The organism is Streptomyces sp. NPDC050534, from assembly GCF_044457745.1.
Lineage (GTDB): Bacteria > Actinomycetota > Actinomycetes > Streptomycetales > Streptomycetaceae > Streptomyces.
In genome coordinates, this window is record NZ_JBITHF010000003.1 from 394857 (window position 1) to 451712 (window position 56856).

Sequence of the window (56856 nt, forward strand, 5' to 3'; positions counted from 1 at the left end):
CCGGCGGGCTGATCTCCAAGGGGCATCCGCTGGGCGCGACCGGGATCGCCCAAGTCGCCGAGCTGGTGTGGCAGTTGAGGGGCGAGGCGGGGGAGCGGCAGGTACCCGGTGCCCGGGTCGGGCTCGCGCACAACATCGGGCTGGGCGGGGCGGCGGTGGTGACGGTGGTGCGGGCGGCGGCCTAGAGGCTCTGGTTGTCCATCAGTCCATGGCCACCACGACGTACGCGCACGCGAGGATCGCAGCCAGGCAGACGACGGCCACGGCGATCAGAGCGCAGCCGAGCGCTCCTGCGGTGCCGGCGATCGCCGCCCAGCCGAGCCGGGTGGCTCGATCGGCTTGCCGGACTGCGTCGTGGGCGTCGCTGTCGTCGTACCAGCCGCGATCAGCCATGATCACCCGCCGACCGAGCGGATCCGCCGGGGCCGGCTTCCCGGGCGCGGCTGTCCCTGCGCTCCGCGAGCAGGAACAGGACGGCAGCAAGGGCGAGGACGACCCAGCCGGCTTTCATGCAGGTCATGACCGTCGCGTAGGAGGCGCCGGCGATGCGGGGGACGGCGTTGAGGAGGGAGAGGGCGTAGAAGCACAGGAAGCCGCAGGCGCGAAGCCGAAGCCCTGCCCTCCGCTTCCGCATCCACGGCGGGACCCAACCTGCCAGCATCGCCACCGAGAGCGGCAGGATGACCGCCGTCGCCGCGGCCAGTCCCGTCCAGTGGTACAGCGGATTGCCGTACACCCCGCGCCCCCCTCGTCGTAGGCGGGCGCCAGCATAGGGAGAGTTCCCGCCACAGCACCAGGGACAAGGGCCTAGGACTCGCGGCCGAAGCCGTCGTCGGGCGAAATCCCGATGCAAGGGGTGCAACCGGGTTGAGAGCATGACAGGCATGCTGGAAGCCGAAGCCACTGACGTCACCCCGATATCCCGTCGTAGCGCGCCGCCCACGTGGCTGGTCGTGGCACTCGCCTGTGCCGGACAGTTCCTGGTGGTGCTCGATGTGTCGGTCGTCAACGTGGCGCTGCCGTCGATGCGGACGGATTTGGGGCTGAGCGCGCAGGGCCTGCAGTGGGTGGTGAACGCCTACGCGATCGCCTTCGCCGGGTTCATGCTGCTCGGCGGGCGGGCCGGCGACCTCTACGGGCGCAAGCGGATGTTCCTGGTGGGGCTCGCCTTGTTCACGCTGGCCTCGCTGGGCGGCGGGCTGGCGCAGGAGGGCGGTCAGCTGCTGGTGGCGCGGGCCGTGCAGGGCTTGGGCGCGGCGGTGCTCGCGCCGTCGACGCTCACCATCCTGACCTCCGCCGTGCCCGAGGGCGCGGCGCGGGCGCGGGCGATAGCGACGTGGACGGCGGTCGGCGCGGGCGGCGGGGCCGCGGGCGGGCTCGTCGGCGGGGCGCTGGTGGACGGGTTGTCGTGGCGCTGGGTGCTGCTGATCAACGTGCCGATCGGGGCGGTGGTGCTGGCCGGTTCGCTGCGCTGGCTGGTGGAGAGCCGCAACGGCGGCGGGCGGCGGCTGGACCTGCCGGGCGCGGTGCTGGTGACGGCGGGACTCGCGACGCTGGCGTACGGCATCTCGCAGACGGAGGCGCGGGGTTGGACCGCCGCCGCCACGCTCGTGCCGCTGGCCGCCGGGCTCGCGCTGATCGGGCTGTTCCTGCTCGTCGAATCGCGTACGGCGGCGCCGCTGATGCCGCTCGGGCTGTTCCGGGTGCGGTCGGTGTCGTCGGCGAACGCGGCGATGTTCCTCAGCGGGTCCGCGATGTTCTGCATGTGGTACTTCATGACGCTGTACGCGCAGAACGTCCTCGGCTACTCCCCGCTGGAGGCCGGCCTCGCGCTGGTGCCGAGTTCGCTCGCGGTGCTCCTCGGCTCCAAGTCGGCGCCCCGCTTCATGCCGCTGCTCGGCGCGCGCCACGTGGCCGCGCTCGGCGCGGTCATCGCGGCGGCCGGCTTCGGCTGGCAGTCGGCGATGACGTCGGAGGGCAACTACCTGACCGAGATCATGTTCCCCGGCATCCTGATGATGCTCGGCGCGGGCCTGATGGCGACCCCGCTCGCCGCCCTCGCCACATCGGGAGCGGCCCCGGGCGAGGCCGGCCTGGTCTCCGGCCTGATCAACACGTCCCGCACGATGGGCGGTTCACTCGGCCTCGCGATCATGTCGACGATCGCGGCGGCCCGCACGGGCGACGCGCTCACGCCGGAGGCCCTGACGGAGGGGTACGCGCTGGTGTTCCGGGTCGGAGCGGTGGTGCTGGTGGCGGGTGTGGTGCTGATGCTGGCTTGGCTGCCACGGAGGCCCGTCGGGCGGTAGCCCCCGCCGTCTGAACTGCTGCCGCTACAACCACCCCTGCTGCCGAGCCTCCCGCACCGCCTCCATCCGGTTCCGCGTCCCCGTCTTGCCGATCGCCGACGACAGGTAGTTGCGCACCGTCGACTCCGACAGGTGCAGCTTGGTCGCGATGTCGGAGACCGTCGCCCCGTCCACCGACGCCTTGAGGACGTCGCACTCGCGGGCCGTGAGTGGATTCGGGCCCGCGCTCAGCGCAGCGGCCGCGAGGGCGGGGTCGATGACCGTTTCGCCGGTCAGGACGCGGCGGATCGCGGCGGCCAGGTCCTCGACGGGGCCGTCCTTCACCAGGAAGCCGGCGGCTCCCGCCTCCATGGCGCGGCGGAGGTAGCCCGGGCGGCCGAAGGTGGTGAGGATCAACACCCGGCAGTCCGGGGCCTGTTCGCGCAGTTCGGCGGCGGCGTCGAGGCCGCTCATGCCGGGCAGTTCGATGTCCAGCAGGGCCACGTCGGGCCGGTGGTTCAGCGCGGCGTCCACGATCGCGTCGCCCCTCCCGACCTGGGCGACGACCTCCAAGTCGTCCTCCATGCCCAGCAGGAGGGCGAGTGCGCCCCGCATCATTCCCTGGTCCTCGGCGAGCAGGACCCGCACGGACTTCGACGGCCGGTGCTCCCGGGGCATCTCGTTCACGGCAACAGAGTAGGGCCAGGTCGGGGCCGGGGTGCGGGCGAAGTCCGGTCCCACCACGTGCCTAAAGAATTGTCACTGTTCCGTTCCGCGAGTCTTGACGGTCCCCGGAATCACCCCAACAATCGCCTCTGCATTGAGAGTTCGCCTTTGTAATTCCTGTGCTTCCGCTGCCTCTGCCCCCACCCGCAATTGTTCGGCATTTCGATCGAGGAAATAGGTTCGGTATTTCGGCCGAACAATGTTCGGTATGTCGGACAGTGAAGGAGGTCCACTGTGCTCTCCGAGTTCTCCGTGTTCTCCGTGTTCTCGAGACTCAGAACCGCGACGTTCTCCAGGTTCAGAACCGCGACCCTGGCCGCGCTCTCCGCACTCTTCACGGTGCTCGCGCTCACCGTCGGCGTCCCCCAGTCCGCCGAGGCCGCGGGCTCGCTGCCCTGCGACATCTACGCCGCCGCGGGCACCCCCTGCGTCGCCGCGCACAGCCTCGCCCGGGCGCTCTTCTCCTCCTACAACGGTTCGCTCTACCAGGTGCAGCGGGCCTCCGACAGCGCCACCAAGGACATCGGGCTGCTGGCCGCCGGCGGCTACGCCAACGCGGCCACCCAGGACTCCTTCTGCAGCGGCACGACCTGCATCATCACCAAGATCTACGACCAGTCCTCACGCCACAACGACCTCACCGTCGAGGGGGCCGGCGGCGCCGGTGCGGCCGACGTCGGCGCGCCCGCGGACGCCCTGCCGGTGACCGTCGGCGGGCACCAGGTCTACGGCCTGGAGATCTCGGCCGGCATGGGCTACCGGGACAACTCCACCTCCGGCGTCGCCGTCAACGGCCAGGCCGAGGGGATGTACATGGTCACCTCCGGCACCCACGTCAACGGCCGCTGCTGCTTCGACTACGGCAACGCCGAGACGAACAACAAGGACACCGGCAACGGCCACATGGACGCGATCAACTTCGGTACGGAGTGCTGGTTCTCGCCCTGCTACGGCGGCGGCCCCTGGGTGCAGGCCGACCTGGAGAACGGCCTGTTCCAGTCGGACGCCGGCTACAGCAAGAACACCTCGAACACCGGCACCGGAGCCATGCCGTTCGTGACCGCTTTGCTGAAAAACAACGGTCAGGACCATTTCGCGCTGAAATACGGCAACGCCCAATCGGGCGGGCTCACCACGACCTATTCCGGTGGTGAACCGACCACCAGTGGCTACTCGCCCATGCACCAGGAGGGCGCGATCGTCCTCGGTACCGGCGGCGACAACAGCAACGGCTCCATCGGGTCGTTCTTCGAGGGCGTCATGACCTCGGGCATCCCCACCGACGCCGCCGACAACTCCGTGCAGTCCAACATCGTCTCCGTCGGCTACGGCGGCTCGACGGGCTCCACCGGTTCCCTCACCGCCGGTTCGGAGATCTCGCTGCGGGCCACCACCGCCTGCTGCACCGGCGACTACATCCGCCACCAGAACGACAGCGCGGTCGTCTCGGCGATCACGTCGAGCAGTTCGGCGCTGGACAAGGGCGACGCCACCTGGATCGTCCGCCGGGGACTTGCGAGCAGCTCCTGCGTCTCCTTCGAGTCGCGCAATTATCCCGGTGACTTCCTGCGCCACTACAACTTCCAGCTCTACCGCCAGCCCATGGACGGATCCGCCGTGTTCAGATCCGACGCGACGTTCTGCCCGACGACCGGCAAGAGCGGCACGGGGACCTCGTTCGCGTCGTACAACTACCCGACGAGGTTCCTGCGCCACTACAACTTCAACGTCTACGTCGCGAGCGACGGCGGTTCCAACGCCTTCGACAGCGCGACCTCCTGGACGGACGACGTGAGCTGGGTGGTCAGCCAGCCCTGGGCGCCGTAGCCAGTACGACGTCCGCCAAGTCGCCGATCTCCAGCGGGAGTTCGGCGGTAACAGTGAAGCCGCCACCTCGCGGTGACGGTCCGGCCTGCAATGAGCCGCCCGCCGCCGCGAGGCGCTCGGTCAGGCCCTTCAGGCCGGTGCCGCCGATGCCCGTGGCGGACGGTGTGGAGTCCCCGGTGCCGGTGCCGGGGCCGGGGCCGGGGCCGTTGTCGGTGACCGTGAGCCGGACCTGCTCTGCGGTGCTGTTCACGGTGATCTCGCAGCGCGTCGCACCGGCATGCCGTACGACATTGGTGACGGCCTCGCGGACCACCCAGCCCAGCAGCACCTCGGTCTGCGGGGCCAGCGGTGTGCCCGAGCGGACCACCACCGGCTCGACCGAAGCGGCGGTCAACGCCGAGCGGGCGCGGTCCAGTTCGGTGGCGAGGCTGCCCTCGCGGTAGCCGGTGACCGCCTCGCGGATCTCGGTCAGGGCCTGGCGGCCGACGGACTCGATGTCGGTGATCTGCGCGATCGCGGCGTCCATGTTCCGCGGAGCGAGCCGCCGGGCCGCCTCCGACTTGACGACGATGACGGACATGGTGTGCCCGAGCAGGTCGTGCAGGTCGCGGGAGAAGCGCAGGCGTTCCTTCTCGACGGCCTGGCGGGCCAGCTCCTCGCGGGCCTCGCGCAACTCCCGTACGGCTTCGGACAGGGAGAGGATGGCCGCGGTCACCATGGTGGACAGGAAGGTGCCGTAGGCGACGTTCACGGCGTCCCAGCCGGCCCGGTACACGGAGACCGCCGCCGCGAGCGCGGTCAGGCCGAGACCGATCTGGCCGAGCCAGGGGCCGCGCAGGACCGCGCCGGTGGCGAGGCCCAGCAGCGGGAAGAAGTACAGCCAGCTGCCGCCGTAGCCCAGCGCCAGACCGACGGTGATCACGGTCATCAGGACCAGGGCCACCTTGGTCCCGGTCGCCTCCCGGGTCACCTTCGCGAAGGCGCGGAAGGTGACGTAGATGTAGAGGGAGTTGAAGGCGAGGAGGCCGATCGCGCCGATCCAGGGGTTGGCGGTCTTGCCCTGCCAGAGGTTGGAGAAGGCGCCCATCCCCATCAGCAGCCACGGCAGCAGCGCGAAGCCGCTGGGCGGGGGACCGGGGTTCTCGGGCATCTTCCCGCCGGTCCTGCGGGCCTCCTTCTGCGCGGCCTTGAAGCGCTGCATGTCCGCGCGCCACTGCGCCCGCGCCTTGCGCCACTGGCGCATCTGGCAGGTGAGTCCTCGCATCAAGGACACGTCCTCACTCCCCCCGTTCAGACGGTCCGGCCGGACCGTCGGTACGCCAGCACAGCGTACGAACCGAAGGCCAGCAACCAGAGGGTCAGCACCGCGATCGCCCCGAGTGCGGGCGCGTGGCCTTCGGCGACCGAGGTGCCGAGCTCGGCGAAGCGGTTCGTGGGTGTGTACGCGGACAGGGCGCGCAGCCAGCCGGGGAACAGGGTGATCGGGAACCACAGGCCGCCGAGCACCGACAGGCCCAGGTTGCAGGCCATGTTCGTGACGCCGGTGGTCTGTCCGGTCAGCCGGTAGCCGTTGCCCAGGCCCAGCAGGGTGAAGGGCACCGAGCCCAGCCACAGCAGCGCCGCGATGGCCGCCCACTGCCAGGCATCCAGCCGTACGCCGTTGATCAGGCCGCCCGCGGCGAGCACCGCGAGGATGGCCGGCAGCACGGTCACCGAGCCGGTCAGCGTGCGGCCGATCACGACCTGGCGTGAGGTCATCGGGGTCACCCGCAGCTGCCGCAGCCAGCCGATGGCCCGGTCCTCGGCCACCCCGCCGCCGGTGTTCAGGGCGGAGCCGACGGCGCCGTAGCCGGCCATGCCGACCATCGCGCCGGTCTTCCAACTGCCGTCGCTCGCACCGAGGTTGGTGAACAGCAGGTACATCAGCACCGGCATCGCGATCCCGCCGACGACGAAGCCGACGTCGCGCAGCGTCCGGCGTACCTCAAGACGCAGGTAGTCGAACATCACGCAGCCTCCTTCACCGGTGGCGCCGTCAGGGCCAGGAACGCGTCGTCGAGCGACGCCGGGACGACCTCCAGGCCGCGTATCGCGTTCAGTTCGGCCAGGGCGATCACCGTCGCGTCCGGGTCGTCGCTGCGCAGCCGCGCCCGGTCGCCGCGCACCTCCACCGACCGTACGCCGGGCAGCAGCTCCAGGCCCGCCGTGGAGCGGCCCGCCAGGTCGAAGGCGACCAGGCTGCCGCCGACGGCCCGTTTGAGCTGGTCACCGGTGCCGTCGGCGACGATCCTGCCCTGGTCGATGACGAGGATGCGGTCTGCGTGGGCGTCGGCCTCCTCCAGGTGGTGGGTGGAGAACAGCACGGTGTGGCCGAGGCGGGCGTAGGAGCGCATCGACGTCCAGAAGGCGTGCCGCGCCTCCACGTCGAGGGCGGCGGTGGGCTCGTCCAGGACGATCACCGAGGGGTTCCCGGCGAGCGCGACGGCGAAGCGCACGCGCTGTGTCTGGCCGCCCGAGAGCCGGTCGACGCGCCGCCCGGCCAGCTCGGTGATCCCGGCCAATTGCAGGGCCCGCGCGACGGGCATCGGCTCGGGGTAGCGGCGGGCCACGAAGGAGACCAGCTCCTGCACGGTGACCCGGGGCACCGCGCGCCCCTCCTGCAGCATGGCGCCGACCCTGCCGGCGCGCACCGCCTGCTCGGGGGGTGCGCCGAACAGCCGGACCGTGCCCTCGTCGGGCTCGTTCAGGCCGAGCAGCAGCGAGATCGTCGTGGACTTGCCGGCGCCGTTGCGGCCGAGCAGCGCGACCGTCTCGCCCGCCTCGATCCGCAGGTCCACGCCCCGCACGGCACGCACGGTGCCGAAGTTCTTGACCGCCCCCGTGAAGGACACGGCGGGTGGTGCCCCAATGGTCGTCCCCGTCGTTTTCATCATGACCACGACGCTACGGAAACGGGGCGGAGGCCCGGCAGATGCGGTTGTACGGACTCGGGCAGGACAAATGTCACTGCCGGAGAGTCTGCCGCCCCGGAGCTGTATCTGACATACCGTCAGGAGGCTTCACAAGTGCCGGGTGCTGGGTTATACCTGGGGCGCCGGACTGGAACGCGTTCTAGATCGGCCCGTAGCGACCTCGGTGCGGCCGACGGTGCGGACGGCCGCGCCGGGGTCTTGCCGCAGCATGTACACAGCCGCCCGACGTCCGCCGCCGGAGCCAGACGCAAGCCGCCCGAGCACGACGCAAGCCGCCCGAGCAACAGGAGCCGTATGCCCATCGACGCAGCGAAGGCCCTCGCCGCCCCGCCCCATACCGGCGAGATCAGCTGGGACCGCAAGGACGTCCAGCTCTACCACCTCGGCATCGGCGCGGGCATCCCCGCCACCGACCCCGACGAGCTGCGCTACACCCTGGAGTCCCGGCTGCACGTGCTGCCGAGTTTCGCCACCGTCGCGGGCGCCGGCTCGCCGGGCGTGATCAGCGGACTGTCCATGCCGGGCGTCGAGGTCGACCTCGCGAAGGTGCTGCACGGCGGCCAGTCGCTGATCCTGCACCGCCCGATCCCGGTCGCGGGCACGGCCACCGCCACCGGCCGCATCGCCGCCGTCTACGACAAGGGCAAGGCGGCCGTCCTGGTCATGCGCACCGAGGTCGCCGACGCCGACGGCCCGCTGTGGACCAACGACGCCCAGATCTTCGTACGGGGAGAGGGCGGCTGGGGCGGCGACCGCGGCCCCTCCACCCGCCTGGACCCGCCCGCAGGCGACCCCGGCCGGACCGTCGAGCGGGCGATCCGCGAGGACCAGGCGCTGCTCTACCGCCTCTCCGGTGACTACAACCCGCTGCACGCCGACCCCGACTTCGCCAAGCTCGCCGGGTTCGAACGGCCCATCCTGCACGGCCTGTGCACGTACGGCATGACGCTCAAGACGGTCGTCGACACGCTGCTCGGCGGGGACGTGACCCGGGTGCGGTCCTACGCCACCCGGTTCGCGGGCGTCGTCTTCCCGGGCGAGACCCTGCGCATCCGCATGTGGCCGGAGGAGGGGCGGGTGCGGGTGGCCGTCAGCGCGGCCGAGCGGGACGACGCGCCCGTCCTCGCCGACACGATCGTCGAACACCACTGATGTAGAAGGCAGTTGAGGGGAGCCGCACCATGCGCGCAGCCGTACTGCACGAGATCGGCCAGGACAAGCTGGAGGTCCTCGACGACGTCGAGGCGACGGGCTTCGGGCCCGGCAAGGTCAGGATCCGGGTGCGGGCCACCGGGCTGTGCCACTCGGACCTGTCCGCGATGAGCGGGGTGCTGCCGCAGCCCGCACCGTTCATCCCCGGACACGAGGGCGCGGGCGAGATCCTCGAAGTCGGCGAAGGCGTACGGAACGTGAAGGCCGGCGACCGGGTGGTCGTGTGCTGGCTGCCGGCCTGTGGCGCCTGTCCCGCCTGCAAGCGCGGCCAGACCGAGTTGTGCCTGGCCGGATTCATGAACGCCGGCACCCCCAACTTCAGGCGCCCCGGCGGCGACCTCTTCGGCTTCGCGGGCACCGGCACCTTCACCGAGGAGGTCGTCGTCGACGCGGGCTGCGCGGTGCCGATCCCCGACGACGTGCCCTTCGACATCGCCGCGCTCATCGGCTGCGGCGTGACGACGGGGCTCGGCGCGGCCCTCAACACCGCGGACGTGGAGGCCGGTTCGTCGGTCGCCGTGATCGGCTGCGGCGGCGTCGGCATCTCGGCGATCCAGGGCGCGCGGCTCAAGGGCGCCGCCGAGATCGTCGCCGTCGATCCGGTCGCCTCGCGCCGCGAGTCCGCCCTCAAGTTCGGTGCCACGAAGGCGGTTTCCCCCGACGGGCTGGCCGACGCCAAGCAGCAGGTCACCGCCGGCGAGGGCTTCGACTACGTCTTCGAGGTCGTCGGCAAGTCCGCCACCGCCCGCACGGCGTACGAGAACACCCGGCGCGGCGGCACCCTCGTCGTCGTCGGCGCGGGCGCCATGGACGACTTCCTCCAGCTCAACATGTTCGAGCTGTTCTTCGACGAGAAGCGCATCCTGCCGTCGATGTACGGCGGCGGCGACGTCCTGCGCTCCTACGAACGCACCATCGCCCTGTGGCGGGCGGGCCGCATCGACCTGGAGGGCCTGATCACCCATCGGGTGCCGCTGGCCGACATCAACGAGGCGCTGGACCAGATGCGTTCGGGAACGGCCCTGCGCACCTGCATCGAGATCTGAGCGGCGCGCTCCGTGTCCACCTGTATCGAGATCTGACGGGAGTGTCCGTGTCACTGCCACTCGAGGGACTGTCCGCGATCGTCACCGGTGCCGGCCGAGGACTCGGCCGTGCCGAGGCGCTCGAACTCGCCCGGCTCGGCGCGGCCGTCGTCGTCAACGACTACGGCCAACCGGGCCGCGACGGCTCGGGGGCGGCCTCCGCGACTCCCGCAGCGGAGGTCGCCGCCGAGATCCGGTCCGCTGGCGGTAAGGCGCTGGCGCACACCGGCGACGTGGCCGACTTCCAACACGCCGCAGAACTGGTCGACTTGGCGGTCTCCGAGTTCGGCAAGCTGGACATCCTCGTCAACAACGCGGGCATCCTGCGCGACCGCATGGTCTTCTCCATGACCGAGGACGAGTGGGACTCGGTGATCCGGGTCCACCTCAAGGGCCACTTCAACACGACCCACTTCGCGGCCGCACACTGGCGCGAGCGGTCCAAGGCGGCGGGCGCGCCGGTCTACGGCCGGATCGTGAACACGTCGTCCGAGGCGTTCCTGGCAGGCTCGGCGGGCCAGCCCAACTACGCCGCCGCCAAAGGCGGAATCGTCGGCCTGACCACCTCCACGGCCCTCGCGCTGGCCAAGTACGGCGTCACGACCAACGCGATCTGCCCGCGCGCCCGCACCCGGATGACCGAGGACGTCTTCGCCGGGTTCGAGCGGCCCGCCGACACCCTCGACCCGCTCGCCCCCGAACACGTCGCCCCGCTCGTCGGCTACCTGGCCTCGCCTGCCGCCTCCCGGGTCAACGGCCAACTGCTCGTCGTCCACGGCGGCATGGTCGCGATCGTCGAACGGCCGTGCGTACAGGCGCAGTTCGACAGCAAGCAGGAGACGTTCACGTACGACGAACTCGACGCGCTGCTCACCGCGCACTACGCGGAGCGGCCGGAGGGGGAGACGTTCGCGGCGGCGGAGGTGCTGGGGCTCAAACGGGGCGGCTGAGGACGTGAAGAGGGGGGTGCCCGTCGGGCACCCCCCTCTCGCTACTACTACCTAGTACCGTCTGACAGCCGCCTCGGCGTTCTCCCCGGCCGGCTTGCGGTGCCGGCCGTGCGGAGAGGACTCGCTCTCCTGGGCCGAGACCGGACCCCGGTGCCGGCCGTGGCCGGTGTCCTCCTGGGAGTCGGCGGACAGCTGCTCCATCGTGTTGGTGTCGCTCATCGGACGTATTCACCCCGTCAAAAACTGATCTTTCTTACAGCCCGGCGAGCATAACCATCTCCCCGTTGTTCGAATCCACACGGGCACGCCCATCGGCACTAGTTCGTTACAAGACGTCCCAGGGGCGCTTCCTGCAACGGCACAGGACGCGGCGCGGCAGGCTCCGGAGGATCCGGTTCTGACGGCTCGCCCGGCGCGGGGGACGAACTCCCCGGTGCCGCCTGGCCGGCCGCGTCACCCCGCACCGGATCCTCCGGGCCCGCATCCCCCGATCCCCCTGATTCCCCCGTGGCCCCGATGGCCCCCGTGGCCACCGTCTCCCGCGTGGGCGCTGCCAACTGCGCCACGCCGCACGGCACTTCGGCCGTGGCGTAGGGCAGGTGCAGCACCCCGTCCCTGGTCCAGGACCCGGTGCCGGTCAACCACCCGGCGGGCGCCGCGAGATGGTGGATGTGCCGCCGGTCCGGCCGCCACGTCCCGACCCAGCTGCCGACGGGCCCGTCGATGCGCAGTGCCACCGAGCAGTTCTCCGGGGTCAGTACCTGCCCCGGCTGGATGGCGAAGGGTGTCACCGCACACTCCGGCAGCCGCAGGAACTCCGGGAAACGCACCGGAAGCGTGCTGCCCAGCACGCCCCAGCCGAGGCGCTCCTCGCCCGGCGAAGGCGCGTCGGAGCTGATCAGCAGCAGCCCGCTGTCCGGGTCGGCGAGCAGCAGCCGGTCGTCGCTGTCGTCGGCGATCTGCAGCAGCGGCGACGTCTCCCCGTCCCGCTGCAGATCGACCACGACCGTCTTGGTCCGGCCGCCGATCTCCCGGTCCAGGGCCAGCATCCGCCCCGTATGGTCCAGCCACACCCCGCCGGAGCAGCGCCCCGCGATCTGCGCCACGTGCTCGGGCCCGAACTCGCCGCCCGCCACCTGCCACACCGCGCTGGAGTGCCGGCCCACGGCGAGGGCGTAGGCCCGCTCGCCGCCCGGCGCGGGCGGCAGCAGCCGTAGCCGGGTGTCCTCGTCCGGGCACTCGACCGCGCCGATCAAGACCTCGCCGGTGCCGGGGCCGGTCGGGTAGAGCAGGGAGAACACGTGCCGACCGGCGGTCGGCCGGCGGATCAGCACCCGCCCGTCGCCCATCGGCTGCACCTCGGCGTCGGCCTCCTCGGGCTGGTTCGCGGGCAGCGGCACGGCGTACGGCTCCGGGCCGTCCAGCGTCCAGCGCTCCGGGAAGAGGGAGCCGCCGTTCAGGGCGAGACGGGCGGCGTAGGCGCCGTCCGCGGTGATGGTGCAACCCGAAAACGGGGCGCCGTCCTCCGGGGCTGCCTCGGGTTCGATCGCACAGGCCGTCATGGTCTGGTCACCTCCGGCGACGAAACTAGTTTTCGCACGCACACGCGTGGGACGCCGGAGCTTCTGCTTCACACATAAGGGTGGCCCGGAAACGATTCTCCTGAGGGAATGGGGGCGGGTGTGCTGAGCGGGGCCGAAGGTGGGCCGCGCGGTCCCGCTGCCGCAGCACCTCTGGTACGGACGAAAGGGCCGCCGCTACGACCGGAACCGGGCTTAGGTTCAGCGGCGCAGATCAGGCAGGTAGCCTTTTGTCCGTGCCCCGTCTGTCTGAAGTCATCGCCGCGCTGGAGAACCTGTGGCCCGCCGCGCGGGCCGAGTCCTGGGACGCGGTCGGCACGGTCGTGGGCGACCCTGACCAGGAGGTCACCCGGGTCCTGTTCGCCGTCGACCCGGTCCAGGAGATCGTCGACGAGGCCATCAAGCTCGGTGCCGACCTGCTCGTCACCCACCACCCGCTCTACCTGCGCGGTACGACGACGGTCGCGGCGAGCCACTTCAAGGGCCGCGTCGTGCACACCCTGATCAAGAACGACATCGCGCTGCACGTCGCCCACACCAACGCGGACACCGCCGACCCGGGTGTATCGGACGCCCTCGCGGGCGCGCTGGACCTCCGTGTCGTACGGCCCCTCGTACCGGACCCGACCGACGGGGCAGGCCGCCGCGGACTGGGCCGGATCTGCGAACTGGACCACCCTCTCCCGCTGCGCGAGTTCGCCGCGCGCGCCGCCGCCCGCCTGCCCGCCACCGCGCAGGGCATCCGCGTGGCCGGCGACCCCGAGGCCGTGATCCGCACGGTCGCCGTCAGCGGCGGCTCCGGCGACAGCCTCTTCGACGACGTACGCGCCGCCGGCGTAGACGCCTTCCTCACCGCCGACCTGCGCCACCACCCGGCCTCCGAGGCCGTGGCCCAAAGCACCCTCGCGCTGCTCGACGCGGCGCACTGGGCCACCGAGTGGCCCTGGTGCGAGCTGGCCGCAACCCAGCTCGACGAGATTTCCGACCGCCATGGATGGGACCTCCGCGTCCACGTGTCCAAGACGGTCACCGACCCCTGGACGGCCCACGCGGCCTCCTCTGATTCGACCGCAGGAGCCCCCAACTGAACGCCGCGCCCGCCGACCAGATCCGACTCCTCGACGTCCAGTCACTCGACGTCCGGCTCCAGCAGCTCGCCCACAAGCGGAAGTCGCTGCCCGAGCACGCCGAGATCGAGTCGCTGCACAAGGACCACACCCAGCTGCGCGACCTGCTCGTGGCCGCACAGACCGAGCAGAGCGACACCGCCCGCGAGCAGACCAAGGCCGAGCAGGACGTGGACCAGGTGCGTCAGCGCGCCGTCCGCGACCAGCAGCGCCTGGACTCCGGCGCCGTGACCTCGCCCAAGGACCTGGAGAACCTCCAGCGCGAGATCGCCTCCCTCGCCAAGCGGCAGAGCGACCTCGAGGACGTCGTCCTCGAAGTCATGGAGCGCATCGAGTCCGTCCAGGAGCGGGTCGCCGAGCTCACCGAGCGGGTCTCCTCCATCCAGTCCAAGGTCGACGACGCGACCGCGCGCCGCGACGCCGCCCTCGAGGAGATCGACGGCGAGGTGGCCACGGTGACCAAGGAGCGCGAGGTCATCGCCGGCACGATCCCCGCCGACCTGCTCAAGCTCTACGACAAGCTGCGCGCACAGCAGGGCGGCATCGGCGCGGCCAAGCTGTACCAGCGCACCTGCCAGGGCTGCCGCCAGGAGCTGGCCATCACCGACATCAACGAGATCCGCGCGGCCGCCCCCGACACGGTGGTGCGCTGCGAGAACTGCCGCCGCATTCTGGTGCGTACGGCGGAGTCCGGTCTCTAGACATTGCGGTAAGGGGCTTGTGCCGTGCGGGAGTTCATCGTCGAGGCGGACGGCGGGTCACGGGGAAACCCGGGGCCCGCGGGCTACGGCTCCGTCGTGCTCGACGCGACGACGGGGGAGACGCTGGTCGAGGCGGCCGAGTACATCGGCGTGGCCACGAACAACGTCGCCGAGTACCGAGGGCTGCTCGCCGGCTTGCGCGCGGCACACGAGCTCGACCCGTCGGCTGTCGTCCACGTCCGCATGGACTCCAAGCTCGTCGTCGAGCAGATGTCGGGCCGCTGGAAGATCAAGCACCCGGACATGAAGCCGCTGGCCATGGAGGCGTCACGGATCTTCCCGCCGGAGCGGGTGACGTACGAGTGGATCCCGCGCGAGAAGAACAAGCACGCGGACCGGCTCGCGAACGAGGCCATGGACGCGGGCAAGCGGGGCGAGCAGTGGTCGGCGGCGGAGTCGACGGCCGAGCTGGAGAGTGCGGCCGCGAAGGCGGAGTCCGATGTGCGGGCCGCTACGGCCGTGGCGAGTCCGGGTTGGGCCCCGGCCGATCTGGGCGCGCCCGCGACCTTCGTGCTGCTACGGCACGGTGAGACGCCGCTGACTCCGCAGAAGCGGTTCTCCGGGAGCGGCGGGACGAACCCGTCGCTGTCCGAGGTCGGACGGGACCAGGCCGAGCGCGCGGGAGCCGCCTTGGCCCGGCGCGGGACGATCCAGGCGATCGTCGCCTCGCCGCTGGCCCGTACCCGCGAGACCGCGGGCATCGTGGCCCGCCACCTCGGCCTCGAGGTGAGCATCGAGGAAGGTCTGCGCGAGACGGACTTCGGTGCCTGGGAGGGCCTGACGTTCGGCGAGGTGCGTGAGCGCTACCCGGACGACCTGAACAGGTGGCTGGCCGACCCGACGGCGGAGCCGACCGGCGGCGGCGAGAGCTTCGCCGCGACCGGGACGCGTATCGAGGCCACCCGGGAGAAGCTGGTGGCGGCGTACGCGGGCCGTACGGTCCTGCTCGTCTCGCATGTCACCCCGATCAAGACGTTCGTGCAACTCGCCCTCGGCGCACCGCCCGAGGCCCTGTTCCGCATGGAGCTGTCGGCGGCTGCCCTGTCGGCGGTCGCGTACTACGCGGACGGCAATGCGAGCGTGCGGCTCTTCAACGACACGTCTCACCTGCGCTGAGCGGCGCGTCTACGGAGGATCTCCGCGGTTTGTGCGTCGGCCGGCAGGAATGCTTCGAGGTGCAGCTCGGCGAGCGTGACGTCGACGGCGGTGGCGAAGGACGTGAGCGTGGTCAGCAGCCGCAACTCGCCCTCCGGGCAACGGAGTCGGAGGGGGACGGCGAAGCCGAGGTAGTCGTCGCCGGGGTCGGTGAGCGGCGGGATGTAGGCGGCGAGTTCGTCCGCCAGCTCGTCCAGCGCGGGGTCCGGACTGCGGAGCGCCCGTGCTCGCAGGTTCTCGAGGATGTGCCGCCCCCAGGCGTCCAGGTTCACGACGCGTGACGCCATGCCGTCCGGATGCAGGGCCAGTCGCAGGACATTGATCGGCGGCTTCAGGAGATGGGGTGCCGCCCCTTCGGCGAGGACGTCGAACGCCGCGTTGGCGGCGACGAGTTCGCCGCGCGGCCCGGCGACCACGGCCGGATACGGCAGATGTCCTTCGAGAATCCCGTCCAACGCCGCCCGTACGGGCTTGAGTTCGGCCGCGTCGAGGGACGACTCGGCGAACGCGGGTGCGTAGCCGGCCGCCAGCAGCAGCGCGTTGCGCTCGCGGAGGGTCAGCCCCAGCGACTCGGCGAGCCGGATCACGACGGCCCGCCCCGGCACGGAACGCCCCCGCTCGATGAAGCTGACGTATCTCTGCGTGGTCCCGGCCCGCGAGGCGAGCTCCAGCTGACTGACCCGCCGGGTGGTGCGCCAGCGCAGGAGTTCGCGGGCGAAGGGTGGGGGTTCGACGGCGTGGGTGGTCATGGGTCCATTTCTACGTCACGGGTACGACAACGGCTCGTCATACCCGAGCGGGAATTGAGGCTGCCACCCGCTCCGACCAGCATGGCGGGCATGCGCACCTACCACCTGGAAACCCCCGGCTCGGTCGACGGCATAGTCCCCCGGGACACCCCCGACGGCCCACCCACTCCCGGCCCCCGCGACATCCTCGTACGCATCCATGCAGTCTCGCTCAACAAGCGCGATCTGCTGATTCTGGACGGCAGTTACCCCCTGAAGGCGGCCCCCGATGTGATCCCGGTGAGTGACGGCGCGGGGGAGGTGGTCGCGGTAGGGGAGGAGGTGACGCGCTTCGGCGTGGGCGACCGCGTCACCAGCACCTACTTCCCCCGCTGGCTGGACGGCCGGATCACCCCCGCCCTCATTGACCAGCCCGGCGCGACCCTGCCCGGCATGCTCGCGGAGTACGTCCGCCTCGACGAGAACGCCGCCGTACGGGTGCCCGACCATCTGACCTGGGAGGAGGCGGCCTGTCTGCCCTGTGCCGGAGTCACCGCCTGGAACGCCGTAACCGGCGCCGAGGCGGTCCTCCCCGGCGAGACGGTCCTGACCCTCGGCACCGGCGCGCTGGCGTTGTTCGCCGTGCAGTTCGCCAAGACGCTAGGCGCGCAGGTCATCGCCACGACGTCCAGCGAGGCAAAGGCGGCCCGCCTCAAGGGACTGGGCGCCGACCACGTACTGAACTACGTGGAGAACCCCGCCTGGGCAGCATCCGTACGGGAGTTGACCGGTGGACGCGGCGCGGACCTGGTCGTCGAGACGGGCGGCCCCGACACCATCGAACAGTCGGTCCGCGCGACCGCCCTCTACGGCCGCATCGCCCTGATCGCCGCCAACAGCCCGCACAAGGATCGGCTGGAGATCACCACCGACGCACTCGCGTCGAGCCTGGTGACCCTGCGACGGCTCTTCGTCGGCAGCCGCGCCCACTTCGAGCGGATGAACCGCGCGATCTCCCTGCACGGCCTGCGCCCGGTCGTGGACCGCGTGTTCGCGTACGACGACGTGCGTGACGTTCACGCGGCCTACCGCTACTACGCGACGGGCGCGGCCTTCGGCAAGGTCGTCATCCGCGTGACGTCAGCCCTTTGACGTGAGCCCGGCGGCCTCGCGCGCCAGCGTCTCGACCCGCCCCCAGTCCCCGGCTGCGATGGCATCGGCGGGGATCATCCAAGTCCCGCCCACGCAGGCGACGTTGGGCAGCTGAAGATAGTCGAGCGCGTTCGCGGCACCGATCCCGCCCGTGGGGCAGAAGCGCGCTTGCGGCAGCGGCCCGGCGAGGGACTTCAGATACGGCGCCCCGCCCGCGGCCTCCGCCGGGAAGAACTTCATCTCCTGCACGCCACGCTCCAGCAGCGTCACGACCTCCGACGTGGTCGACACCCCCGGCAGATACGACACCCCGGAAGCCTGCATGGCGTCCAGCAGCAGGTCGGTCCAGCCGGGGCTGACCAGGAAGCGTGCCCCGGCGTTCACCGAGTCCCGCACCTGCTCCGGCGTGAGCACGGTCCCGGCCCCGACCAGCGCGTCCGGCACCTCACCGGCGATCGCGCGGATGGCACCCAGCGCGGCCGGCGTACGCAGCGTCACCTCGATCGCGGGCAGCCCGCCGGCCACCAGGGCCCGCGCGAGCGGTACGGCATCGGCGACGTCGTCGAGCACGACGACGGGGATGACGGGCGCGAGATCGAGAACGGAGGCGGGCAGGGAGGCCGGCTGCGAGGTCATGACCTCATCGTGCCCCGTGGCGTGCACCCTGCGCAAAGACCATTGCGCAGAATGCAACCGCGGGCAGCATCAGGGCAGGTCAGTGCACCTCGTCGACCAACACGTCCAGTGTCCACGCCTTCCCGTTCCCCTTGGGCGGCTCGACCTCCACCACGTAACCGAGCCCGCGCAGCGCCTCCACCAACTCAGCCGGCGTCCTGGGCGCGGCCCCGGCCGTCAGCAAGCTCCGTACGATCCGCCCCTTGGTCGCCTTGTTGAAGTGGCTGACGACCTTGCGGGTCGGCGCGTGCAGCACCCGTACGCTCGCCGTCCGCCCGGCCAGCTCGCCCTTCGGCTTCCAGGCGGCCGCGTAGGCGGAGGAGCGCAGGTCCAGCACGAGCCCGTCCCCGGCGGCCTCGGGCAGGACGTCCGCCATCGGCGTCCGCCAGTGCGCGCCCAGCGCGCCGAGCCCGGGCAGCTTGACGCCCATCGAGCAGCGGTAGGAGGGGATGCGGTCGTTGATGCGGACCGCGCCCCACAGCCCGGAGAAGACGAGGAGGGAGCGGGTGGCGCGCCGCTTGGCCGCTGCATCGAGCGAGGCCAGGTCGAGGTTGTCGTAGAGGACACCAGTGTAGATCTCCCCGGCTGGCCGCGCCCCGGCCACCGGCAGCTCGACGTTCTTGGCGACCTCGCCGCGCAGCCCCTCGCTCAGCCCGAGCACCTCGCGTGCCTTCTCCTCGTCGGCGGCACACAGCTCGACCAGCTCGCCGAGTACGGCCTCACGGGCCTGGGTCAGCCCGGGCAGCGACAGCGACTCCAGCTTCAGCGGGGCGCCACGCCCGGAGGTCGCCTTGCCTTCGGAGGGCGGCAGCAGGACCAGCACGGAAGATCTCCTTCTGTTTGAGCTCCCGAACAGCGTACGGGCCGCGATCCCCATACCCTCGCTGTATGCCCCGCCGCCACATCCGCGTGACCGGCGCCCCCGAAGCCCCCCTCCGGGCCGCCCTCACCGCACTGCGCACCGAACTAGGCGTCCCCGATCGCTTCCCGCCCCAGGTGGAGGCGGAAGCCGAACGGGCCGCGAAGGCTCCGTCTCTTCCGTCCTACGACGCCACCGACATCCCTCTCTTCACGGTCGACCCGCCGACCTCCCGCGACCTCGACCAGGCGATGCACCTGTCCCGGCAAGGCACCGGCTACCGCGTCCACTACGCCATCGCCGACGTCGCCGCTTTCGTAGTACCCGGAGGCGAGGTGGACGCGGAGGCCCACCGACGGGCAACCACTCTGTACTTCCCGGACGAGAGGGTCCCGCTGCACCCCGCGGTGCTGAGCGAGGGCGCTGCCAGCCTGATGCCGGGCGAGACCCGCCCTGCCGCGCTATGGACGATCGACCTCGACGCGGAGGGCCGCACGGTCGCGGTCGACGTCCGCCGCGCGGTGGTCCGCAGCCGGGCCCGTCTCGACTACGCCGCCGTACAGAAGCAGATCGACGCGGGGACGGCGGAGGAGCCGCTGGCGCTGCTGAAGGAGATCGGGCAGGCGCGGGAGCGGCTGGAGGTGGAGCGGGGCGGCATCTCGCTGAACGTCCCCGAGCAGGAGATCGTGCAGCGGAACCACGCGTACGAGCTGACCTTCCGCGCCCCGCTCCCGGCCGACGGCTGGAACGCTCAGCTCTCCCTGCTGACGGGCATGGCGGCAGCGGACCTGATGGTGGCGGCCGGAACGGGTGTCCTGCGGACCCTGCCCGCCGCCCCGGACGGCGCGGTCGGCCGCCTGCGCCGCACCGCCCACGCGCTGCACATCGAGTGGCCGCACCACGTCTCGTATTCGCAGTTGATCCGTTCGCTGGACCCGCACCAGCCGCACCACGCGGCGTTCCTGCAGGAGTGCACGACGCTGCTGCGAGGCGCTACACGGTCTTCCGGGACGGCAAGCTGCCGGAGATCACCACGCATGCCGCGGTGGCGGCCCCGTACGCTCACTGCACGGCACCGATCCGGCGCCTCGCCGACCGCTATGCCGCGGAGATCTGCCTCGCTGCCGTCGCGGGCGAGGCCCCGCCGGACTGGGTGCTCGCCGCCCTCGACAGGCTCCCGCACGAGATGGCGGACGGCGCCCGGCGCGCGGGCACGGTCGAGCGGGAGTGCGTGGACATCGTGGAGGCGGCGCTGCTTCAGGACCGGGTGGGGGAGCTGTTCGACGGCTGTGTGGTGGAGGTGGAGGAGCGTCAACCCGCCGTGGGGAAGGTGCAGTTGGAGTCTCCGGCGGTCATCGGCCGGATTGAGGGAGGCGGTGATCTGCCGCTGGGAGAACGGCTGCGGGTGCGGCTCACGCAGGCAGACCCAGGATCGGCGAAGGTGGTTTTCGCGCCTGCGTGATCGCGCGTACGAGGCTGTCGGCGTCGTCGGCGTGGAAACGGACGAGACGGACGTCGCGTCGCCGGCCGAGGAAGGTGAAGTGGGCGACGGGCTCGGCGAGTTCGAGGGTGACGGTCGTCTGCGAGCCGATGGGGAGGTCGAGTTCGCCGTCGGGCCGCCGGCCGTCCGGGGTGATGCGCAACTCGCGCCGTACGGCGGTGATGTGGCGGACGGGTATGTGCAGGTCGACGTGGACGCCGCGCCGGACGCGCAGGTTGTCGAGGTCGAGCACGTGCGGTCGTACGACGGAGGCGGCGTGCAGTCCGACGACGAACAGGACGGTGTAGACGTCGAGGACGAGGACGACCCGGTGCACGGCCGGGTAGTTGCGCAGCAGGACGGACATCGTCAGCGTCTCGACGACGCACACGAACGCGAACCCGAACATCACGAGGCTCTGCCTGCGGGCGTATCCGAAGGCTTGCTTGCCCTGCGTCTCATGCGTCCGGCGGGTCAGCCAGAGGGCGAGGCTGTGGAGGAGCCGGAGTTCGTGGCGGAGGAGGTGGCGCGGGAGAACGCAGGCCGTTCTCACGGCTGTTCTCCCTTTTCTCCCTTGAGCATCTGCAGGGCGCGGCGGATGGCCTCCGCCTGGGCCGGGGCGAAGTCGGCGTAGAAGGCGCGCAGGAAACTGCCCTGCTGGTCGACCATGTCCACGGGCAGCATGTCGGCGGGGATCCAGGCGGCGATGGCGCGAGCGGCTTCGTCGACGCGGGGGTCGGACGGGTCGGCGTCGGCGAGGTCGTCGAGGAGGGCGTAGACCCGGGTGGCCTGTGCGATCGCTTCCGGGGCTTCGAAGGCGGCGCCCAGCATGGCACTCAGCCGCTCCCGCTCCTCGGGCGCTGTGGTGGTCTCGATGAGGGCGAGCATCTCGCGGTCCTTGGCGGCCATGGGGGAGTGGGTGGCGACGTGCGCCATGTCGTGGAAGAGAGCGCTGAGTTGGGGTGAGACGGGCCCCTCGGCGGGGATGCCGTCGGCGGCTTCGAGCAGCGCGCGCAGCCGTACCCGGCGCTCCTGAATGGCCGCCTCCTGCCGCGCCAGGTCTTCATCCAGCTCGGTGAGCACCTCGGCGAGGTCCTTGCCGGCGTCGTCGGCGAGGACGTCCCGCACCTCGGCGAGCCCGAGGCCCAGCTCGGTGAGCCGCCGGATCCGGGCGAGCACGACGGCGTGGCGCAGGGTGTAGTCCCGGTAGCCGTTCGCGAGCCGCTCGGGCTCGGGCAGCAGGCCCTGGTGGTGGTAGTGCCGCACGGTCCGCGTGGTGACGCCGACGGCAGCGGCGAGTTCTCCGATCCGCATGGGACCAGTAGAGAGGCTGACGTTGCGGCAGGGTCAAGCGGATTGGGTCGAAGGGGTGCCTCTTGGTGCGGCTGGAGAGCTGGAGGGGTTTGAGAGCTTGAGGGCTTGACGGCTAACGCTGTTAGCCGTACGGTCGTGGATGTGAGGCTAACGCCGTTAGCCACCGGAGTTGCCACTCACCACTCACCCACTCGCTTCTCGCCGACCGGAGGCAGCCATGAGCACGGTCACCACCACCGCCCCGCAGCGCTCGACCTGGACGATCGTCCGCCGCACCGCGTGGCTCGCGAACGCCCTGTTCTGGTCGGCCTTCGCGGTCCTGGAGGCCGTGAACCACGGCTGGCTGGCCGGCACCCTGGCGCTCGCGTTCTTCGTCCTGCCGGACCTGACGTTCCTGGTGGCGCTCGATGACGCGCCCCGGATGGCGAAGGGCCAGCTGCCGCCGCGAGCGGTGCCGTACTACAACGCGATGCACCGCGCGCTGGTCCCGCTGGCGCTGCTGGTGGCGTACACGGTGGGACCGTTCTCCTGGGCCCCGGCCTTCGCGGCCCTGTGCGGCTGGATGGCCCACATCTCGTACGATCGCGCCGTCGGCTACGGACTGCGCAGCAAGGAAGGCTTCCAGCGTGCCTGACCGCCTGACTCCCCGAGCCCGCGAGATCGCATCCGCCGCCCGGACCCTCCTGGAGGAGTCCGGGCCGACCGCACTGACCCTCCGGGCCCTGGCCGACCGCTTGGGCATCAAGGCGCCGTCCCTCTACAAGCACTTCCCCGACAAGCACGCCGTAGAGGTGGAGCTGATCGCGCAGATGCTGGAGGAGTCGGCGGCGGCGCTGGAGGAGGTGGAGGCGCGGGAGCCGGGCTCACTGCCGGTCTTGGCGGAGGCATACCGCACGTACGCACTGGCCCACCCTCACCTGTACTGCCTGGCCACGGAGCGCCCGCTCCCGAGGGAGGCCCTTCCGGCCGGCCTGGAGGACCGGGCGGCGATGCCGCTGATGAGGGCGTGCGGCGGGGACGTGGACACGGCCCGTTCCGTGTGGGCCTTCGCGCACGGGATGGTGATCCTGGAGATCCACGGACGCTTTCCGGAGGACGCGGATCTGGCGGCGGCATGGAAAAAGGGCTTGAAGGCGTTCCACCCTTAGCTAGGTGAGAGGGGGCAGGAACGGATGGCCGAACAGGCACTGTGGACGAGGGCGAGGCTGGGCCGGTGCGGCCCGGCGCTGGACCTCCTGACGGCCCGCTTCGACAAGCACGTCTACGCTCCGCACGCGCACGAGGAGTTCACGATCGGCGTGTGCGTGGACGGCTCCGAGGTGATCGACTACCGAGGCGGCCACATCCGCACGGGCCCGGGCTCGATCGTGGTCCTGGCGCCGGGCGAGATGCACACGGGCGGCCCCGGCAACGCCACCGACGGCTACGCCTACCGAGCCCTGTACGCCGCCCCCACCCTCCTCACCGACGGAGTGTTCGCCGACGGCCTCCCACACTTCCGCGAGCCCCTGATAGACGACCCGGAACTGGCCGCGGCGATCCTCCGCACCCACACGGACCTGCGCACCTGCCCCGACCCCCTGGAGACGGAATCCCGCCTGCCGTGGCTGCTCACGGCCCTGGCCCGCCGCCACTCGGCGTCCCGTCCGACGTCAGACACGATCCCCGGCGCCGACCGCATCGCGCTGGCCGTACGAGACCGCCTGGCAGAGGAACTACTGGACCCCCCGTCCCTCGCATCGCTCGCGGCGGACCTGGACCTGTCCCGCTACCAACTCCTCCGAGCCTTCCGTACGACGATGGGGATACCGCCGTACGCCTGGCTGGCGCAGTACCGAGTGACGAGGGCCCGCCGCCTGCTGGACACGGGCCTGAGGCCGGCCGAGGTGGCAGCCCTGGTGGGCTTCGCGGACCAGGCGCACCTGACGCGCTGGTTCCGCCGGGTGCTCGGGGTGACGCCGGCGGCGTACCGCAACAGTGTTCAAGACCGCAGGTAGGGGAGGGGCCGAAACTCGCCGTATGACTGCACGCGGCTGGTTCCTGTTCTCCCTGATGGGAGTCGTCTGGGGCATTCCCTACCTGATGATCAAGGTGGCGGTGGACGCCCCGCTGTCCCCCTCCATGGTGGTCTTCACACGCTGCGCCCTGGGCGCCCTCCTCCTGCTCCCCTTCGCAATACGCCAGGGCGGCCTGCCCCGCATGGTCCGTAGCCACTGGCTGCCGATGCTGGGCTTCGCGTGCATAGAGATCATCGGCCCCTGGTTCACGCTCACGGACGCGGAACGAAACCTGTCCAGCTCGACGGCGGGCCTGCTGATCGCAGGCGTTCCGATCGTGGGCGTGGTGTTGTCTCGCTTCTTCGGGAACGTGGAGCATCTGAGCGCGCGGAGGATGACGGGGCTGGGGCTGGGTCTGGCGGGGGTGGGAGTCCTGACCGTCCCCCACCTGACGGGAGGAGACGCCCGCTCACTGGGCGAGGTCATGCTGACGGTTCTGGGCTACGCGACGGCGCCCCTGATAGCGGCCCGCTGGCTGAAGAACGTCCCCACACTCCAACTGACGGCCCCCTGCCTGGCACTCGCAGCCCTGGTGTACGCGCCGGCGGCGGGGATGAGCTGGCCGACGGAGATGCCGTCGGCATCGGTTCTGGTGGCGTTGATCGGCTTGGGGACGATCTGCACGGCGCTGGCCTTCGTAGCCTTCCTGGAGTTGATCAAGGAGGTAGGCCCGACACGGGCAACGGTCTTCACGTACGTCAACCCGGCGGTGGCGGTGGCGGCGGGCGCCCTGTTCCTGGGCGAGGACCTGACGCTGGGCATCGGAGCGGCGTTCACGCTGATCCTGGCGGGCTCGATACTGGCGACGGCGGGGCCGGGGGCCGACCCTGGTAGTGGCTCTGGGAAAGACACCCGCCGGGTAGCATGGTCGACACGGCAGACGAGCCGGGCGGACGGCCGCGTGGAGTCCTCTTAACAGGGGGCTTCCCGAGGAACGTCCGGGCTCCACAGGGCAGGGTGATGGCTAACGGCCACCCGGGGTGACCCGCGGGACAGTGCCACAGAAAACAAACCGCCCAGCACTCCGGTGCTGGGTAAGGGTGAAACGGTGGTGTAAGAGACCACCAGTGCCCAGGGCGACCTGAGCAGCTAGGTAAACCCCACCCGGAGCAAGGTCAAAAGGAGCGCCGTAAAACGCACTCTGCGCGGACGTTCGAGGGCTGCCCGCCCGATGTCCGCGGGTAGACCGCACGAGGCCGGTGGCAACACCGGCCCTAGATGGATGGCCGTCGCCCCGGGCTCCGCGAGGAGCCCGGGGAACAGAACCCGGCGTACAGCCCGACTCGTCTGCCGCTACCTTCAGTTTCCGGGAGTTCACGGCTCAGCTCTCAGACTTGCAGAGGGCAGTTCGGAGCCAGTCAAGCGACTGTGTCCCGAGTACGGCGTCAGCGTTCCCACTGCGGTCGGCGAGGATCGGGACGCCCTGGCGTTCGCAGATCCGGATGATCCGGTGGGTGCGGGCCGCGGTGAGGTCGTGGGCACGGCCGGGCAGGACGGGCGAGATCCACAGCAGCCGAGCGGCTGAATCGGTCACCACCTGCACGTTCACTCCGTGTCGGCGGTGCTTGTGGGAGTAGTCGGCCCGGCTGTCGCCGACCCGGCCGCATTCCGCGAGGGTACCGTCGAGCAGGACGTAGCCGGGATTGGCTTCGCGCAGGGCGTGCAGCAGGCCGAGCGCGCGGTCGGCGAGCAAGTCGATGACGGCTGCCGCGTAGGCGTGGGTGGTGCCGACGGAGATACCGAAGCCAGCCGCGATCTGCGCCAGGGTGTCGTGCCGACGCAGGTACACCAGGCCGACCAGGGCACGCTGGTGCGGCGGGAGTTTGCAGCGGCGGTCACCCTCACCGGTGACGATGAGCATGGTGACCCACTCGACCAGGGCGTGAGGCAGGTCGAGTGCGGCAGGATAAGGAACCAACGAGGCTCCTGCGCCGACGAGTTGAGACTTCGGACACCTCCCTCAACGGCACAGGAGCCCTGTGCGTTGCGGACACCGTCCCCTCACCCGATCTATACCTTCTTCATGGGTTGATCCGGGTCATTCGTAAGATCGGGACACCCAGGAGTGCCGGGTATGGCTGTCACCCGAGAGCCGATGATGTGGCTTCCACTGATTGGCCGCCCGGCGCTCCGCGACGACTCGGCCGCTGATTGGGATGCGCGAACTGGATCGCTCGTATGGATACGTCGGCGAGGTCGTCTGCTGGGTGCACGTACACGCACGACGGAGGAGGACCGCGTGCCTGCACTGTGGGCCGGAACGGACGCCGGTAAGGCCGAGCACCACTGCTCGGTGATCGACACCGAGGGGGCGACGATGCTGTCGCGGCGCGTGCCCAACAACGAGCCCGAACTGCTGGAACTGTTGGGTGATGTCCTGGCCCTGGGCGACGAGGTGACCTGGGGCATCGACCTGGCCGACGGCGGAGCCGCCCTGGTCATCGCGATCCTCCTCAACCACGACCAGCCGGTGCACTACCTCTCCGGCCGGGCCATCCACCGCGCCTCTGAGAGCTACCGCGGTGAGGGCAAGGCCGACGCCAAGGACGCCGCCGTCATCGCCTACCAGGTCCGCGTCCGGCGGGATCTGCACCCCTTACGCACCACCGAAGAAACCGTCACCGACCTCAAGATCCTCACCGGCCGCCGCATGGACCTGGTCGCCGACCACACCCGCACGGTCAACCCCGAGCGAGCCCAGCTCACCAGCGTCTTCCCCGGCCTGGAACGGGCGTTGGACCTGACCAACAGCGGCCCGCTCACTTTGCTGACCGGCTACCAGACCCCGGCGGCCATGCGTCGAATCGGCGCCAAGCGGCTGGAGACCCGGCTGCGCAACCGTCACGTCGTCCGCCCCGACCGGCTCGCCGAGATCGCCGTCCAGGCCGCCGAACGGCAGCACACCAGCCTGCCCGGCGAGAAGCTGGCCGCGGAAGTGGTGCACACCCTTGCGAAGGAAGTCCTGGCTCTCAACCAGCAGGTCGCCGAACTCGACAAGGCCATCGAGGCCCGGTTTCGCGACCACCACACGTTCGAGGTGATCACCAGCATGCCCGGCTTGGGCGTCATCCTCCGCGACTCCGGGAAGATCAGCGGCAACCTGCGGCGCCCGCAGCGCTACAACCGCCGCCTCCAACGCGTCTTCTACATCTCGGCGTTGTTCAGCATCCGGCACTGTGAGGAGTCGCGCCGGTTCTGCGACCGCAAACGCACCGAGGGCAAGCGCCACACCCAGGCCGTCCTCGTCCTTGCCCGCCGCCGCGTCAACGTCCCCTGGGCACTCCTACGCGTCGGGCGGTGCTACGAGCTCACTCCGCCCAGTGCCCTCGCCGCTTGACAGACCACATCAGGAATCACTGTGTGTTGACCGTTCGGACTTCCTGGAGGACTCCTCTTTCAGCGAACGGGTGGACGGCCCGGGACGCTGAGGGCCGTCCACCTGGCGTTAGTGGTTGACGGCCTGGATCTCTTGGACGGTGACGTTCTGGGTGGCGCCGAAGGTGCCGTCGGGAAGGTTGGCGCCCGTGCCGCCGGTGCCGGTCCAGTGGATCTTCCAGGTGATGGTCGCCTTGAGCGGGTAGGTGCCGTCGCCCGAGGAGCGCAGGTACCTCACGCCGCAGGGTGGGGTCTGGTGTGCCTTGCCCTTGGCGTACGGCTCGCCGATCTTGCCGTTCTTGATCTCACAGACCCCGGAGGACGGGTAGACCTGCGCATCCGGGGTGCCCGGCTCGATCTTCAGGGAGACCGGCTCGGCGGTGGTCGTCGCGGAGATGCCGAGGACCGGGACGGAGGCGGTGACGGAGACCGGCTTGAACGCGGCGCCGTCCAGCCAGGCCCAGGTCGGCAGGTTGACCTTGGTCGTGCGGGCCGGGGCGAGGGTGACCTTGGTGCCGGGCACGCGGATCTCGTTGTACGCGAGTTCACCGAGGACCTTCGGGGTCACGGCGTTCTCGATGTCGGCCGGTGGCGGATCGCCCTTGTCCACCCAGAAGAAGGGCTTGGTGCACTTGTCCCAGCCGGGCGGGAAGCTCTCGTTGACGTACGAGTCCCACCAGTAGCCCTTGCCGGTCTTCTCCTTGTTGAAGTCCTTGTACGTGCCGGGGTCCTTGCCGCCGTCCTCGTACTTGTTGCGCTGTTGCAGGTCCCACTCGGAGCCCGTCGACTCGGCCTGCCAGATCGGCTCCAGGTACGTCTTGAGTCCGGCGGGCGAGTACTTCGGGGCGTACCAGCAGGCGGGCGGGGTCCAGGAGGTGGTGGAGGTGACGGGGCCGGCGGAGTTGCCGGAGCCGTTCTTGGAACGGTCGTAGACGATGACCCCGGCCGAGAGGGTGCCGTCGTCGCTCGCATCGCCCGACGTGCTGGTGCCCGACGCCGGGTCCGCGCCGCCACCGATCGAACCACCGCCTCCTGGATCCTGTGATGCCAGGGCCGTTGGGGCCGAAAGCATGCAGATCGAGCATGCGAGTGCTGCCGCAGCAACGTCACGGCGGAATCGGCTCATGGCTGGCACTTTGCGGCCCCTCGAACGGAAACGATCTTCACCGTCTCCCAGACGCCCTTCGCGTTCTTTTCGGCCTTCACGCCGTAGGACACGTAGCTGTTCTTGTCGGCCTTGGTCTTCTTGACCTGGTTGGTCTTGACGACCTTGGTGTACCCCTTGCTCTCATCGCCGCAGTAGGTCAGCGAGGCCGTCTTGTTGGACTCGATGGAGACCTGCCGGTCGAAGTAGCGGACGGTCCCGGTGACCGTCAAGCCTGCGTCCTTGAACGACTGGACCCACTTCTGGGCCGCCGCGGCCCCTTCGCCCTCCGTGTAGTACTCCAGAGCGGGAAGTCGCGGATTCTGTGCGGAGATAGCCGCATTGAGGGCACGGATGAACTCCGCGTTGTCGTTGAGGATCTCGTCCTGTCCCTGATCGGCAGCATGCTCGGGAGTGAACGTGATCGCGTTGTCGGCCGACAGCGTGATCTTCGGACGGCCTGCTGCACTGGAAGCGGAAGCAGTCGGCGAAGCCGACTTCTCGCTCCCCGCGTTCGCCCCCGCGATCTTGTCGTTGCCCTTGTTGTTGTCGCCCCCGCCCCCGCAGGCCGTCAGCAGGAGGGCTGCGGTCGCGGCGAGCGCGGTGGCAGCGGGCAATGTGCGACGCTTCACAGTGGTGGACTCCCCGTGAGACTGAAGTTCGTCAAGAGCATCAACGCTATCGGTGGGGTTCCTGGTTTCGCCAGAGCGAACTTCCCTGCGAACATGTGCAATTAAGGGCGTATCAGGCTCGCCGCGGTGTGGGATGGGTCCCGATCGTGCTCAAACCAGCAGTGGCCTCTGGTGTGTCCGTTTGGTGCGTGCAGGACCTCGGTTGACGCATGCGGGGATTCCGGTTCGCTATCGCCATGTCACGCATCTTGGCCACGCGCGCAGTGGTACGCCGATGTAAGCGACCCCGGTCGGGAGCGGCCGTCCTACGTGTACGCATACGCAGTGGATGTGTTGCGGACGTACGTGGATGCCGAGTGCCGGCACGCACACGTCCCGGCGGCGTTCGAGTCGGCGCCGGGAGACTGGATTTGTCCACCGCGTAGCCCGAGAGTGCTGGGCCTGCGGGCGAGGATGACGAGTAGTGCCGGCGTCTGAAGCCCGCGCCGGGCGAACCCGGCCCCCTCGGCTGATCTTTACTCCGCCTTGGTGTCTGCCTTACCTCTGGGATAACTGCTCTCCATAGTGTCGTGGGGTTGGCATGTGCACAGAGTGATGCAATTGGCGTACGGGGTTCGGGGGGCTGGTTCGGGTGTCGGACCTGAAGAAGGAAGCGGTGTCGATGCACAAGGCGGCGTCGGGGCTGCGTGGGGTGGGGCATCACACGGCGAAGCCGTTGCAGCAGTTCGAGGCGCAGTCGCGTGACTTGGACGCGCTGGGGGCGCTGGGCTCGCTGCTGGGGGCGAAGGGTGAGATCGAGAAGGGCATGACCACCCTGGTCAAGCTGACCAAGGCCTTGGATGAGGAGTGGGAGGCGGAGGCGAAGCTGATCGGTGAGGTCTCCACCGCGTTCGATCTGCTGGACGTGCTGATCGCGGCGGCGGCGCAGGCCGGGAAGGGCTGAGCGGCGGCGTCATGGTCGATCTCAACCCGTTGCACTATGTCAACAAGTTCAACCACATGTTCGGCGACTCGATCGCCAGCGGGCTGGAGTTTTTGGGCATCTCGGATCCGGCGGTGGATCCGGACGGGGTGCGGGAGATCGCGAAGAAGTGGCGGCACCTGGCGACCGGTCTGGACGACGCGGCGGGCGCTGCGGAGCGGGCGCTGGGCGGGGTGGAGTGGGAGGGCAAGGCGGCCAAGGCGTTCACCAAGCGCTCGAAGGCGGCGCGTAAGCAGGCCACGGAGATGGCGCACTCGCTGCGTGAGGGCGCGAAGGCGCTGGACGACTTCGCGGACAAGGCGCATGAGTTGCTGTCCGAGATCGGCGTGATGCTGGCGGAGATCGCCGAGTTCGAGATCGCCGGCCTGGCCCTGTCCATCCTCACCGCCGGTGCCTCGGACGTGGCCGCCACCCTGATGGCGGGCGAACGGGCGCTGAAGGTGATGGCGCTGATCGGCCGGATCGAGGAGGAGGGCACCGCGCTGGGCTCCGTGGTCCGCGGGGTGATGGAGGTCATCCGCGGGGTGGAGCGGGCGCTGCGGGCGCTCAAGGAGATCCGCGGGGTCGCCGAGGTGGCCAAGATGGCCAAGGAGGGTGCGAAGTTCTCCGCCTTCGAGACGCTGCTGAAGGACCCGGGCGCGTTCAAGGATCCACAGAAGCTGGCCGGGATCCTGGCCGAGGGCGCGGTGATGGGCGTCGGGTTCGGGGTGCTGGGCAAGGCGCTGGGCAAGGGCCTGAAGGCGCTGGGCCCGGCGGCGCTGGCGAAGCTGAGTAAGTCGCTGGGCATGGACTGCGCCGCGTTCGAGCGGCTGAGGCTGAACCCGGGCTTCGAGAAGCTGCCCGCCTCGGTCCGCAACATGGTCAAGAAGTTCGTGCGGGACCCGATCGACGTGGCCACCGGCGACATGGCCCTGCCCCGCACGGACGTGTCCCTGCCGGGCGCGCTCCCGCTGGTGCTGCAGCGCACCCACCTCTCCTCCTACCGCCACGGCGGCTGGTTCGGCCCATCCTGGGCCTCCACCCTGGACCAGCGGGTGCAGGCGGACGAGGACGGCTTCGTGTTCGCGGCGGCGGACGGCGCCCGCCTGTGCTTCCCACCCCTGGACCCGGACAGCACCGACCCGGTGCGCCCGCCGACGCCGGGCTCCCGCCTGACCCTGTCCTGGGACGCGGAGGTGGACGGCGCGGTCCGCATCACCGACCCCGACAGCGGCCTGACCTACGTCTTCCACAGCCCGGTCGCGGCGGCCGGCGACACCGCTGTCGACCTGCCGCTGCAGCACATCGTGGACCGCAACGGCAACCGCATCACCATCGAGTACAGGGAAGGCGACATCCCGTCCGCGGTCGTGCACTCCGGCGGCTACCACGTCGCCCTGGACCACGACCGGGCCCGCTCCCGCATCACCGGCCTGCGCCTGCTCGACCCCGCCCGCCCCCACCGCCCCGGCACCACCCTGCTCACCTTCGGCTACGACGAACAGGGCCACCTGAGCGAGGAGTACAACTCCTCGGGTCTGCCGATGCGTTACACCTACGACGCCGAGGGCCGCATCACCTCCTGGACCGACCGCAACGACACCACCTACTGGTACCGCTACGACGAGCGGGGCCGTGTCATCGCCACCGACGGCACTGCCGGCGCCCTGGCCTCCACCCTCGCCTACGACGACACCACCCGCACCACCCGCGTCACCGACTCCCTCGGCCACACCCGCGTCTACGAACACAACGAGAACCTGCGCCTGATCCGCGAGACCGATCCGCTCGGCAACGTCACGACCCAGGAATGGAACGCTGAGCATGAGCTGATCGCATGCACCGACCCGCTGGGGCGGACCATGCGCTTCACGTATGACGAACGGGGCCTCGTAACACGGGTGATGCGTCCGGACGGGGCGGAGATCACCGCCGCGTACAACGGGCTGGGGCTGGCGACCGAGGTGAGCAACCCGGACGGCACGGCTGTCTCGAGGGAATACTCCCCAACGGGCAATCCTCTCAAGGTGGTCGACGCAGTTGGCCGTTCCACCCATTTCACATTCGACGGTGCCGGCAGGCCCACCTCCGTCCGCGATGCGCTCGGTCACACGACACTCGTACGTACCAACCGAGTGGGCTTGCCGGTGGAAGTTACGGATCCCCTGGGCGCAGTCAGTCGCTGGGAGCACGATGCTTTCGGCCGTATCACCCTCTTCACCGACCCGGTGGGTACGGAGACACGCCTGGAATGGACGACGGAAGGAAAGCTCTCCCGCCGTATTACTGCCGACGGCTGTGAGGAGAAGTGGCTGTACGACGATGAGGGCAACTGCACTCAGTACATCGACGCTCACGGTGGAGTCGACAAGTTCGAGTACACGTACTTCGATCTCTTGTCGGCGCGCACCGATGCTGACGGCGTGCGCTACGCGTTCTCCTACGACACCGAACTACGACTCACCAAGGTCACCAATCCGCAGGGGATGACCTGGAACTACGAGTACGACGCCGCGGGCCGTCAGGTCGCCGAGTCCGACTTCGACGGTCGCGTGCAGCACTATGTGTACGATCCCGCAGGTCAGTTGATGGAGCGGGTAACTCCCCTCGGCGACTTCATCCGCTACGAACGAGATGTCCTTGACCAGGTGACGTCGAAGGAAGTCGCAGGCCGAATCACCGACTTCACCTACGACGCCATGGGGCGCATTCTCACGGCCACGGCACCCGACACGGATGTCGAATGGCGCTGGGACGAGCGGGGACAACTCCGCTCGGAGTCCGTCGCAGGCCGCGCGGTCAGTTACACCTACGACGATCTCGGAAGATGCGTTTCGCGTACGACACCGACCGGTGCCGTAAGCGCGTGGACATATGACTCGGCGGGACGTCCTGCGACACTGTCCGTCGCCGGGAGGCACATACGGTTCGAACGGGATGCAGCTGGGCGGGAGACGAACCGCCGTGTCGGCGAACGACTCAGCCTCAGCCATTCCTTCGACCAACTCGGCCACACCATCAGCCAGTCTCTCTCCACCCCCGAGACGATGCTGCGTAACCGGTCGTATGCCTACCGCCCCGATGGCCATATGACGGATGCCGTTGAAGCGGTGACCGGTGCGGCGCACCACTACACCCTGGACCCGGTCGGCCGTCCTCTGCAGGCCACTGGTGACAACTGGTCGGAAACGTACGCATACGATGCTGCCGGCAACCAGGTACATGCATCCTGGCCCGACAGACATCCTCACCCCGAAGCCCGCGGGGCCCGGAACTACGACGGCACACGTATTCGCACCGCGGGACGAACGCACTATCGGCACGACGACGCAGGCAGGCTGGTCCGGCGTACTCGGCGAACCCTCTCCGGGAGGAAAGAGACCTGGCACTACAACTGGAACGCGGAAGACCAACTGACGCACGTCACCACCCCCAGCGGCGCAACCTGGTGTTACACCTACGACGCCCTCGGACGCCGCACGTCCAAACGAAAAATGGCTTCCGATGGTGAAGTCGTCATGGAGCGGATTGACTTCGTCTGGGACGGCACGCGACTTGTCGAACAGCACGATCACGGCACGGGCGTCGTCACCACCTGGGACTACCAGGGGCACCGCCCCTTGGCTCAGCTCGAACGCAGAGCAAAGCCAGTGGGTGGCGGCAGTCCGAACATGACGGCGAGCGACCTCGACGGAATCTACGTGAATGGCCCGCAGTCGGACCTGGATTCCCGCTTCTTTGCGGTCGTCGCCGACCTGGTGGGCGCTCCCACCGAATTGGTTGACGAGACCGATCAGATTGCTTGGCACACTCGCACCGCCGTCTGGGGCGAGACCACGTGGAACGTCGACTTCACCGCCTACACCCCCTTGCGTTTTCCTGGCCAGTACGCCGACCCTGAAACCGGCTTGCACTACAACTACTTCCGGTATTACGACCCGCAGACCGCGAGGTACGTCACTCCCGACCCGCTCGGTCTGGCACCCGCACCGAATCCATGCAGCTACGTCGACAATCCTCACGGATGGATGGACCCGCTTGGTCTCGCTGCGACTCATAACCCGATCTATCCAGAGCGCCGCGAAGCGTTCAACGCCGCAAAGGACATGGCTGGTGTCCCTCGTTCCGCGCAGCCCATTCGCCAATGGACGGTCGGCGGGGACAGTGCTCGAGCCAACTCCCCGAACTACGTTTACAAACGTTGGGACCCTACGGTCAAGGATCCTGACTACAACCCCAGAGGCTCGTGGGGTCGCTACTATCAGTACGAGACACCGCACGGCATGCGTGTCATCGCCGAGCACACGGCTGATCCCAATGCGCCGCTGTCGCATTTCCATGCGGGAACTCCGCAGGCAGGTGAGCCTGCAGATGTGGACATGACCGGAAAGATCTACAAGGAAATGCAACCCAAGCACCATCTCTACTATGAACAGGGCAAATGCGGTGGTTAGCGAGTTGCAGCGTGTGCTCAGGGAGCGGCGAGAGCGCCAAGAACTGGATCGCATGCTGCGTGATGCCTCAGAGGTCGTCACCATGCACACGCTGTCGTCCGCGAGTGTGCCCGAGCGCGTCATGGAAGCCGTGCGGCGCTTCTGGGACATGTCCACTGAACCGAATGCGACACTGAGCGACGAGGTTTCTCAGGAAACCCTGGACGCCTGGGTGGAGGAGCTCCTTCCTTCGCACGGCTTCCACACGTCGGCCTTCCTGTACACGGAACTGGAACTCGCCCCTTGGATCGAGTTCAACCTGCCGCAGGCCTGGTTCTCCTCGATCCGGCAGGCCAAGGACACCCCATGGGTGTTCCTCGCGCACGACCTCAGCACGGTGGCCGCGGTCAGCGAGCAGGAGTACCGGTTCGAATTCTTCGTCGCGCGTGTGGTCTAAGGGCCGTCCTGTAACCGTCTGTCACGGGTGAGATGATCTTGATGTGGCTGGTCTGATCACGGCGTCGGAGCCCTCTTGGATACGTCCGTTCACCGGACTCAGCCCGCGCCGTTTCGGCAAGTTGGTGACCGCGGTGCAGCGCGAGAGGGCAGCCGGGCCGCGGGCGGGGCGTCCCTGGAGTCTGCCGTTTGAGGACCGCGTTCCCTTGGTCGTGGCCTACTGGCGCACCAACTTGACCATGCGTCAACTGGCCCCCTGTTCGGGATTTCAATGTCGGCGGCCGACCGGATCATCGGTCACATCGGGCCTCTACTGGCCTTGCCGTCCAGACGCCGGTTTGCGAGGGACACGGTGCTGATCGTCAACGGGACCCTGGTGCTTACCCGTGATCACGCGGTGGCCGAGCAGTCCAGGAACTATCGGTTGGTCGTCATCAATGCCGACACCAGCCTGGTTGCTGTGGTCGGACGGCCGCTGCCGGGCAACCGGAATGACTGCAAGGCGTGGGAAGAATCGGGGGCCAAGGCCGCGGTCGGCCGGACAACCGTAATAGCCGATGGCGGCTATCCGGGGACGGGACTGGTCATGCCTCACCGTCGCGCCCACGGTGAGGAACTGCCCGACTGGAAGCGGGAGCACAACAGGTCACACAAGCAGTTCCGTGCCCGAGTGAAGCACGTCTTTGCCCGGATGAAGACCTGGAAGATTCTCCGCGGCTGCGGCTGAAGGGCGACAGCGTCCACCACATGCGCGGCATCGCCCGCCTGCACATTCTCAACGTTGCTGGATAGGGCCATGGCCGAACTCAGAAAGGCCTCTTATCCGCGTCTGTCAGCAGGAGGGTTCTTGACGCTCTCGTGGGCGGTGCCGAGCTGAAGGATCTGCGCGGCTTCTGGACCGGACCTGCCTTCCCTGGCGCGGTCCTTGCCCTAGCCACGTCCCGCAGGGCTGACCTGGACGCCACCAAGAGCGACCGCATCAGCTTCCAGGAGAAGGAGCAGGGCACTCCGGTGTCCGGACGTCAGGAAGCAAGATCGGGCACGACATCCGCTGCGGAGACCGGTAACCACCGGTACGACTGCGAGTACCGCCAGGTACCCTCAGACACATCGTCAACGCGGCCCGACGGGCTTCCGTTCCACTCCGGTGGAGTCTCGAAGGACATGCCCCCACCCGCACGAGTCTTTTCGTGCTGCCTGGGGGAAGTCCTTGCTGTTCCGCGCGTCCGCGAAAACGGTCGCCGTCATGGCACTCGACGGTTCGCTGTTCCTGCATCTCACCGACAAGTTCGTCCACATGCACGGCTACCGGGCTGGTGCCTCGGAGATACGTTCCTGGGAGCGCAGCATCCCCGTCCTGGCCGCCGCACTCAACGACGTCGGCCTCGGCGACGTGGAGGTCATGCTGGAGTACTCACTCCCGCTGAACAGCAAGCGCGCCGACGTCGTCCTCGCCGGAGTGCACCCGGTCACGGGAGAGCCGTCCTACGTCGTGGTGGAGCTGAAGCAGTGGAGTCAGGCGTCTCCGCACGAGGACGACCCCACCCTGTGCCATGTCGACGCCTACGTGCACCCCGTGCTCAACCCGATCGAGCAGGTGCGGCGGTACTGCGACTACCTGGTCAACTTCAACGGCGCGGTGGCCGAGCACGGCGAGCGGATCCACGGAGTGGCCTTCCTGCACAACGCCACCGAGTTCGGGGTGTCGGGGCTGCGGGAGATCGAGCGTGACGGGCGGGGACTGCTCTTCACGGGGGAGCGTCGCGGTGCGTTCCTGGACCACCTCCGGTCGAAGCTGAGCGACAAACACCCCGGTGCCCGTGCGGCGGACGACCTGCTCGCGGGCGCCACCGTGCCGTCGAAGCAGCTGATGTCCGTGGCGGCTCAGGAAGTGCGTGAGCGCCAGCAGTTCGTCCTCCTCGACGAGCAGCAGGTCGCCTACCGCATGGTGCTCAACGCGGTGGAGCGGGCGAAGCGCGCCGACCACAAGGAAGTCGTCATCGTCACCGGCGGCCCCGGTACCGGGAAGAGCGTGATCGCGCTCCAACTGCTCGGCGAGCTCTACCGGCGGGGCGTGGCCGCGGTCCACGCGACCGGCTCGCAGTCGTTCACCAAGACGATGCGCAAGGTGGCCGGCTCCCGGAAACGGGAGGTCCAGGATCTCTTCAAGTACTTCAACAGCTTCATGACCACGGAGAAGAACAGCCTGGGTGCTCTGATCTGTGACGAGGCACACCGCATCCGGGAGACGTCCGCCAACCGCTACACCCGCGCGGCGCTGCGGACCGGCAGGGCACAGATCGACGAACTCATCGACGTCGCCCACGTACCGGTCTTCTTCCTCGACGAGCACCAAGTGGTGCGTCCCGGTGAGATGGGCACCGTTGAGGAGATCCGTGAGGCCGCGGCCAGAAGGGGTATCGACTGCCATGTCGTGCCCCTGGAAAGCCAGTTCCGCTGCGGAGGCAGTGACGCCTACCTGCGCTGGGTGGTCCGGCTACTGGGCCTCGAGCCCGGTGGGCCGGTCGTGTGGGAGCCCGACGACCGCATGCAGTTGCTGGTCGCGGACAGCCCTGAAGAACTGGAGGCGTTCCTCGACGCCCGCCGCGCCGAGAAATACGGTGCCCGGATGTCCGCGGGCTACTGCTGGCGGTGGTCCCCCGAGCCCAAGCCCGGCGATCCGCTGCCTCTCGACGTCGTCATCGGGGGCTGGGCCCGGCCCTGGAACCTGCGCGGGGACCGGTCGGTCTCCGGCGCGCCCCCGTCCGCGCTGTGGGCCACCGACCCTGCGGGCTTCGGGCAGATCGGCTGCGTCTACACCGCCCAGGGGTTCGAATACGACTGGTCCGGCGTCATCATCGGCCCGGACCTGGTCTGGCGGGGTGACCGCTGGGTCACTGACCGCACCGCGTCCAAGGACCCGGTGTTCAAGAAGTCCACACCGGACACCGACGTGGACCGTCTCATCCGGAACACATACAAGGTGCTGCTGACGCGGGGGATGGTCGGCACGATCGTGTACTCGACCGATCCGGAGACCCGGGAGAAGTTGCGGGAGCTGGTGTCCGGCCGACCGGGGTCACGGCCTGCCGCGGTCCAGGAGTCCCTTCTGCGGCGGTGAGCGCGTGATATCCGGCCATGATGGCGGTGCTTCCAGCCGACCGATGTGTCATGTGCGCCGGGAAGGGCGATCACTTCCTTAAGATCCCAGGCGTCATTGCGGCCCGACGGGCTTCCCCACGTGGACATGCCCCCATCCGCACGAGTCACTCGTGCCCTGGGGGATCCACCTCGTGTCCATGCTCCTGCTGAAACTGGCAGCGCGGGATCTGCTGAACCTGAACTCGAGACGCCGTATGGTGCCCCACCTCGCTGCGAGGTGGAAGCACTTCCTCAGCACCGACGCCTCGTTGACCGAACGTTCCGCTTGGGCAGAGAGCCTGGTGCATCTCGCCGAGGATCTGGTCGCCGCCGACCGTGGGAACGTCGAGATGGTCGTCGAGTGCGCGGCCACGCTCGACGAGATCGACCGCCCGGGGGACCCGCGCCTCATCGACGTCGTCCTCGTGGGCCATCATCCCGAGGAGAACGGGCTGTCCGTCCAACTCGTCGAGCTGAAGCGCTGGTCGACCGTGACCCGGGTGGAGCGAGCCACCGCCGAGCTGGTGCATGTCCCCGGTATGGGCGCGAAGAAGCATCCGGCGCTGCAACTGCGCGAGTACTACGAGGCGTTCACGAGTGACCGGGGACCGCTGCACGGGCTGAATTACGAGTGCGGCGGCTTCGCCTATCTGCACAATGCCACCGACGCCGCGGTGCTCCCACTGGTCGGCGTGGACGCGCCGACCGGTTCCTACGCCCGTGTCTACACCGGCGACCGCCGCCCCCAACTGCTGTCGGACCTGAGGAGCAGCTTCGCCGCCCACGGCGCCGACTCGGCGACCGAGACCCTTTTGCGGAGCATGGGCCTGCGCAACACCCCGCTGCTCGATGCCGTGATCCGCTCCAGCGGCGAGGACACGGTCTTCACCCTGCGTGGCCGTCAGAAGGAGGTTGCGAACCAGATCCTCGAGGCGGCCGCCAAGGTGCTTCCCGATCCCCGGCGGCCCGCGCTCCTCCCCGACGAGCGACGGGTGGTTTTCCTCGTCACGGGCGGTGCCGGCACCGGCAAGAGCGCCATCGGCCTCCAGCTCAAGGCCGAACTGGAGGCGGCGGGCCGCACGGTCAAGTACGCGAGCGGCAGCAGGGCCTTCAACGGCGCCCTGCAGGAGCATGTCGGCTTCGGCGACCGGGAGTTCAAGGAGACGTTCACCTACTTCAGCAACTTCGTCGCCCCGCCCGACCCGCCGCTGGACGTGCTGATCTGCGACGAGGCCCACCGCCTGCGCGACCGCTCCACCAACCGCTTCTGGAAACCCGAGGACTGGGGCACCAAGCCTCAGGTGGACGAGCTCCTCGACGCCTCCCGGTTGACGGTGTTCTTCCTCGACGAGGGGCAGTCCGTGCGCCCGCAGGAGGTCGGCACCGCCGCTCTCGTGGAGGACGCGGCACAGCGCTACAACGCCGTCATGGTCCGTAGCTGCTTGCAGGAACAGTTCCGGTGCGGTGGCAGCGACGCCTACATTCGCTGGGTGCGCGGCGCGCTGGGGGTGTCCGACGCCGAGCCGGAGCTGTGGACCCCGGACGGACTGATGCACGTCGAGGTCGTGGACAGCCCCGAGGAACTCGAGCGGATCATCCGATCCGAGGCCGGGGCAGGTGCGTCCGCGCGCATGGTCGCCGGATACTGCTGGCCCTGGACGAAGCCGCTGGGCAAGGAGAAGCGGCTCGAGCCCGACGTCCGGATCGGCGACTGGCACCGGCCGTGGAACGCGGACAGCGAGTCCTTCTGCGAGAACAAGACCGTCCCACCGTCCAAGATCTGGTCCGTGCACGAGAACGGCCTCGGCCAGATCGGCTGTGTGTACACCGCGCAGGGCCTGGAGTGGGACTGGTGCGGCGTGATCATGGGCGAGGACATGGTGCGCCGGGGTGACCGCTGGGTGTTCCGCCGGGGCAAGGAGAGGGCGGACAAGGCAGCCGGCGTCAAGCGGGTCGCCGTTCCCGGGTCGTTCGATCCCAAGGTGAAGCCGAAGAGCGTGGACGATGAGGAGTTCGCCCGCCTCGTCCGGCACGCGTACCACGTGCTGATGACCCGGGCGAGCCGGGCGACCGTGCTCTACTCCACGGACGAGGAGACCCGGGAGTACCTGAAAGGGCTCGTCGGCGACGTCCAGATCCACGGTCTGCGCCCCACCTGGGAGAACCTGCCGGAGCAGGCGCGACAGCCACATCTGCCCCGTCCCGCCCGAGGACGGCGCCGCCGCAGGAAGCGTCAGAAGAAGGACACTCCGCCCGGGGAGATGCGCCTTTTCTGAAACGGTGGACCGGCAGGTGGAGTGGCGGGCTCCCGGGCCCGCCACCTGCCGGTCAGAAGACCAGGCGCGCTACCACGGTAAGGGCCGTCACCAGCAGATTGGTGATGACTCCCACCGCGACGTCGACCAGAATCTGACGAATCCGGTCACGACGTGCAGGCTTGTACTCAACGGGGTTCATCGGTTTCCACTCCTGAGCGTGAGCTGGGAATGGCAGGGATCGCCCTACCGGGCATCCGCAGTCACACCGCGTGAGACACGCGATGGAGACCACTCGTCGCTCATCGCCGAGGACCGGCACCTGGAACACCGCCGTCGTACCCTCCGGGAAGGTGCGCAGCGGGTAACCACGTTAGTACACGCGCCAGTTGACGCGGATCGATTTTGGACGCCGTGGCGTCTCGGCCCGCGCGCCAGACGCGATGGCGCCCAACTGGACGGCGTCGATCGCGATGCTGACATCGGCTGTGTGGAGTTTGCGCATTTCCACCAGAGAGGGTGGGCGAGGCTCCAGGATATTGGTGGTCCGCACACCACAAGTCACCGGAGTCGGGCGATAAGGGGGGAATGTCCCGTACTCCCGTCCTTCACCGTCTCTTTTCATGGCATGGTCAGCCACTAGGATTTGCATCAGGGGTCTGACCACGGGGAACGGTCGCCCTTGTGGGACACGAGGAGTGGGGAACAGGCATGCGGGAAGGCCGGTGGGTCACGGTCACCGAGTCCGAGTTCGATCATGAACGCCGCGGCCTGGAGGCGATCCGCGAGAAGCTCCCGGACTCCGACCCCTGGCGTGCCTGGTCGAACTTCACCTTCACCGCGAACACCGGCCACGTCCGCGAGGTCGACCTGCTGGTCGTCGCCCCCGGCGGCGTCTGCATGATCGAGCTGAAGGACTGGCACGGCTCGGTCACCTCCGAGAACGGCACCTGGGTCCAGACCACGCCCGGCGGTCGTCGCCGCACGCACGGCAACCCGCTGCATCTGGTCAACCGCAAGGCCAAGGAACTGGCCGGTCTGCTCGCAGGGACCGGCGGCAAGCGGGTCTGGGTCGCCGAGGCCGTCTGCTTCACGGACAACAGTCTTCGCGTACGGCTTTTCCTTGATCAGGCCGAAGTAGTCGCCGACGTCGGCACGGCCGCTGCCGTCCTCACTGTCCTCCAGCAGCTTGCGCAGTTCGGCGGCCAGGGACTCCGTGGACCAGATGTGGATGACCACGGACGGCTCCATGGGGACCTGTGTGCCGCGCAGTTTCTCCACGGCCGCGGCGGCCCAGCGGGTGTCCTCCTTGATCTCCGCCACGCGGATCTGGGATGCGTCCTTTACAGCCTGCCGTATCACGTCGTGGTGGAGTAGGCGGCCTCGAGGTGCCCCAGGAGGTCGGCGGCCGATATCGACGTGCCGTTGCAGTATCGCCCGGTCACATGCCAACTCTGGAACGGATTCCGCTGAAGCATCTGCTGGAACACGGGTCCGACCTGCCGACCGGTGCTCAGCTTGACGACCTCGGCGAGCTGCGACCACAGCTCGGGCAGGTGGCCGTGTTCGCACTCCCTCGACGGCTGCGGCTTCTCCTTCGCGCCTGGAGCCGGTTGCTGCGGCGGCCGCTTGAGCGCCGGGTCGAACGGCTTGCTCTTCGGGCTGAGCTGCGAGTGGAACGGGAGGGGTTTGCCAGGTTTCCAGAGGGCGGCGCCGTCCGGGGGGAGGCACTTATCGAGGTGGCCGCCGGCATCCGAATCGCTCGTGGTGCAGGCCACAGTTGTGTGCGCGGGAGACCCGTAGGGTCGTGGGCATGACCGACGATCAGCAGCACGAGCAGGCCGTGGCGGGCGCCTGGGCGAGGATCGAGGCGTGGCTGAGGCAACACGCTCCACGCTCCTACCGGATGCTCCCCCCGCCCGCCCCCGAGGCCGACATCCGTGAGGTCGAGCAGGAACTCGACCTCACCATGCCACCGGGCCTCAAGGCCTTCTACCGCCTTCGCAACGGCACCGGTCACCCTGCGGACTTCGGCTGGACACCCGAACCCGAGACCGGGCTTCCCCCACAAGGACAGGAAACAGCCTGGCTGTTGCCGAGGAAGCATGGGATTCCTCCGGTGCAGCAACTGCCGTACTGGGATGAAGGCCCTCAAACGATCGGCCGGCCGGACGACCCCATGGTGCGGTACCTGGCCTTCGCCGCGACCGACCGCAGCGGTCCGTACGGGCTGTTCACGGACTGCACTCCAGGACCCGGCTACGGACGGATAGGAACCTTCGAAGAGGTCGGCATCCCCAAGCTGGGCGTGTGGCCGTCGTTCACCGACTACCTCATCGAAGTCGCCGATGCCCTGTACGAGAACCGCGGGGTGGAGTACGCGGACGGACACCAGGACAAGAAGGTGCCCGGTCTCGTCGATCAGGCCCTGGTGTGGGACGGTCCGGCACATCCGAGGGACCGGAATGGACACGCTTCGCATAGACCTGTGGCCGGAACACCGCATGGTGTTCCGGCCACAGGCTTGGTCAGTCACGGGTCAGGTCAGCCGACCTTCTTCCACGCGCAGACGGTGTCGGCGTTCTTGCAGTGCTCGAAGCCGGGATCGCTGATGAAGAACCCGTCCTTGTCGAGCAGCCGCATCTGGGGAACGAACTTGATGCCGAGGTCGCGGAAGGCGCCGGTGTTCTGATCCGTGGGAACGGAGGCGCGACCACACTTTTCGTTCCACTTCGGGCCGGTGTAGCCGTCACGGTTGTCTGCGAGCAGTCCCCACGTGCCGCCGGTCATGGGTTTGGTGTAGAGCTGTGCGCATTCCTTCCCGGAGGCGACCTGGTTCGGCCCCTTCGGCATGCCGCCGCTCTGGTACGTACTCGCGGGTGCGTACTCGTCGCACGATCCGTCGGGCGTGGCAGGGTTGGGCTTGAAACCGCTGGTCCCCGTGGGGCAGACGATGCCGCGGCTGTCGTCGTTGGTCCAGTCCCCGCCGTCCGGATCGGCGTCGTTGCCGGGGCCGAGGTAGGAACACGAACGGGCTGCTGCGTCAGTACTTCCCGAAGGGCACCGATCTGTCCCGGTGGTCGTCCGCAGACCTCGAAGCCGTCGCCCTGGCGATCAACAACCAGCCCCGCAAGGCCCTCGGTTGGCGGACACCAGCCGAGGTCTTCGACGAGCACCTACGCTCACTACAACAGCCCGGTGTTGCAACGACCAGTTGAACTCGCCCAATACGTGTCCATCCGCTACAGCGAACGGCTGATGGACGTTGGCGCGGCCGTGTCGGTGGGCTCCGTCGCGGACTTGTACGACAACGCGATGGCCGAGGCACTCAACGGCACCTTCAAGGCCGAACTGATCGACCACCAAGGTCCTTGGCGGGACGCTGACCAGGTCGAACGCGCCGTCGTGCAGTGGGTCGGCTGGTACAACACCGAGCGCCTGCACTCCGCACTCGACTACCACCCACCCGAGGAATTCGAGGCGGCCTACTACCGCTCCATGAACACACCGAACGCCGCCTGAAACACACAAGATCGGCCGCTACGAAACTCGGGGCAGCTCAGTCCTGGGGTGGCGGGTACGTAGTTGGGAACCACGCGCGCTGTCGTTCGGTCGAGGGCAGCGAGTTGGGGACGATCAGCCGCTTCTCGCGCAGTTTGGCGTGCCGTCGCCGGGTCTGTTCCCCGCTTGCCCCGGAGGCGATTGCCCGATGCACCTGCTCAGCGGTGGCCAACTGATACGGCGTCAGCAACGCCGACACCAACCTCTTGCGACAACACCCGCATGAACTATGGCAACAACCCTTGCGACATCTATTACCTGCGTCACCGCCTCGCCGATGCCATAGCCGCAGGTCACCATGGCTGCTTCGGCGTGGTCACGGGCCCGACATCCCCCTCTGCACACCCCCACGCTCGCCCCAAAGACAAAAAGAAAGGCAGGGGACGGCGGGCGAACGGGCGGGCGCGTGCCGTCGGGGGATCGGGGCCGCCGTCGGTCATCTTGCGCGTCGGCGCGGCCTCCGCGCTCGTGTGGTTGCCGGGCCGCGCACGGCCCGAGCAGGGCCCGACCGTTGTTGGCGGTCAGGTCTACTTTGCGGCTGGTGTCTGGGCTAGGACTCCAAGGCCGTGATCGCCGTGATCCGTCAGAACAGGGCGTCCTGGTCCGGCTCCTCACGGGGCAACGGACCGACGTCCCTTTGTCCAGCGTGAACGACTGCGCAGCCCTTCAACACCTACGCCAGCGACCTGCGCACCGCATCGACCAGCGTGCCCGCCCGCAGATCCTCGGCCCCTTCGATGATGTTGTTCAGGGCGTAGCCGAAAGCGATGCCGTGCTCGGGGTCGGCGAAGGCGAGGGAGCCGCCTCGGCCCATGTGGCCGAAGGCGCTCGGACCGGTCATCGGGAGGTCCTCGGTGGGCAGCATGTATCCGGAGCTGAAGCGGCTCGGGAGCAGCAGCACCTGGTCCTTTCCGGCCGCCTGTTCCTTGGTCGCCGACTCCAGGGTTTCCGGGGTGAACAGGCGCACGCCATCCACCTCGCCGATCAGCGCGGCGTACATGCGCGCCAGTGCCTGAGCGGTGCCGATGCCGTTGGAAGCGGGGATTTCCGCGGCCTGCACGTCCGGCGAGTTGAAGTCGATCTCGGCGGGGTCAGTGATCGCGAACGCCCTGTTGGTGAAGGAGTTCGGGTCGCTCATGGCGGCGACCAGTTCGCGGAACGCCTCGGGAATCGCCTCGATGGGCACGGCGGTCAGGTCGACCCCCGCCTGCTGGTACACCATGCGGCTGACCCGGTGGCGTTCAGACGCCGGCAACCCGATGAAGAAGTCCAGCCCGAGAGGGCGGGCGATCTCGTCGGCGAAGAAGCGGCCCGGCGTACGGCCCGACACTCGGCGGATCACCTCGCCGACCAGCCAGCCCCAGGTCCGCCCGTGGTACCCGTGCGCCGTGCCCGGCTCCCACAGGGGACGCTGCGCCGCCAGTGCGGCCACCATGGGATCCCAGGCCAACGCCTCGTCCAACGGCACCGGTTGGTCCAGCGCGATCAAGCCCGCCTGGTGCGACATCAGCCAGCGCACCGGGATGTCCGCCTTGCCGTTCGCGGCGAACTCCGGCCAGTACGTCGCCACCGGCGCGTCCAGGTCCAACTCGCCGCGCTGGACGAGCAGATGAGCCGCGGTCGCGGTCGCGCCCTTCGTGGCCGAATAGACCAGTTGCAGCGTGTCCCGGGACCACGGACGATCGGTCTCCGGATCGGCGACGCCGCCCCACAGGTCCACCACCGGTCGGCCGTGCTGGTACACGCACACCGCAGCGCCGATGTCTCCACGCTGGGAGAAGTTCGCCTCGAACGCCTCACGTACCGGCTCGAACCCCGCCCCGACCTCACCGTCGATCATCGTCATGTCGTCCATCCTGGCACCGACGGAGGCGGGCTGGCTCTCGGATTTCGAGACGGTGGCCCGTCGGGCCGCGACTCGACGACGCCTGAACTTGTGCGTGGAACTCCGCTGCGGCGGGGCGAACTTGCACGGGTCGAGACGCGCTGAGCGTTCCTTCAAGCGGCCCAGAGTTCGTACGGAGCTGACACCGCTCTTCGGGAGCCTGGGGCCGCAGTCGTCCGGTACCGCGTCATCAACGCCAACGCCAACGCCAACGCCAACGCCCACGTCAACTGTCACGACAACACTCACATCAACTGTGCCGACATCCCTCTCGACATCTGCCACCTGCCGCACCGCCTCCCCACTTCCGCAGCCGCAGGTCACCATGGCTGCTTCGGCGTGGTCACGGGCCCGACATCCCCTTCTGCATACCCCTATGCTCGCCCTGAAGACGAAAGAGAAGGGCAGGGGACAGCGGGCGAATGCAGTCGGGGATCGGGGCGCGGTTGACCCTGTTGCGCGTCGGCGGTTGCCTCCGCGCCTGCGCGCTGCAAGGCGCGGTGCATACATGGTCCGCGCCGGAGAGTTCTGCCTACTGCCAGCCACGCAGGGTGATCCGCGGCCCATCCGTGAGATACGCCTGCAGGGCACCGGCCGTGGACTTCACGAATTCGTCGGGGAGGGCATCAGCGTCGACCCAGCAGACCTGGGCATGCTTGTGCGGCTCGCGATTTTCCGGTTCGCCGGTCCATTCGTGGGCGCTGAAGACAATGGTGAGGAAGCCGTTGGGAGCTTCGACGCCCCAGGCGCCGTGGATGATGTGGACGACCTTCAGGGCTTCCGGCTTGACGGTCAGGCCGGTCTCCTCGTAGAGCTCGCGTACGGCGGTTTCGGTGATGGATTCGCCCGGTTCGCTCTTGCCGATGGGAAGGTCCCACATGCCCTGGCCGAACTTGGCGTGCCGGCCGCGTTGGAGGAGGACGATGCGGTTGGTGGCCGGGTCGTGGACGATGACGGCGGCGACCAGCACGGTCATTGAATCGAGCGCGGGCGGCAGGGCCCCGGGCTGATCGTCGGGTGTCCGCTGAGCCACAGCTGGTGTCCCTTCGTCGACCGGATGATGGGCAGCCTAGGTCAGCGTCAGGGGATTTCATTCGGATCAAGTCGGCAGTGATTGGCCGGACTTGTGCTCGAAGTTGCCAAGCTGCTGGAGCGAGCGATGTCGCGGGTGGGCCCCCGCCCCCGGCTGCCGTCTCACCACGGCCGGATCGCGCGCACCCCCACCCGCCGTCCGTCACCATCCAGCAGATGCCCCATCCGTTTCACGGTGCGTATGCCAAGGACGCGTTCGGTGATGTCGAGACTCGGTAGCCGGGCGCAGGCCGTCTCGCGCTGTTGCACGGAGCCGATGTCGCGTACCAGTAGGTGGCGAGAACGCCGGCGGGACCGGTGACGGCGGCCAGCAAGCGGCACTCTGGCCGGGTGGCGAGGGTGCGATGCAGGTGGTTGACTTCGCTTGCCGTGGCGCGGCCGCAGAAGGTGACGGCCACTGGTGGCCCGGACACCGTTGGGGCCACATCGCAGCGGAAGGCCACCACCCCGCTCGCCGTAAAGCGGTTGAGCCGCCTTCGGACGGTGGCGGCGCTACTGCCGATGAGATCGGCCAGCTCCGCTGGCCGTGTCCGCCCGTCCTTCACCAGCGTGTAGAGGAGTACGTGGTCCGGCTCGGTCAGGTCGGAGATGGGACCGCCTGCCGTGGGCGTGGTACCGGAGCGGCCCAGTACCGAGAGCTGGGATGCGTCGGGTGAGCCCAGTCGCCAGCGGGAGCCCTCGGCGTGGAGCGACGTGGCGAAGACGCACTCCACGGCGAGGACGTCGGGCAGGGAGGCCAGGTCCTCGTTCACGAACCGGTGCACAGCCGGGAGATCCGGCGCCAGCACGTACAACATGAGGTCGGCGCTTCCCGGGGCGACCAGTTCGACAGTCACCGCCTCCCGCAGTCGCGCCACCTGCTCGGCCAGAGACTGCGGGGCTGCCGGAGCACAGCGGACGAAGGCGAAGGCTGTGCAGCCCCTGCGGGAGTAGGCCGGGCCGGGCACTGCCGACACAGTGGGGCGAGAAATGTCCACGCCACGGGCGCTGCGACACCAGGGTGGACCAGCACAACAACCGCGTGGCACGCATCTTCGAGAGCAGCAGCTACAACCGCAGACAGACTCGCTACTGGCTGAACAAAGGACTGCTGCTCCAGTATCTGTACTCGGTCGGCGGCTACTTGTACCGGTACGGCTAACTCTGGGGCTAGCCGCTCTCGACGCACAGCGGTGATCCGAACGATCGACAAGCCGGGCACGGTCTCCGATCAGCGGGTACCACGCCCGGCCACCAGTCCCCATCCTCACGAAAGCCCCGTACTCCCAGGAGCACCTTTGTCCCCCACACCCTCGTCCGCCGGCACCCGCGTCATACTGGCGGCGGCCCTCCTGCTACCGACCGCCTTCCTCAGCGCGTGTTCCGCCGTCGGCGGAGACGGCTGCCACAACACGGCCGCCGACCAGAAGCGACTGGCCGAACAGCCACTGCTCAGCTCAGCACCCGCGCACGCCTCGGCCCCCGCCAACTACCGCGGCGTGGGCGTGACCACCGGATGCGACGACGACAGCAGCGGAACGCCTTGGCTGCACGCGGATCGGCTGTACGCGTTCCCGGGCCAACCGGACGACGTCCTCGCCTACTACAACAGGTGGACGGCCGCGGCCGGTTGGCGCGTAGAGGAGGACCCCGCCCCCCAGGCGCCGCCCGCCACTGTGGAAGGCGCCTGCTGGACCAGGACCGAACGGGGCCGGCATCTGCTGTTCAACCTCGACTTCAACCCCAAGGGCTTCTCGCCCGAGCCCAAGGTCGGCACGGGCCTCGCCTACTCGGTATCGGTCGGCAGCGAGCGGGATGGCGGCAAGGACAGCTGCTGGCCCTAGGCCGCATACGAGTCGACCATCGGGGCGGACCTGGGCTGGTAGAGGTTCTCGCGCGACCCGAGCACCTGCGCGTCTCGATGATCCGGATCAAGGACCCCACCAGACCACCGGCTGATCACGACTTGACACGCGTCCGAGCCGGATCCCTGCTTGGCAACCCAGGGTGGAACAACGCCCTGTTCGCCCGCCCATCATTGTGACCGCGCAGCGTCCATGCCTCGCGTCTCTTCGATAGGTGCCGGGCGCCGCCCGCCGAGTGATCACCGCCAAGCCCGCTGCTGTCCAAGGGCGCCTTGGACAGCCTGACCGCGGGAGTGGATATCGAAGAGGTACGGCGGGAGATCAACGCCCGGGTCAGACTCTACGAGTACCCCGGCCCGGAGGACTTCGCCAGTGCTCTCTCCCGCACTAAACGTCGCGGTCATCGGCCAGACCAGACCTTACTCGGCGGACATCGGATCGCTCGTCTCCCGACCCAACTGGCCGTGGCCGAGGCCCATGTCGACGACGCAGAGTCCAACGGGGTGAACTTGCGGGCGGCCGGAGCCACGTCGACGCGGCCCAGAGGCGCCGGAACCCGTGTGCGGTGCACGCACCAACTGGCCAGGCATGACAAGCAGGGCCGCTGCCACGAACGTGTGGAGATCCCGACGGCCTGGGACGAGAACAAGAAACCGCTGCGCTTTTGGGCAGAGCAATGCAACTGCCGGCAGTACGTCGATCCGCAGCCGCTGTCGCAGGTGTATGCCGAAAACCTGACGGATCGAAGGTGAGGTCAGGCTGGCTCCAAGACCGCTGATCGCGCCAGCCGGTCCTCGATCGAATGCTCCCTCGCCCCGGCCGCTTGACAACTGTCGCTGCATCGATGACGTCCGTCATCAGTTCACCGAGTACCGCTCCTTGAGGGTCGGGCACCGCCCGTAAGGTCCCCCTGCCGGGCCGTTCAGGTCGGCGAATTCGGCAACCTGAGGAGCGGCATGAGGACAGCGGAGTGTCCGCGATGACGGCAGTCGTCGTCGAAGGACTGGAAAAGGCGTACGAGAGCCGCGAGGTACTGCGCGGGATCGACTTCACCGTCACGGAAGGGGAGATCTTCGCGCTTCTCGGACCCAACGGCGCGGGCAAGACGACGACGTTGGAAATCCTCGAGGGGTTCCGCAGCCGGGACAAGGGCGGCGTGAAGGTGCTCGGACAGGACCCCGGCACCCCCGGCGGCAGCCGTCGGCTGCGCGAACAGGTCGGGCTCGTCCTGCAGGACATCGCGGTGGAGCCGTACCTGTCCGTACGGGAGACCGTCGCCCGTAACGCGGGCTATTACCGAGCGCCTCGCGACGTCGACGGGGTCATCGAACTCGTGGGTCTGCACGAAAAGCAGAGTGCCAAGGTCAAGGACCTGTCGGGCGGACAGAAGCGCCGGCTCGACCTGGCGCTGGGGGTCGTGGGAAATCCACGTCTGCTCTTTCTCGACGAGCCCACCACCGGGTTTGATCCCAGCGCCCGACGCAGTGCCTGGGAAGTGGTACGCAACCTGCGCGATTCCGGAACCACGATCGTTCTCACCACGCACTACATGGACGAGGTGCAGGCACTCGCCGACTCGGTGGCCGTGCTCGCGGACGGGCGGATCGTCGCGTTGGGAGCGCCGGCCACGCTGGGCGGACGGGACAGCGCGCTCGCCAGGATCCGCTTCGAACTGCCCGCGGGGACGCAGGTGTCGGACCTGCCGACGCAGGAGATCAAGGACGTCGACGGTTCTCTGGTCACCATCGAGGTGGAGGATCCGACGTCCGTGCTGCACTCCCTCACCTCCTGGGCTCTGGAGCGGGGCGCCACGCTCGGCCGGCTGAGCGTCGAACGGCCCTCCCTCGAGGACGTGTACCTCGACATCACCCGGTCCTACGACCACGAACCATCGCAGCCGGACACCGTCACCCGAGGGCGTCGATCGAAGCGGAGCCGTTCATGACCCCCCAGTCCTCGCCGCTCACGGCGGAGGTCCCACGGACCGCATCGGTTCCGGCGCCGGTGAGCGGCGACGATGAATCGCCCGGTCGTGGCCGTCTCGGCCTGCTGCTCCATCAGGTGCGGTACGAAGAGCTCGCCTTCTGGCGCAACCCACAGGCCGTGATCTTCACCTTTCTCCTGCCTGTGGTCATCGTGACGATCTTCGGAGCGGTCTTCGGGGGAGACGACAAGCAGGACTTCTTCTTCGGGATGTCCGGCATCCAGTACTACACGCCCACGGTTGCCGCGGTGTCCGTACTGGGCGCCTGCTACGGGCAGTTGGCGATCGTGCTGTCGACACGGCGGCAGACCGGCCAGCTCAAGCGGCTGCGGGCGACCCCGCTGCCGGCCTGGATCTACTTCGTCGGCCTGCTGACCCACTGCCTCCTGGTCAGCTTCGTCGACGTCGCCCTGGTCATGGCCGTGGGAGCCTTCTACGGTGTGACCCTTCCCGTCCACTGGACGGCGATCGTGCTGACGCTGATCCTGGGCGCCGCGAGCTTCTGCGCACTCGGAGTCGCCGTGGCGTCCCTGGTCAGGAACGCCGAAGCCGCCCCCGCGCTGGTGCAGTTCATCCAGTTCCCGCTGGTGTTCATCTCGGGCAGCTACTTCCCCATCCACGCCGGCGTGCTGAACGACATCGCGGGTCTGCTGCCGGTCAAGCCGTTCAACGACGCGATGCTGGCCCCGTTCACCCACGGCGGCGGCTACGAGTGGAAGGACCTGGGTGTGCTCGCCGCCTGGGGCGTCCTCGGGGCGCTCGTGGCCGTCCGGCGGTTCCGCTGGGACCCCCGGCCTCAATGACAAGAGGGTGGGATGCGTGCGGGGCGAACCACGTGTTGTGGTCCGCCCCGCACGCATCCCACCCGGAGTACGGCGCTCAGCGCGCGGCCAGAACCCGGCCCGTCCCGACAGCGTCACCGTAGAGCCAGTCGAGGTGCGCCAGGTCCGCACCGTCCGCCAAGTCGGCATCGCGCGCCCTCTGCAGCGGCCCGTCCGAGAAGTGGAAGGTCTCGGCACGCATCCGTGACCGCCCGTGGACCTGCGCCGTGCGCGGCCTGCGCAGGGCCTCGTACCTGCGCAGCCCGCTCGGGACGTCGTCCGGGCTCGCGGTGAGACAGTCCGCCAGCACGACGGCGTCCTCCAGTGCCTGGCTCGCCCCTTGGGACAGGAAGGGGAGCATGGGGTGAGCGGCGTCACCCACCAGTGCCACCCGACGCGTGCGGTACCGCGCGGACAGGTTCCGGTCGAACAGCCCCCAGCGGGTTACGGATGCGGCGGACCCCAGCACCTGTGTCACCTCCTCGTGCCAGCCGTCGAAGCCCGCCACGAGGTCGGCACACCCGGCGGGGGAGCTGCGGGGTGCATCCGCATCGGCAGGGTCCGCGCTTACGGCGCTGAAGTGGATCGTGCGTCCCGACGAGACGGGGTAGTAGGTGACATGCCGCCCGGGCCCGAGCCAGAACATCACGCGCGGATCGTCCGCGAAGGACGGGACGGCCGAGGCCGGCACCAGCCCCCGGTACACCGAATACCCGGCGAACAGCGGCCTGTCGTCCACGACGGCGCCGCGCAGCACCGAGTGCACGCCGTCCGCGCCGATGACGACGTCCGCCGTCGTCGATCCACCGTCGGGGAAGCACAACTCCACCCTGTCGTCGTATTCCACGACCCGGCTCACCGCCTGCCCCAGGTGCATTCGCCCGGGCGGCAGCAGATCGACCAGGCACGCCTGCAGATCGGCGCGGTGAACGAGGTAGTAGGGCGCCCCGAACCGGTCCTCGCACAGGGCTCCGTGCGGGACGCGGGACAGGAGCGTTCCGTCGTCCCAGCGCCGGGTCTCGATCGCGCCCGCCGTGATGGCCTTGCGGCGCATGGACGGCTCGGCTCCCAAATCGTGAAGGATGCGGGCACCGTTGGGGGAGAGCTGGATTCCCGCGCCGATCGCGGACAGCGCCTGCGACTTCTCGTAGACGTCACATCGCACACCGCGCCGGCGCAGCAGGATGGCGACGGCGAGCCCCGACACCCCGGCGCCGACCACAGCCACCCGCAGTCCGTCGGCCCTCATGACACGCCTTCCCTGTCCTGCCGTGCGCCACGGCGGCTGCCGGCCTCGTGGCCGTAGAGCCAGGCGCGCTCGCGCAGTCCCGTGGGGCCTGCGGCCAGCCGCATGAGCCGGTCCCGTTCGCGTTGTCGCGGTCCGTCGGCGAGGTGCATGGTCTCCGAGAACGCTCGCGACCCCCGCTGGATGGCTGCCGTGCGCGGTGCTCGGGTCTGCTCGTAGGCGGCCAGCAGTTCCGGTACGTCCGCGCGGTGCGCCCCCGCCAGCAGTGAGGCGAGCTCCACCGCGTCCTCGACGGCCTGGTTCGCTCCCTGTGCCATGAAGGGCAGCATCGGGTGCGCGGCATCGCCGAGCACCGTGAGCCGGTCCGCGGACCAGGCCGGCAGTTCCGGCCGGTCGTACAGAGTCCATCGGCGGACCGTGTCGGCGTGGTGCGTGACGTCCGCGACCAGCCCGTGCCATCCCTCGAAGGCGGCTGCCAGTTCGGCCGGGTCACCGGTGGCCGACCAGGACTCCGCTCCGCCGTCGGCGAGGGGAGCGATCGCGGCGAAGCTCATCAGCCGTCCGCCGGCCACGGGATAGCAGACGAAGTGCCGGCCCGGGCCCAGCCACATCCTGATCAGCGGTTCCCCGGCCGCCGCCGGCAGCCGCTCGACCGGAACCAGCCCCCGAAAGACACCGAGACCGGAGAACACCGGCGCGTCGCGCACCAGCGACTCCCGGACCACGGAATGGATGCCGTCGGCGCCCACCACCACGTCGGCGCGACAGATAGTGCCGTCCTCGAAGGCGAGCACCATCTCGTCCTCGTCCCGGGAGACGGACCGCAGCCGATGGCCCAGCCGCAGCGGCCGTGACCCGACCAGATCCAGCAGGGCTTTCTGCAGGTGCGCGCGGTGCACGGCGTAGTAGGGAGCTCGGTACAGCTGCTCGCAGGCGGATCCGAACGGCGTCCAGGTGATCAGTTCGCCACCCCAGCCGTACACGCGCATCTCTTCGACGGCCACGCCGTGCTCCCGCAGCGCGGGACCCAGGCCGAGCCGCTCCAGGTGCCGGGCGGCGTTCGGGGCGAGTTGGACGCCCGCTCCGATCTCCGCCATCGAACGGGCCTGCTCGAACACCTCGCAGGGCGTGCCGGAGCGGGCGAGCGACGCCGCCAGGGTCAGTCCCCCGATGCCGGACCCGATCACCGCGATCCGGGGCCGTCCGCTCACGACCGGCCTCCGAGCGCCGGGGCCGGGGACGGGAAGGCGTGCGTCAGCCATGCGTAGGTGCGCAGCTCGTCGAAGAGCGTCCTGCCGAGACGGTTGTGGAGCATGTGCACATGGGAGACGAGGATCTGCCCGGGAACGGTCGCCGTCGTGGTGCGTATCGCCGCGACGAGGTCCGACAGAGCCCCGTGCCACGCCTCGAACGGGCCGTGCCGGGACGGGTCGACCGGCTTGGCGCCCGCTGTGGCCGTGCGGCACATCTCGTCCAGCTGTTCCTCGGTGCGGCCGAACCCGGCCGCCCACGCCCGCCAGGCCGTGAGGCTGTGGGCGTAGAAGGCGGCCTGCTCCGCCCCGTCACCGAGCGCGGCGGCCGCGGAGATCGTGGCACGCAGGGCCAGAGCGGAACGTGCCTGCGGACTCGATACGTGCGGCAGCAGCGCGAGCACCAGTTCGCTGGACAGCTGGAACAGCTGCTCCGTGCGCGCCATCAGGGCGGGGCCGCCATAGCGTGCGGTCTCCGGCTCGTAGACGGCCCGGTGGACCCCCGGGGCGCGCAGCGCGAGCACGTCCTCGTCATGGACCGATTCGTTCCGGGCGAGAAGGCGGGCCTCCGCGCTGTAGTCCTCTTCGCTGAGCGGGATCTCCCCGTCGACCGGCCGGCCGGCCGTCTCCAACCGCTCGCGCAGCATCCCTTCCACCTGGGCGTGCTGCGCCTCGGTCAGGTCTGCCACCCGGAATCTGAGGTGGGGGCCGCCCTGCCAGTAGCGGATGAAGAACCACGGTGCGCCGTCGAGTTCGCGGACCGTGGGTGCGACGATGTCCTTCGCCACCCGGTCCAGCAACGACTGGGCGTTCGACGCCAGATGCAGGTGCCAGGAACTCCATTGCCGCGTCATCGTCGACTCCTTCCTCATACCCGCACGTCCAGCAGCGCGTGGGTGGCGTGCCTGGGCATGCCGGACACGGCGGCCAGGGTGATCATCTCGTCGTCGCCGAGCCGGAGAATGCGCTGCGTCGGCATCTCGTTGAAGGCACGGACCGGCCGGGTGAACATGCCGTGCGCCGTGGTGGACAGGCACAGGCCGTGCATGGCCCAGCCGCAGTAGTACTGCGCCGCGCTCCATCCGTCGGGTCCCAGGCGGGCGAAGAGCTCGCGGGGCTTGACCGACATGAACCAGATGGCCGAGGCGCGGCGTACGTCGCAGCCGGTGCCGGGGCCGAGCCCGTAGCCGTACTCGGCCTCCAGCCGCGCCGCGGCGTTCCGGTCCGCGACGAGCAGCTCCGGCCGTCCGTCGCGCACACGATGGATGCCGTCCTCGTAGCCCTCGACGTTCTGGAGGACGGCGGTGAGCGTCACCAGTTCCGCGGCGGCCCGCAGGCTGGGCCCGGGCGGTGGTACGTCCAGCCAGCGGATGGCGTCGGTGACGGATGCCTGGGACACCGGTGCGCGTCGGCCGGCCATGCCGAGCAGACGGCGGGGCATCCGGCCGGAGTTGCGCCGCCACATCACTTCCGCCCAGGACAGTGCACCGGGCGGCGCGGAGACGTGCGGCGCGACGGCCGGGGTCACGGGGGAGGGCGGGTCGGCGAACGCCTGGGTGCGGTTGACGCGTACCACGTCCGCGAGGGAGAGGTCGTCAGGCCGGTCCTCGGGCGTTCCGGGGGAGCCGCACGTGTGCGTGGCCGGGGTGCCGGTCTCCGGCCCGATCTCGATCACGAGAGGGAGCGACCACTCCCAGCGGGGGGACAGGCCCAGTTCGTCCAGCAGGTCGGCGGAGCCCTCGCCCGGCAGCACCAGCCGCCCCGACAGCCCGAACAGTTCCAGCCCCATGGCCAGGGCGCGCAGGGTGATGCCGAGCTCCAGGTTCACCAGGGAGCCCCTGAACCACTGGTAGGCGCGAGGTATGCGCGTGTATCGCCCCGTCAGCGCGATGCGCCGGCGTCGACCGCGCAGACTCCCGGCGGTGAGCGGGGTGAGTGCGGTGAGTGCAGTGAGCGAGTGCCGCTCGGGCTCCAGCAGGTGCCAGCCCTCCCCGTCGTCGAGGAAGACCTGCACGGGGTAGAGACATCGCGGTGAGGCGTACCCGCGGTGCGGGTTGTAGACGTTGTCCGGGTCGGACCACTGCACGCCGAAGCTCGCGACGAGCGCACGGGCGAGGTCCTCGTCCGGGCCCGCGGCCACCGCCCGGCCGTGCGGGAAGGCGATGGTGTCGAGCAGGTCGGCGGTTCCCCGGGGAAGCTCGCTGCGGCTGCCGCCCCGCACGCATTCCGGTGGGCGCGGCATCACATGTGCGCCCATCGGGGGTACCGGCAGGCCGATCCATGCCGGCACGGGCGGCGCGTCGTCGCCGGCGCCGAACTCGTACCACAGCGACTCGCGTTCGATGCTCCGGTCGCCGTACGGCGCGGGGAGATCCACCGGGGCCCGCCGTACCGCGTCGGGGGCCCACTCGATCAGGGGCTGCTCCGCGGTGCGCGGCAGCGTGCCGGGGTGCTCACGGGAACGGGTGCGGGTCATAGGGGATCTCCCGGTTCTCCTGCGGCGTTCCGGCGAGCGCGGCCACCAGCCGGGGAAGGTTCTTCAGTCGTTGCTGGGCGTGGCCGAAGCACATCGGCAGGATGCCGGGGACGACGGCCTTGGCGACCGACACGCCCACGTCGGCGTGTTCGCGGGTGGTCTGGTTCACCAGGACGATGTGGTCCAGGCCGGCTTGCGCGTACAGGCCGCGCACGTGTTCCAGGGCTCCGCCGATCGTCCCGCCGGAAGCCCGGCGCAAGGTGTCGGGCCAGCCGGGGAACGCCTCCTGCAGTGTGATCTCCGGGCCGCCGAGCACCTTGGAGACGCGGGGCAGCATCTCCGGCAGCGTGTA

General features: G+C 69.3%; 49 protein-coding genes, 1 other RNA gene and 7 pseudogenes (2 of these 57 running past the window's edge). 31 read left to right on the forward strand and 26 right to left on the reverse strand.

Translation table 11 applies throughout. From position 1 onward, the window contains the following. Nucleotides 1–185: the 3' portion of a lipid-transfer protein gene (locus ACIBN2_RS12810; protein WP_399134340.1), read on the forward strand. It extends 1006 nt beyond the left edge of the window; 185 of the gene's 1191 nt are visible here — the last part of the coding sequence; its start codon lies beyond the left edge, outside the window; its stop codon occupies nucleotides 183–185. Between the two features lie 16 nt (nucleotides 186–201). On the opposite strand, the gene ACIBN2_RS12815 is transcribed toward ACIBN2_RS12810, so the two are convergent. Then, complete coding sequence (locus ACIBN2_RS12815) at nucleotides 202–393, reverse strand: hypothetical protein (RefSeq protein WP_399134341.1); 192 nt, start codon at nucleotides 391–393, stop codon at nucleotides 202–204. Next, the gene (locus ACIBN2_RS12820) at nucleotides 386–736 is read right to left on the reverse strand and encodes a hypothetical protein (protein ID WP_399134342.1); all 351 of its coding nucleotides are present in this window, start codon (nucleotides 734–736) and stop codon (nucleotides 386–388) included. The genes ACIBN2_RS12815 and ACIBN2_RS12820 overlap by 8 nt, the downstream gene beginning before the upstream one ends. A gap of 148 nt (nucleotides 737–884) precedes the next feature. Here ACIBN2_RS12820 and ACIBN2_RS12825 point away from each other — a divergent pair, with 148 nt between their 5' ends. Next, on the forward strand, nucleotides 885–2309 hold the full coding sequence (locus ACIBN2_RS12825; RefSeq protein WP_399134343.1) for a DHA2 family efflux MFS transporter permease subunit: 1425 nt from the start codon (nucleotides 885–887) through the stop codon (nucleotides 2307–2309). A gap of 24 nt (nucleotides 2310–2333) precedes the next feature. Here ACIBN2_RS12825 and ACIBN2_RS12830 read toward each other — a convergent pair whose 3' ends face one another. After that, nucleotides 2334–2966: a response regulator gene (locus tag ACIBN2_RS12830; protein ID WP_399134635.1), complete on the reverse strand. Its 633-nt coding sequence runs from the start codon at nucleotides 2964–2966 to the stop codon at nucleotides 2334–2336. Between the two features lie 282 nt (nucleotides 2967–3248). On the opposite strand from ACIBN2_RS12830, the gene ACIBN2_RS12835 reads away from it, so the two are divergent. Further along, a complete protein-coding gene (locus ACIBN2_RS12835; RefSeq protein ID WP_399134344.1) occupies nucleotides 3249–4841 on the forward strand; it encodes an alpha-L-arabinofuranosidase B in 1593 nt (530 codons plus the stop codon). Here ACIBN2_RS12835 and ACIBN2_RS12840 read toward each other — a convergent pair. The 3 genes from ACIBN2_RS12840 to ACIBN2_RS12850 are packed head-to-tail and all read right to left on the reverse strand — an operon-like array spanning nucleotide 4819 to nucleotide 7774. After that, nucleotides 4819–6114 carry a sensor histidine kinase gene (locus ACIBN2_RS12840; protein ID WP_399134345.1) on the reverse strand — a complete coding sequence of 432 codons (1296 nt, stop codon included), beginning with the start codon at nucleotides 6112–6114 and terminating at the stop codon, nucleotides 4819–4821. The genes ACIBN2_RS12835 and ACIBN2_RS12840 overlap by 23 nt on opposite strands. 17 nt (nucleotides 6115–6131) lie before the next feature. Continuing rightward, on the reverse strand, nucleotides 6132–6848 hold the full coding sequence (locus ACIBN2_RS12845) for an ABC transporter permease (protein ID WP_399134636.1): 717 nt from the start codon (nucleotides 6846–6848) through the stop codon (nucleotides 6132–6134). Then, complete coding sequence (locus ACIBN2_RS12850) at nucleotides 6848–7774, reverse strand: ABC transporter ATP-binding protein (protein ID WP_399134346.1); 927 nt, start codon at nucleotides 7772–7774, stop codon at nucleotides 6848–6850. The genes ACIBN2_RS12845 and ACIBN2_RS12850 overlap by 1 nt, the downstream gene beginning before the upstream one ends. Before the next feature lie 333 nt (nucleotides 7775–8107). Here ACIBN2_RS12850 and ACIBN2_RS12855 point away from each other — a divergent pair, with 333 nt between their 5' ends. Genes ACIBN2_RS12855 through ACIBN2_RS12865 form a run of 3 tightly spaced genes read left to right on the forward strand, consistent with a single transcriptional unit; the run spans nucleotide 8108 to nucleotide 11060 of the window. After that, entirely contained in the window at nucleotides 8108–8965 is an 858-nt protein-coding gene (locus tag ACIBN2_RS12855; RefSeq protein ID WP_399134347.1) for a MaoC/PaaZ C-terminal domain-containing protein, read from the forward strand. A gap of 29 nt (nucleotides 8966–8994) precedes the next feature. Next, on the forward strand, nucleotides 8995–10071 hold the full coding sequence (locus ACIBN2_RS12860; protein WP_399134348.1) for a Zn-dependent alcohol dehydrogenase: 1077 nt from the start codon (nucleotides 8995–8997) through the stop codon (nucleotides 10069–10071). A 47-nt stretch (nucleotides 10072–10118) separates the two neighbouring features. After that, the gene (locus ACIBN2_RS12865; protein ID WP_399134349.1) at nucleotides 10119–11060 is read left to right on the forward strand and encodes a 3-oxoacyl-ACP reductase; all 942 of its coding nucleotides are present in this window, start codon (nucleotides 10119–10121) and stop codon (nucleotides 11058–11060) included. Nucleotides 11061–11111: 51 nt separating this feature from the next. Here ACIBN2_RS12865 and ACIBN2_RS12870 read toward each other — a convergent pair whose 3' ends face one another. Together ACIBN2_RS12870 and ACIBN2_RS12875 are read right to left on the reverse strand one after the other, a co-directional pair. Next, entirely contained in the window at nucleotides 11112–11279 is a 168-nt protein-coding gene (locus ACIBN2_RS12870; RefSeq protein WP_399134350.1) for a hypothetical protein, read from the reverse strand. Nucleotides 11280–11377: 98 nt separating this feature from the next. Beyond that, on the reverse strand, nucleotides 11378–12622 hold the full coding sequence (locus tag ACIBN2_RS12875; RefSeq protein ID WP_399134351.1) for a hypothetical protein: 1245 nt from the start codon (nucleotides 12620–12622) through the stop codon (nucleotides 11378–11380). 254 nt (nucleotides 12623–12876) lie between these two features. Here ACIBN2_RS12875 and ACIBN2_RS12880 point away from each other — a divergent pair, with 254 nt between their 5' ends. The 3 genes from ACIBN2_RS12880 to ACIBN2_RS12890 are packed head-to-tail and all read left to right on the forward strand — an operon-like array spanning nucleotide 12877 to nucleotide 15644. Continuing rightward, nucleotides 12877–13728: a Nif3-like dinuclear metal center hexameric protein gene (locus ACIBN2_RS12880; protein ID WP_399134352.1), complete on the forward strand. Its 852-nt coding sequence runs from the start codon at nucleotides 12877–12879 to the stop codon at nucleotides 13726–13728. Continuing rightward, on the forward strand, nucleotides 13725–14468 hold the full coding sequence (locus ACIBN2_RS12885) for a zinc ribbon domain-containing protein (RefSeq protein WP_399134637.1): 744 nt from the start codon (nucleotides 13725–13727) through the stop codon (nucleotides 14466–14468). Before ACIBN2_RS12880 ends, ACIBN2_RS12885 begins: the two co-directional genes overlap by 4 nt. Before the next feature lie 24 nt (nucleotides 14469–14492). Next, entirely contained in the window at nucleotides 14493–15644 is a 1152-nt protein-coding gene (locus ACIBN2_RS12890; protein ID WP_399134353.1) for a bifunctional RNase H/acid phosphatase, read from the forward strand. Here ACIBN2_RS12890 and ACIBN2_RS12895 read toward each other — a convergent pair. Further along, entirely contained in the window at nucleotides 15632–16432 is an 801-nt protein-coding gene (locus ACIBN2_RS12895) for a helix-turn-helix domain-containing protein (protein WP_399134354.1), read from the reverse strand. The two genes, ACIBN2_RS12890 and ACIBN2_RS12895, sit on opposite strands and share 13 nt — an antisense overlap. Before the next feature lie 90 nt (nucleotides 16433–16522). On the opposite strand from ACIBN2_RS12895, the gene ACIBN2_RS12900 reads away from it, so the two are divergent. Beyond that, entirely contained in the window at nucleotides 16523–17563 is a 1041-nt protein-coding gene (locus ACIBN2_RS12900; protein ID WP_399134355.1) for an NAD(P)-dependent alcohol dehydrogenase, read from the forward strand. Here ACIBN2_RS12900 and ACIBN2_RS12905 read toward each other — a convergent pair. Together ACIBN2_RS12905 and yaaA are read right to left on the reverse strand one after the other, a co-directional pair. Continuing rightward, complete coding sequence (locus tag ACIBN2_RS12905) at nucleotides 17552–18199, reverse strand: bifunctional 4-hydroxy-2-oxoglutarate aldolase/2-dehydro-3-deoxy-phosphogluconate aldolase (RefSeq protein WP_399134356.1); 648 nt, start codon at nucleotides 18197–18199, stop codon at nucleotides 17552–17554. The two genes, ACIBN2_RS12900 and ACIBN2_RS12905, sit on opposite strands and share 12 nt — an antisense overlap. 79 nt (nucleotides 18200–18278) lie before the next feature. Further along, nucleotides 18279–19061 (reverse strand): peroxide stress protein YaaA, encoded by a 783-nt coding sequence (yaaA, locus tag ACIBN2_RS12910; protein WP_399134357.1) that lies wholly within the window; start codon nucleotides 19059–19061, stop codon nucleotides 18279–18281. Between the two features lie 65 nt (nucleotides 19062–19126). Here yaaA and ACIBN2_RS12915 point away from each other — a divergent pair. Then, nucleotides 19127–20559, forward strand: a pseudogene (locus ACIBN2_RS12915) (RNB domain-containing ribonuclease). Here the strand turns inward: ACIBN2_RS12915 and ACIBN2_RS12920 are convergent. After that, nucleotides 20510–21130 carry a hypothetical protein gene (locus ACIBN2_RS12920; RefSeq protein ID WP_399134358.1) on the reverse strand — a complete coding sequence of 207 codons (621 nt, stop codon included), beginning with the start codon at nucleotides 21128–21130 and terminating at the stop codon, nucleotides 20510–20512. The pseudogene ACIBN2_RS12915 and the gene ACIBN2_RS12920 sit on opposite strands and share 50 nt — an antisense overlap. Continuing rightward, nucleotides 21127–21891, reverse strand: a complete 765-nt coding sequence (locus tag ACIBN2_RS12925) for a MerR family transcriptional regulator (protein WP_399134359.1) — start codon at nucleotides 21889–21891, stop codon at nucleotides 21127–21129. The genes ACIBN2_RS12920 and ACIBN2_RS12925 overlap by 4 nt, the downstream gene beginning before the upstream one ends. A 217-nt stretch (nucleotides 21892–22108) precedes the next feature. Here ACIBN2_RS12925 and ACIBN2_RS12930 point away from each other — a divergent pair, with 217 nt between their 5' ends. The 5 genes and pseudogenes from ACIBN2_RS12930 (at nucleotide 22109) to rnpB (ending at nucleotide 25238) form a co-directional block, all read left to right on the forward strand. Beyond that, entirely contained in the window at nucleotides 22109–22525 is a 417-nt protein-coding gene (locus ACIBN2_RS12930) for a DUF4260 family protein (protein ID WP_399134360.1), read from the forward strand. Beyond that, nucleotides 22518–23039: a TetR/AcrR family transcriptional regulator gene (locus ACIBN2_RS12935; protein WP_399134361.1), complete on the forward strand. Its 522-nt coding sequence runs from the start codon at nucleotides 22518–22520 to the stop codon at nucleotides 23037–23039. The genes ACIBN2_RS12930 and ACIBN2_RS12935 overlap by 8 nt, the downstream gene beginning before the upstream one ends. A gap of 24 nt (nucleotides 23040–23063) precedes the next feature. Continuing rightward, on the forward strand, nucleotides 23064–23888 hold the full coding sequence (locus ACIBN2_RS12940; protein WP_399134362.1) for a helix-turn-helix domain-containing protein: 825 nt from the start codon (nucleotides 23064–23066) through the stop codon (nucleotides 23886–23888). Between the two features lie 85 nt (nucleotides 23889–23973). Next, nucleotides 23974–24693 (forward strand): annotated as a pseudogene (locus tag ACIBN2_RS12945) (DMT family transporter); the annotation flags it as partial. Nucleotides 24694–24829: 136 nt separating this feature from the next. Further along, an RNA gene (gene rnpB, locus ACIBN2_RS12950) (RNase P RNA component class A) lies at nucleotides 24830–25238 on the forward strand. Nucleotides 25239–25344: 106 nt separating this feature from the next. On the opposite strand, the pseudogene ACIBN2_RS12955 reads toward rnpB, so the two are convergent. Further along, a pseudogene (locus ACIBN2_RS12955) lies at nucleotides 25345–25866 on the reverse strand (transposase family protein); the annotation flags it as partial. Nucleotides 25867–26187: 321 nt separating this feature from the next. Between ACIBN2_RS12955 and ACIBN2_RS12960 the strand changes: the two are divergent. Beyond that, nucleotides 26188–27285, forward strand: coding sequence for a transposase (locus ACIBN2_RS12960; RefSeq protein ID WP_399134363.1), 1098 nt, complete (start codon nucleotides 26188–26190; stop codon nucleotides 27283–27285). Between the two features lie 108 nt (nucleotides 27286–27393). Here the strand turns inward: ACIBN2_RS12960 and ACIBN2_RS12965 are convergent, their stop codons facing one another. Then, entirely contained in the window at nucleotides 27394–28458 is a 1065-nt protein-coding gene (locus ACIBN2_RS12965) for a hypothetical protein (protein WP_399134364.1), read from the reverse strand. Continuing rightward, complete coding sequence (locus ACIBN2_RS12970; protein ID WP_399134365.1) at nucleotides 28446–29099, reverse strand: hypothetical protein; 654 nt, start codon at nucleotides 29097–29099, stop codon at nucleotides 28446–28448. The genes ACIBN2_RS12965 and ACIBN2_RS12970 overlap by 13 nt, the downstream gene beginning before the upstream one ends. Nucleotides 29100–29730: 631 nt before the next feature. Here ACIBN2_RS12970 and ACIBN2_RS12975 point away from each other — a divergent pair. The 6 genes and pseudogenes from ACIBN2_RS12975 (at nucleotide 29731) to ACIBN2_RS13000 (ending at nucleotide 40366) form a co-directional block, all read left to right on the forward strand. After that, a complete protein-coding gene (locus tag ACIBN2_RS12975; RefSeq protein WP_399134366.1) occupies nucleotides 29731–30042 on the forward strand; it encodes a hypothetical protein in 312 nt (103 codons plus the stop codon). An 11-nt stretch (nucleotides 30043–30053) separates the two neighbouring features. Beyond that, a complete protein-coding gene (locus ACIBN2_RS12980; protein ID WP_399134368.1) occupies nucleotides 30054–34514 on the forward strand; it encodes a DUF6531 domain-containing protein in 4461 nt (1486 codons plus the stop codon). After that, entirely contained in the window at nucleotides 34489–34950 is a 462-nt protein-coding gene (locus ACIBN2_RS12985; RefSeq protein WP_399134369.1) for a hypothetical protein, read from the forward strand. The genes ACIBN2_RS12980 and ACIBN2_RS12985 overlap by 26 nt, the downstream gene beginning before the upstream one ends. A 43-nt stretch (nucleotides 34951–34993) precedes the next feature. Next, nucleotides 34994–35741: pseudogene (locus ACIBN2_RS12990) on the forward strand (transposase family protein). A gap of 418 nt (nucleotides 35742–36159) precedes the next feature. Then, on the forward strand, nucleotides 36160–38070 hold the full coding sequence (locus tag ACIBN2_RS12995; RefSeq protein WP_399134370.1) for a DNA/RNA helicase domain-containing protein: 1911 nt from the start codon (nucleotides 36160–36162) through the stop codon (nucleotides 38068–38070). Between the two features lie 322 nt (nucleotides 38071–38392). Then, nucleotides 38393–40366, forward strand: a complete 1974-nt coding sequence (locus tag ACIBN2_RS13000) for a DUF2075 domain-containing protein (RefSeq protein WP_399134371.1) — start codon at nucleotides 38393–38395, stop codon at nucleotides 40364–40366. Nucleotides 40367–40418: 52 nt separating this feature from the next. Here ACIBN2_RS13000 and ACIBN2_RS13005 read toward each other — a convergent pair whose 3' ends face one another. Then, nucleotides 40419–40547: a DUF6408 family protein gene (locus tag ACIBN2_RS13005; protein WP_222127822.1), complete on the reverse strand. Its 129-nt coding sequence runs from the start codon at nucleotides 40545–40547 to the stop codon at nucleotides 40419–40421. Between the two features lie 509 nt (nucleotides 40548–41056). Between ACIBN2_RS13005 and ACIBN2_RS13010 the strand changes: the two are divergent. Beyond that, nucleotides 41057–41464 (forward strand): annotated as a pseudogene (locus ACIBN2_RS13010) (NERD domain-containing protein); the annotation flags it as partial. Between the two features lie 239 nt (nucleotides 41465–41703). On the opposite strand, the gene ACIBN2_RS13015 reads toward ACIBN2_RS13010, so the two are convergent. Further along, entirely contained in the window at nucleotides 41704–42123 is a 420-nt protein-coding gene (locus tag ACIBN2_RS13015) for a hypothetical protein (protein ID WP_399134373.1), read from the reverse strand. A 65-nt stretch (nucleotides 42124–42188) separates the two neighbouring features. Between ACIBN2_RS13015 and ACIBN2_RS13020 the strand changes: the two genes are divergently transcribed. From ACIBN2_RS13020 to ACIBN2_RS13030, 3 genes and pseudogenes are all read left to right on the forward strand, one after another. Then, a complete protein-coding gene (locus ACIBN2_RS13020) occupies nucleotides 42189–43037 on the forward strand; it encodes an SMI1/KNR4 family protein (protein WP_399134374.1) in 849 nt (282 codons plus the stop codon). Nucleotides 43038–43353: 316 nt separating this feature from the next. Next, a pseudogene (locus ACIBN2_RS13025) lies at nucleotides 43354–43563 on the forward strand (transposase); the annotation flags it as partial. Then, nucleotides 43544–43867 (forward strand): integrase core domain-containing protein, encoded by a 324-nt coding sequence (locus tag ACIBN2_RS13030; protein WP_399134375.1) that lies wholly within the window; start codon nucleotides 43544–43546, stop codon nucleotides 43865–43867. The pseudogene ACIBN2_RS13025 and the gene ACIBN2_RS13030, both read left to right, overlap by 20 nt. A 712-nt stretch (nucleotides 43868–44579) precedes the next feature. Here the strand turns inward: ACIBN2_RS13030 and ACIBN2_RS13035 are convergent. From ACIBN2_RS13035 to ACIBN2_RS13045, 3 genes are all read right to left on the reverse strand, one after another. Beyond that, nucleotides 44580–45752, reverse strand: a complete 1173-nt coding sequence (locus ACIBN2_RS13035) for a serine hydrolase domain-containing protein (RefSeq protein ID WP_399134376.1) — start codon at nucleotides 45750–45752, stop codon at nucleotides 44580–44582. Between the two features lie 571 nt (nucleotides 45753–46323). Continuing rightward, nucleotides 46324–46824: an NUDIX domain-containing protein gene (locus tag ACIBN2_RS13040; protein WP_399134377.1), complete on the reverse strand. Its 501-nt coding sequence runs from the start codon at nucleotides 46822–46824 to the stop codon at nucleotides 46324–46326. Nucleotides 46825–47053: 229 nt separating this feature from the next. Continuing rightward, on the reverse strand, nucleotides 47054–47830 hold the full coding sequence (locus ACIBN2_RS13045) for an Lrp/AsnC family transcriptional regulator (RefSeq protein WP_399134378.1): 777 nt from the start codon (nucleotides 47828–47830) through the stop codon (nucleotides 47054–47056). 330 nt (nucleotides 47831–48160) lie between these two features. Here ACIBN2_RS13045 and ACIBN2_RS13050 point away from each other — a divergent pair, with 330 nt between their 5' ends. The 4 genes and pseudogenes from ACIBN2_RS13050 to ACIBN2_RS13065 all read left to right on the forward strand — a co-directional run bounded on the left by ACIBN2_RS13050 (nucleotide 48161) and on the right by ACIBN2_RS13065 (nucleotide 51514). Then, a complete protein-coding gene (locus tag ACIBN2_RS13050; protein ID WP_399134379.1) occupies nucleotides 48161–48706 on the forward strand; it encodes a hypothetical protein in 546 nt (181 codons plus the stop codon). Nucleotides 48707–49270: 564 nt separating this feature from the next. Next, nucleotides 49271–49479, forward strand: a pseudogene (locus ACIBN2_RS13055) (hypothetical protein); the annotation flags it as partial. A 227-nt stretch (nucleotides 49480–49706) separates the two neighbouring features. After that, the gene (locus ACIBN2_RS13060; RefSeq protein WP_399134380.1) at nucleotides 49707–50672 is read left to right on the forward strand and encodes an ATP-binding cassette domain-containing protein; all 966 of its coding nucleotides are present in this window, start codon (nucleotides 49707–49709) and stop codon (nucleotides 50670–50672) included. After that, on the forward strand, nucleotides 50669–51514 hold the full coding sequence (locus tag ACIBN2_RS13065) for an ABC transporter permease (RefSeq protein WP_399134381.1): 846 nt from the start codon (nucleotides 50669–50671) through the stop codon (nucleotides 51512–51514). Before ACIBN2_RS13060 ends, ACIBN2_RS13065 begins: the two co-directional genes overlap by 4 nt. Nucleotides 51515–51590: 76 nt before the next feature. Here ACIBN2_RS13065 and ACIBN2_RS13070 read toward each other — a convergent pair whose 3' ends face one another. The 5 genes in view from ACIBN2_RS13070 to ACIBN2_RS13090 are tightly spaced (at most 14 nt apart) and all read right to left on the reverse strand, a layout consistent with a single transcriptional unit that may run on beyond the window. Next, nucleotides 51591–52781, reverse strand: a complete 1191-nt coding sequence (locus ACIBN2_RS13070) for an FAD-dependent monooxygenase (protein WP_399134382.1) — start codon at nucleotides 52779–52781, stop codon at nucleotides 51591–51593. Beyond that, nucleotides 52778–53989, reverse strand: coding sequence for an FAD-dependent monooxygenase (locus ACIBN2_RS13075; RefSeq protein ID WP_399134383.1), 1212 nt, complete (start codon nucleotides 53987–53989; stop codon nucleotides 52778–52780). Before ACIBN2_RS13075 ends, ACIBN2_RS13070 begins: the two co-directional genes overlap by 4 nt. Next, nucleotides 53986–54882, reverse strand: a complete 897-nt coding sequence (locus ACIBN2_RS13080; RefSeq protein ID WP_399134384.1) for a thiopeptide-type bacteriocin biosynthesis protein — start codon at nucleotides 54880–54882, stop codon at nucleotides 53986–53988. Before ACIBN2_RS13080 ends, ACIBN2_RS13075 begins: the two co-directional genes overlap by 4 nt. A 14-nt stretch (nucleotides 54883–54896) precedes the next feature. Then, on the reverse strand, nucleotides 54897–56504 hold the full coding sequence (locus ACIBN2_RS13085) for a hypothetical protein (protein ID WP_399134385.1): 1608 nt from the start codon (nucleotides 56502–56504) through the stop codon (nucleotides 54897–54899). Next, nucleotides 56482–56856, reverse strand: the 3' portion of a protein-coding gene (locus ACIBN2_RS13090) for a TOMM precursor leader peptide-binding protein (protein ID WP_399134386.1). It continues 1575 nt past the right edge of the window; the window shows 375 of its 1950 coding nt (coding positions 1576–1950); the start codon falls outside the window, past its right edge; its stop codon occupies nucleotides 56482–56484. The genes ACIBN2_RS13085 and ACIBN2_RS13090 overlap by 23 nt, the downstream gene beginning before the upstream one ends.

Excerpts from the sequence above, each read along its gene's own strand:
- ACIBN2_RS12815 (WP_399134341.1), bottom strand. The coding sequence starts at position 393 with ATGGCTGATCGCGGCTGGTACGACGACAGCGACGCCCACGACGCAGTC.
- ACIBN2_RS12825 (WP_399134343.1), top strand. The coding sequence starts at position 885 with ATGCTGGAAGCCGAAGCCACTGACGTCACCCCGATATCCCGTCGTAGC.
- ACIBN2_RS12830 (WP_399134635.1), bottom strand. The coding sequence starts at position 2,966 with ATGCCCCGGGAGCACCGGCCGTCGAAGTCCGTGCGGGTCCTGCTCGCC.
- ACIBN2_RS12845 (WP_399134636.1), bottom strand. The coding sequence starts at position 6,848 with ATGTTCGACTACCTGCGTCTTGAGGTACGCCGGACGCTGCGCGACGTC.
- ACIBN2_RS12850 (WP_399134346.1), bottom strand. The coding sequence starts at position 7,774 with ATGATGAAAACGACGGGGACGACCATTGGGGCACCACCCGCCGTGTCC.
- ACIBN2_RS12855 (WP_399134347.1), top strand. The coding sequence starts at position 8,108 with ATGCCCATCGACGCAGCGAAGGCCCTCGCCGCCCCGCCCCATACCGGC.
- ACIBN2_RS12860 (WP_399134348.1), top strand. The coding sequence starts at position 8,995 with ATGCGCGCAGCCGTACTGCACGAGATCGGCCAGGACAAGCTGGAGGTC.
- ACIBN2_RS12870 (WP_399134350.1), bottom strand. The coding sequence starts at position 11,279 with ATGAGCGACACCAACACGATGGAGCAGCTGTCCGCCGACTCCCAGGAG.
- ACIBN2_RS12875 (WP_399134351.1), bottom strand. The coding sequence starts at position 12,622 with ATGACGGCCTGTGCGATCGAACCCGAGGCAGCCCCGGAGGACGGCGCC.
- ACIBN2_RS12895 (WP_399134354.1), bottom strand. The coding sequence starts at position 16,432 with ATGACCACCCACGCCGTCGAACCCCCACCCTTCGCCCGCGAACTCCTG.
- ACIBN2_RS12900 (WP_399134355.1), top strand. The coding sequence starts at position 16,523 with ATGCGCACCTACCACCTGGAAACCCCCGGCTCGGTCGACGGCATAGTC.
- ACIBN2_RS12905 (WP_399134356.1), bottom strand. The coding sequence starts at position 18,199 with ATGACCTCGCAGCCGGCCTCCCTGCCCGCCTCCGTTCTCGATCTCGCG.
- ACIBN2_RS12925 (WP_399134359.1), bottom strand. The coding sequence starts at position 21,891 with ATGCGGATCGGAGAACTCGCCGCTGCCGTCGGCGTCACCACGCGGACC.
- ACIBN2_RS12930 (WP_399134360.1), top strand. The coding sequence starts at position 22,109 with ATGAGCACGGTCACCACCACCGCCCCGCAGCGCTCGACCTGGACGATC.
- ACIBN2_RS12940 (WP_399134362.1), top strand. The coding sequence starts at position 23,064 with ATGGCCGAACAGGCACTGTGGACGAGGGCGAGGCTGGGCCGGTGCGGC.
- ACIBN2_RS12980 (WP_399134368.1), top strand. The coding sequence starts at position 30,054 with ATGGTCGATCTCAACCCGTTGCACTATGTCAACAAGTTCAACCACATG.
- ACIBN2_RS12985 (WP_399134369.1), top strand. The coding sequence starts at position 34,489 with ATGAACAGGGCAAATGCGGTGGTTAGCGAGTTGCAGCGTGTGCTCAGG.
- ACIBN2_RS13005 (WP_222127822.1), bottom strand. The coding sequence starts at position 40,547 with ATGAACCCCGTTGAGTACAAGCCTGCACGTCGTGACCGGATTCGTCAG.
- ACIBN2_RS13035 (WP_399134376.1), bottom strand. The coding sequence starts at position 45,752 with ATGACGATGATCGACGGTGAGGTCGGGGCGGGGTTCGAGCCGGTACGT.
- ACIBN2_RS13060 (WP_399134380.1), top strand. The coding sequence starts at position 49,707 with ATGACGGCAGTCGTCGTCGAAGGACTGGAAAAGGCGTACGAGAGCCGC.
- ACIBN2_RS13065 (WP_399134381.1), top strand. The coding sequence starts at position 50,669 with ATGACCCCCCAGTCCTCGCCGCTCACGGCGGAGGTCCCACGGACCGCA.
- ACIBN2_RS13070 (WP_399134382.1), bottom strand. The coding sequence starts at position 52,781 with ATGAGGGCCGACGGACTGCGGGTGGCTGTGGTCGGCGCCGGGGTGTCG.
- ACIBN2_RS13080 (WP_399134384.1), bottom strand. The coding sequence starts at position 54,882 with ATGACGCGGCAATGGAGTTCCTGGCACCTGCATCTGGCGTCGAACGCC.
- ACIBN2_RS13085 (WP_399134385.1), bottom strand. The coding sequence starts at position 56,504 with ATGACCCGCACCCGTTCCCGTGAGCACCCCGGCACGCTGCCGCGCACC.